We start from the raw sequence: 57,010 nt of genomic DNA, 5'->3' as shown, positions 1-57,010 counted from the left end.
GCTGACTGCCAGCGGCCACAACGTCTCGCCTGCCGAACTGCACGGCGTGCTGCTCGGGCGCAGTTGCGCCGGGGCCGGCTTCGATCACGAAGGCTGGCTGATCGACGCCGCCGAACTGCTCGAAGGCGACATCCAGGACAACGTCCGCAACGCCCTGATCGGCCTGCAGGAGATGGTCAAAGGCGAGCTGACCGGCGACGACGTCACTGTCGTGCTGCTGCTGCCGACCGACGATGCACCGCTGGCCGACCGCGCTGCTGCGCTGGGCGAGTGGTGCCAGGGCTTCCTCAGCGGTTTCGGCCTGAACTGCCGCGACAGCAGCATGCTCAGCACCGAAGCCACCGAAGTGCTGCAGGATCTGGCCGCCATTTCCCAGGTGCAGGACGCGCTGGAAGAATCCGAAGACGGCGAATCCGACTACATGGAAGTCATGGAATACCTGCGCGTCGCGCCTCTGCTGCTGTTCTCGGAAACCAAGAAGTCCGATGTGCCGCCAGCGGCCAAACCTTCGCTGCATTAATCGCGTGCCAGGGAAAGCCATCTGCCCATGACCCATATCCCCAAAGCGGAATACAGCCGTCGCCGCAAGGCCCTGATGGCGCAGATGGAACCCAACAGCATCGCGATCCTGCCCGCCGCCGCGGTGGCCATCCGCAACCGCGACGTCGAGCACGTCTACCGTCAGGACAGCGACTTCCAGTACCTCAGCGGTTTTCCCGAGCCCCAGGCCGTCATCGTCCTGATGCCCGGCCGCGAGCACGGCGAGTACATCCTGTTCTGCCGTGAACGCAACGCCGAACGCGAATTGTGGGATGGCCTGCGCGCAGGGCAGGAAGGCGCGATCCGCGAGTACGGCGCCGACGACGCCTTTCCGATTACTGACATCGACGACATTCTCCCCGGCCTGATCGAAGGCCGCGACCGGGTGTATTCGGCGATGGGCAGCAACCCTGAATTCGATCGACACCTGATGGACTGGATCAACGTGATCCGCTCCAAGGCGCACCTCGGTGCGCAGCCGCCGAATGAATTCGTTGCCCTGGATCACCTCCTGCACGACATGCGCCTGTATAAATCGGCGGCAGAAGTGAAGGTGATGCGCGAAGCCGCGCGGATTTCGGCGCAGGCGCATATCCGCGCGATGCAGGCCAGTCGTCCGGGGCTGTATGAATACAGCCTCGAAGCCGAGCTGGATTACGAATTCCGCAAGGGCGGGGCGAAGATGCCGGCCTACGGTTCGATCGTCGCCGCCGGGCGCAACAGCTGCATCCTGCATTACCAGCAGAATGACGCGTTGCTCAAGGACGGCGATTTGGTGTTGATAGACGCCGGTTGCGAGATCGATTGCTACGCCAGCGACATCACCCGCACCTGGCCGGTCAATGGCAGGTTCTCGCCAGAGCAGAAGGCGATCTACGAGTTGGTGCTGGCTTCGCAGGAAGCGGCATTCGCCGAGATTGCCCCCAACAAGCACTGGAACCAGGCGCACGAAGCCACGGTGCGGGTGATCACCGCAGGTCTGGTCAAGCTTGGCTTGTTGCAGGGCGAGGTTGACGAGTTGATCGCCAGCGAAGCCTACAAGGCTTTTTATATGCACCGCGCCGGCCACTGGCTGGGCATGGATGTGCATGACGTCGGCGAGTACAAGGTCGGCGGCGAATGGCGCGTGCTGGAAGTCGGCATGGCGCTGACCGTGGAGCCGGGTATCTACATCGCGGCGGACAATCAGAACGTGGCGAAGAAATGGCGCGGCATTGGCGTGCGCATCGAGGATGACGTGGTCGTGACCCGATCCGGCTGTGAAATCCTCACCAGCGGCGTGCCAAAAACCGTCGCCGAGATCGAAGCGCTGATGGCACAAGCAAGGACACACGCAGCATGAGTCGAGTCAATCTGGCAATCATCGGTGGCGGTCTGGTCGGCGCCAGTCTGGCGTTGGCGTTGCAGGCCGGGGCCAAGGCGCAGGGCTGGAAAATCGTCCTGATCGAACCGTTCGCCCCCGGCGACAACTGGCAGCCGAGCTACGACGCCCGCTCCTCGGCGTTGTCGTTCGGCTCGCGGCAGATTTATCAGCGCCTGGGCGTGTGGCAGGAAATCTCCCGCCGCGCCGAGCCGATCAAACAGATTCATGTCTCCGACCGTGGCCGTTTCTCCACCGCGCGCTTGTCGGCGATGGAAGAGGGTGTGCCAGCGCTCGGTTACGTGGTGGAGAACGCCTGGCTCGGCCAGTGCCTGTGGCAGCACCTCGACAAAGACGTGATCACGTGGCGCTGCCCGGCGGAAGTCACGCGCATGGAGCCGTTGGCCGATGGCTATCGCCTGACCCTCAACGATGAAACCACGCTGGAATGCGATCTCGCGGTGCTCGCCGATGGCGGCCGTTCCGGGCTGCGCGAACAGTTGGGCATCAACGTGCGCACTCGCCCTTACAACCAGAGCGCACTGATCGCCAACATCACCCCGAGTGAAGCGCACAACGGCATGGCCTTCGAGCGCTTCACCGATGAGGGGCCGATGGCCCTGCTGCCGCTGCCGGACAACCGTTGCGCGCTGGTCTGGACCCGTCTGGGCATGGATGCGCAGCGTCTGACTGAATTGAGCGAACGTGATTTTCTCAGCGAGCTGCAAGGCGTATTCGGTTACCGCCTCGGCACTTTGAAACAGGTCGGCGCACGGCATCTTTATCCGCTGTCACTGATCGAAGCTGAAGAACAGGTGCGCTCGCATCTGGCCGTGCTCGGCAACGCCGCACACAGCCTGCACCCGATCGCCGGCCAGGGCTTCAACTTGTCGCTGCGTGACGCCGACGCCTTGGCTGCCGCGCTGCTGGCCAGCGACAAGCCGCTGGGCGACTTCGCCACGTTGCAGGCCTATCGCGAACGGCAGCGCCTCGATCAGGACCTGACGGTGGGCTTCTCCGATCAGGTCACGCGCCTGTTCGGCAGCACCCAGCCGCTGGTGTCGCTGGGGCGCAACCTCGGCCTGCTCGGCCTCGATCTGCTGCCACCGGCCAAGCGCTGGTTCGCCCGGCAGGCGATGGGCCTGGGAACCCGTCCGGATGCTTGAGTGGCTGAGCAACACATTCGGCAAGGCACGATTGATGCGCTGGGTAATGACCTGCTACCCGCCATATCTCGGCGCGGGTGTGCGGGTGCGCCACATCAGCGATGACTTTCGCGATGTGCAGGTGTCCATGGGGTTGGGCTGGTACAACCGCAACTATGTCGGCACCCAGTTTGGCGGCAGTCTGTATTCGATGGTCGACCCGTTCTTCATGTTGATGCTCATGGAAAACCTCGGTCCGAAATACATCGTCTGGGACAAGGCCGCCGACATCGATTTCATTGCGCCGGGCAAAGGCCCGGTGTTCGCCCGGTTCAACATCGACCAGACCCTGCTCGACGAGATCCGCCGGCAGACCGCCAACGGCGAGAAATACCTGCCGCAGTTGCAGGTCGACATTCATGACGGCGCCGGCAACCTTGTGGCGCGGGTCGGTAAAACCCTTTACGTGCGGCTCAAGCCGCAAGCGAGACAGGCCTAAAGCATGGAAATGCGCGCAGATGTGCTGATTGTCGGAGCCGGAATGGTCGGCAGCGCCCTGGCGCTGGCGTTACAGGACAGTGGGCTGGAAGTGCTGTTGCTCGACGGTAGCCCGCTGAGTGTCAAACCCTTCGCTGCCGAAGCGGCGTTCGAACCGCGCGTCAGTGCATTGTCGGCGGCGAGCCAGCGTATTCTCGAGCGCCTCGGTGTCTGGGACGGCATCGCCCAGCGGCGCAGCAGCCCGTACACCGACATGCACGTGTGGGACGGCAGCGGCACCGGGCAGATTCATTTCTCGGCCAACAGCGTGCATGCCGATGTGCTCGGCCACATCGTCGAAAATCGCGTGGTCCAGGATGCGCTGCTCGAGCGTTTGCATGATTGCGACCTCGGCATGTTGGCCAATGCGCGGCTGGAGCAGATGCGTCGCTCCGGCGATGACTGGCTGCTGACCCTGGCCGACGGCCGCACCTTGCGCGCGCCGCTGGTGATCGCGGCCGATGGCGCCAATTCTGCTGTGCGCCGTCTGACCGGCGTGGCGACCCGCGAGTGGGATTATCTGCATCACGCCATTGTGACGAGCGTGCGCTGCAGCCAGCCGCACCGCAAAACCGCCTGGCAGCGCTTTACCGATCACGGGCCGCTGGCGTTTTTGCCACTGGAGCGTGATGGTCAGCAGGACTGGTGTTCGATCGTCTGGTCGACCACGCCGGGTGAAGCCGAGCGCCTGATGGCACTCGAGGAGACGGCGTTTTGCGCTGAGCTGGAGCGAGCCTTCGAAGGGCGCCTCGGTGAAGTGATCAACGCCGATCCGCGTCTGTGCGTGCCGCTGCGTCAGCGCCATGCCAAGCGCTACGTCGCTGAGGGCCTGGCCTTGATCGGTGATGCGGCGCACACCATTCACCCGTTGGCGGGGCAGGGTGTGAACCTTGGTTTCCTCGATGCAGCGGTGCTGGCGGAAGTGCTCCTGCAAGCGCATCAGCGCGGTGAGCGACTGGCGGACGTGAAGGTGCTGAGCCGCTACGAGCGTCGGCGCATGCCGCACAATCTGGCGCTGATGGCAGCGATGGAAGGCTTCGAGCGGTTGTTCCAGGCCGACCCCCTGCCGCTGCGCTGGTTGCGCAATGCCGGATTGAAACTGGTCGAGCAGATGCCCGAGGCGAAGGCGTTGTTTGTGCGCGAGGCGCTGGGGTTGACTGGGGATCTTCCAACTCTGGCAAAGCCCTGACCGCCTCATTGAGGCTGATGGCCCCTTCGCGAGCAGGCTCGCTCCCACTGTTGAGATGCATTCCAATGTGGGAGCGAGCCTGCTCGCGAAAGCGTCCGCCCACTTACCGCAGTTTTGAGCCGTGCAACATCTGGTAACGCCTTCCCCCAGTGTTCGATTGTGGTGGTAAATGTGAGTCCTTATCATTTGGCCCACCTTTCCCGACCGTGAGACCACTCCCATGTTGGCACCCAAGCGTCTTCTGACCGCACTGGCCTTGACCCTGATCGGCAGCACCACTGCCCAGGCCGCCGATGAGGTGGTGGTGTACTCGTCGCGCATCGATGAGCTGATCAAACCGGTATTCGATGCCTACACCGCCAAGACCGGGGTGAAGATCAAGTTCATCACCGACAAGGAAGCGCCGCTGATGCAGCGCATCAAGGCCGAAGGCGAAACCGCCACCGCCGATCTGCTGCTTACCGTCGATGCCGGCAACCTGTGGCAGGCCGAGCAGATGGGCATCCTCCAGCCATTCACCTCGAAAACCATCGACGCCAATATTCCTCAGCAATATCGCTCGTCCACCCACGCCTGGACCGGCCTGAGCCTGCGCGCACGGACCATCGCCTATTCCACCGAGCGGGTGAAGCCGGGCGAACTGACCACCTACGAAGCGCTGGCCGACAAGAACTGGGAAGGCCGCCTGTGCCTGCGCACGGCGAAGAAGGTCTACAACCAGTCGTTGACTGCGACCATGATCGAAGTCCACGGCGCCGAGAAGACCGAGAAAATCCTCAAGGGCTGGGTCAACAACCTGTCCACTGACGTGTTCTCCGATGACGTTGCAGTGCTGGAAGCGATCAACGCCGGGCAGTGTGACGTTGGCATCGTCAACACCTACTACTACGGTCGCCTGCACAAGCAGAAGCCTGAATTGCCGGTGAAGCTGTTCTGGCCGAATCAGGCCGATCGCGGTGTGCATGTGAACCTGTCGGGCATCGGCCTGACCAAACATGCACCGCACCCGGAAGCGGCCAAGGCGCTGGTCGAATGGATGACCACGCCTGAGGCACAGAAGATTTTTGCTGATGTGAACCAGGAATTCCCGGCCAACCCGGCGGTGGCGCCATCGGAAGAGGTGGCGGCGTGGGGCAAGTTTGTTGCTGATACGTTGCCGGTTGAGGTGGCGGGTAAACGTCAGGCCGAGGCGATCCGGATGATGGATCGGGCGGGGTGGAACTGAGGCGTTTCGTGTAACTGTTGATCTTTCAAGATCGCTCCCTCACCCCAGCCCTCTCCCGGAGGGAGAGGGAGCCAACTTGTTGCTTTCGAAACTTGAGTTCGACTCAATATCTCAGGTCGATGTAGTTTGCATGAGCACCTCGGTCAGTTCCCTCTCCCTCCGGGAGAGGGCTAGGGTGAGGGCAGCAATCCCAACCTGAAATACGCAATCCAAGAACACCCCAATCCCTCCAGAGACCCAAAAGTGGCCCACCCCGCCCAACGCCGCTGGTACCCCATCGTCTTCGCCATCGCCGCGCTGGTGTTGTTGCCCCTGAGCGTGTTGCTGCTGTCGTGGCAGACCATCGATCAGCAGATCTGGTCGCACCTGTGGCAAACCCAGATGCCGCGTCTGCTCGGCAATACCCTGACGCTGATCCTCGGCGTCGGTGTCGGCGTGATTCTGCTGGGTGTCAGCCTCGCATGGCTGACCAGCCTCTGTGAATTCCCCGGTCGGCGCTGGCTCGACTGGGCGCTGATGCTGCCCTTCGCCATTCCAGCGTATGTACTGGCGTTCGTTTTCGTCGGCCTGCTCGATTTCGCCGGCCCCGTGCAGTCCCTGTTGCGCGAATGGTTCGGCAGCGGCCTGCGCCTGCCTCGGGTACGGTCCACCGGCGGGGTGATCGTGGTGCTGGTGCTGGTGTTTTATCCCTACGTTTATCTGCTGGCGCGCACCGCGTTTCTGGCTCAGGGCAAAGGTTTGATGGAAGCGGCGCGGGTGCTGGGCCAGTCGCCGTGGCAGGCGTTCTGGCGGGTTGCGCTGCCGATGGCGCGTCCGGCGATTGGCGCGGGCGTGGCGCTGGCGCTGATGGAAACCCTCGCCGATTTTGGCGCGGTGTCGGTGTTCAACTTCGATACCTTCACCACGGCCATCTACAAAACCTGGTACGGCTTTTTCAGCCTGCCCAGCGCTGCGCAACTGGCCAGTCTGTTGCTGCTGGTGGTGATGCTGGTGCTGTACGGCGAGCGCCGGGCACGCGGGGCGAATCGGGCCAGCAACGAGCGGCCACGGGTGAAAGCGCTGTATCACCTGCGGGGAATCAAGGCCTTCGCGGCGACGGGCTGGTGTGGATTGGTGTTCGCCTGCGCCTTCGTCATCCCGGTGCTGCAACTGATCGTCTGGTTCTGGCAGCGTGGACGCTTCGATCTGGATGAGCGTTACGCCGGGCTGATTCTGCACACGCTCTATCTGGGCGCGATGGCGGCGCTGATCACCGTCAGCGTTGCGCTGTTGCTGGCGTTTGCCCGGCGCCTGGCGCCGACCCCAGCCATCAACTCCGGCGTCGGTCTGGCCAATCTCGGCTACGCCTTGCCCGGTTCGGTGCTGGCGGTGTCGATCATGCTTGCCTTCAGTTATCTGGATCGTGAGCTGGTGATTCCGCTTTCGTCATGGCTCGGCGGTGCGGGCAGACCGTTGCTGCTCGGCAGCCTCGCAGCTTTGCTGATGGCGTATCTGGTGCGCTTTATCGCTGTCGCTTACGGGCCGCTGGAAAGCAGTCTGGCGCGTATACGGCCATCTTTGCCCGAAGCGGCACGTAGCCTGGGTGTCAGTGGGCCGCGACTGTTTTTCAAAGTGTATCTGCCGCTCTTGCTGCCCGGCACTTTGAGTGCGGCGTTGCTGGTGTTCGTCGATGTGCTCAAGGAAATGCCCGCGACCCTCCTGATGCGCCCGTTTGGCTGGGACACGCTGGCGGTGCGCATCTTTGAAATGACCAGTGAAGGCGAATGGGCGCGCGCCTCGTTGCCAGCATTGACCCTGGTGCTGGTCGGGCTGTTGCCGGTGATCGGATTGATTCGACGTTCGGCGCATCGAAACACTTAGTCGTCAGTCCTACATCATGCGGCTACAATGCGCGGCATTCGGTGCGGTTCGTCTGACAGACCCGTGCGCTGGAATCGGCTGCAAGCCTTATTCATCAAGGCCTTCAGCCGTATAGCGGCGGTCCGCACCCTCGCCACGCCCGGAAGGAGAAACCCATGGGACAGCGTACGCCTCTGTATGACCTGCACCTCGCGCTCGGCGCGAAGATGGTCGATTTTGGCGGTTGGGACATGCCACTGCATTACGGCTCGCAGGTCGAGGAGCACCACGAAGTGCGCCGCGATTGCGGGGTGTTCGATGTTTCCCATATGACCGTGATTGATGTCACCGGCGCCCAGGCCAAGGCCTGGCTCCAGCATCTGCTGGCCAACGACGTCGAACGTCTGCACCGCCCCGGCCGGGCGTTGTACAGCACCATGCTCAATGAGCGCGGTGGCATCGTCGACGACATGATCGTCTATCGCCTCGACGACGCGTACCGGCTGGTGTTCAACGCCTCGACCCGCGATCAGGATCTGGCCTGGATGAACGCCCAGCTCGGCGCCTACGACGTGCAACTGCACGAGCGCGCCGAGCTGGCGATGCTCGCCATCCAAGGCCCGCAGGCCCGGCACAAGATTGCCGAACTGGTCACCCAGTCGCGCGCCACGCTGATCCAGCAACTCAAACCTTTCGAAGGCGCCATCGACGGCGACTGGTTCATCGCGCGTACCGGTTACACTGGCGAGGATGGCCTGGAAATCTGTCTGCCGGCCAATCAGGCGCCGGGTTTCTTCAACGACCTGGTCGGTGCCGGTATTTCGCCGATCGGCCTTGGCGCTCGCGACACCTTGCGTGTCGAGGCCGGAATGAACCTGTACGGTCAGGACATTCATCAGGACGTTTCACCGCTGGCCTCGAACATGGCCTGGAGCATCGCCTGGGAGCCGGCCTCGCGGCAGTTCATCGGCCGTGCGGCGCTGGAGGCGGAAAAAGCCGTCGGCGTGGCGCATAAACTGGTCGGTCTGGTGCTGGAAGAGCGCGGGGTTTTGCGCGCTCACCAAGTGGTTCGCATCGCCGATGTTGGCGAAGGGGAGATCACCAGTGGTAGTTTCTCTCCTACGCTGAGCAAATCGATTGCCCTGGCGCGTGTACCGATGGCGACTGCCGACCGCGCCGAAGTGGAAATCCGTGGCAAGTGGTATCCGGTGCGAGTGGTCAAACCGACCTTCGTGCGCCATGGCAAAACCTTGATCTAACCTTTTCTGGCGGGCATGACCGCTGACCAATTTCCGAGGAACCGAAGATGAGCGATATCCCTGCCGAACTGCGTTTTGCCGAAAGTCATGAATGGGCGCGTCTGGAAGCTGACGGCACTGTCACCGTGGGCATCAGCGATCACGCGCAGGAAGCGCTGGGCGACGTGGTGTTCGTCGAGTTGACCGAAGTCGGCAAGGTGTTCGCCGCCGGTGATCAATCCGGCGTGGTCGAGTCGGTGAAAGCCGCCTCCGACATCTACGCCCCGGTCAGCGGTGAAGTCATCGCGATCAACGAGGCGCTGACCGACTCGCCAGAAGAGCTGAATAATGACCCGTACGGCGCGTGGATCTTCAAGCTCCAGCCAAGCGACAAGGCCGAGCTGGACAAGCTGCTGGATGCTGCTGGGTACAAGGCTGCAATCGGCGAGTAAGTTGCCGGCAACACCCAAAGCCCCGATTCGTCGGGGCTTTTTTATGGGCGACGAATATCCCTTTGTGGGAGCGAGCCTGCTCGCGAAAGCGCCATATCAGTCAATGCCAAGGTTTCTGAAACACCGCTTTCGCGAGCAGGCTCGCTCCCACAGGGGCGGCGTGATCTTGAAAATTCGCCTGCTATGCTGGTTTGACCGTGTCGATTGACGCCAAGCGCCAGCCAGGAGAGCCCGTCATGTCCCAGTCGCCGTCCCTGAGCCAGTTACGCGATCCCGAAGCCTTTCTGCGCCGCCACCTTGGCCCGGATGCCGCCGAGCAGCAGGCGATGCTCGACAGCCTCGGCCTGGGCAGTCGCGCCGAGCTGATCGAGCAGACCGTGCCGCCGGGCATTCGCTTCAATCGCGCACTGGATCTGTCGCCGGCACTCGACGAACAGGCTGCGCTGGCGAAACTACGCGGTTATGCCGAGCAGAATCAGCTGTTCACCAGCCTGATCGGCATGGGCTATCACGGCACGGTGACGCCGACCGTCATTTTGCGCAACGTGCTGGAAAATCCTGGCTGGTACACCGCGTACACCCCATACCAACCTGAAATCGCTCAAGGCCGGCTCGAAGCGTTGCTCAATTTTCAGCAACTGACCATCGACCTCACCGGCCTGGAACTGGCCAACGCCTCGCTGCTCGATGAGGCCACCGCAGCGGCCGAAGCCATGGCGTTGGCCAGGCGCGTGGCGAAGTCGAAGAGCAATCTGTTTTTTGTGGATGAAGACTGCCATCCGCAAACCCTCTCCGTGGTGCAGACCCGCGCCGAAGGTTTCGGCTTCGAGCTGGTCGTCGACGCGGTGGATAACCTGGCGCAGCACGAGGTGTTCGGCGCGCTGCTGCAATACCCCGACACCCACGGCGAAATCCGCGATCTCAAACCCTTGATCAACCACCTGCACGCACAACAGGCCCTGGCCTGCGTCGCTACCGACCTGCTCAGCCTGCTTTTGTTGACGCCGCCGGGTGAGTTGGGTGCCGATGTGGTGTTCGGTTCGTCCCAGCGTTTCGGTGTGCCGATGGGGTATGGCGGCCCGCACGCGGCGTTTTTCGCCAGCCGCGAGGAGTACAAACGAGCGATTCCGGGGCGGATCATCGGTGTATCGAAAGATGCTCGCGGCAACGTCGCGCTGCGCATGGCCCTGCAAACCCGCGAGCAACACATCCGCCGCGAGAAAGCCAATTCGAACATCTGCACCGCGCAGGTCCTGCTGGCCAATATCGCCAGCTGTTATGCGGTGTATCACGGCCCCGAGGGCTTGAAGCGTATCGCCCAGCGCGTGCATCGCCTGACCTGCCTCCTCGCCGCGGGACTCAAGCGCAACGGTATCAAACGGCTCAACGAGCAGTTCTTCGACACCCTGACCCTGGAGGTCGGCGGTGCGCAAACGGCGATCATCGAAAGCGCTCAGGCGGCGCAGATCAACTTGCGCATTCTTGGTCGCGGCCGCGTCGGTCTGAGTCTGGACGAGACCTGTGATGAACACACCGTGGCGAAGCTGTTCGATGTGCTGCTCGGCGCCGATCACGGCCTGAGCGTTGATGCGCTTGATGCGGAGGACATCGCCTCGGGAATTCCCGACGAACTCCAGCGCAGCACGCCGTACCTGCAACATCCGGTGTTCAACGCTCACCACAGCGAAACCGAGATGCTGCGTTACCTCAAGCAACTGGAAAACAAGGATCTGGCGCTCAATCAGTCGATGATTCCGCTCGGTTCCTGCACGATGAAGCTCAACGCCACCAGCGAAATGATCCCGATCACCTGGCCGCAGTTCGCCAATCTGCATCCCTTCGTGCCGAGGGAGCAGGCTGTCGGTTACACACTGATGATCGAAGAACTTGAGGGTTGGCTCTGCGCGATTACCGGTTTCGATGCTATCTGCATGCAGCCCAATTCCGGCGCCCAGGGCGAATACGCCGGGCTCCTGGCGATCCGTAAATATCACGAGAGCCGAGGGGAGGGCGCTCGGGACATCTGTCTGATTCCATCGTCGGCCCACGGCACCAACCCGGCCTCGGCGCAGATGGCCGGAATGCGTGTGGTGATTGTCGAATGCGATGAGGCGGGCAACGTCGATCTGGAAGACTTGAAGCTGAAAGCCGCAGAGGCTGGGAATAAGTTGTCGTGCCTGATGGCGACCTATCCGTCGACCCATGGCGTTTACGAGGAAGGCATCAGCGAAATTTGCGCAGTGATTCACCAGCACGGCGGCCAGGTGTACATGGATGGCGCCAATCTCAATGCCCAGGTCGGCTTGGCCAGACCGGCGGACATTGGCGCCGACGTGTCGCACATGAATCTGCACAAGACCTTCTGCATTCCCCATGGCGGCGGCGGGCCGGGCATGGGGCCGATCGGCGTTCGTGCGCATCTGGCGCCGTTCGTCGCCAACCATCCGGTGGTGCCGATTGACGGGCCGCTGGCGCAGAACGGCGCAGTCAGCGCAGCGCCGTGGGGCAGTGCGAGCATTTTGCCGATCAGTTGGATGTACATCGCCATGATGGGCCCGCAACTGGCGGACGCCAGTGAGGTGGCGATTCTGGCGGCAAATTATCTGGCGCAGCATCTATCCGGGGCATTCCCGGTGCTTTACGCCGGGCGCAACGGCCGGGTGGCGCATGAATGCATTCTTGATTTGCGCCCACTGAAGGCGCAGACCGGCATCAGCGAGGAAGACGTTGCCAAGCGGCTGATGGATTACGGCTTCCACGCGCCGACCATGTCCTTCCCGGTGCCCGGTACGTTGATGGTCGAGCCGACCGAGAGCGAATCCAAGGCAGAACTCGACCGCTTCATCGCGGCGATGCTGAGCATTCGCGCCGAGATCAATGAAGTGCAGAAGGGCAACTGGCCGGGCGAAGACAACCCGCTCAAACGCGCCCCGCATACGCTGGCCGATGTCACTGGGATCTGGGAACGGCCGTACAGCATCGAACAGGCCATCACCCCGGATGCGCACACTCGATTGCACAAATATTGGCCGGCGGTGAATCGGGTGGACAACGTTTACGGGGATCGCAACCTGTATTGCGCGTGTGTCCCGGTGGATGATTACCGCTGATCTCTAAATCCACCGCCGTCCCTGTGGGAGCGAGCCTGCTTGCGAAAGCAATCGTCCAGCCAGCATTTTCGGTGACTGGCTCACCGCTTTCGCGAGCAGGCTCGCTCCCACAGGGTTTTGTATCGGTTTCAGAAGACGGGCAAAAAAATGCCGCTCGATCGAGCGGCATTTTTGAGGGTGCGAGGCTTACTCGGACGCCACGGCGTTCTTCGCCAGAATCGCGTTCGCCAGTTCCATGTCCGAAGCCTGCAGGCCCGGGTTGTCGGCGCGTACTTTCTGCATCGCTGCTTCCAGGTACGGGCCACGGATGCCGCCGTCGCTGGCGACGAAGCTGCCGGCGTCGTCCTGGGCGGCGACGATCAGCTTGTGATCCTTGAACGTCAGGTAGGTCGAGCCGGTGGTGGCGCCGGAGGAGATGACGTTACGCCAAAAGCTGTCCGCCATGGCCGAACCAACGGGAAGCGACAGCAGGGCCAAGGTGGCGACAGCGAGTTTGAGACGCATGATGAGGTGACTCCTGGGATTGACTACGGGGTTGGATAGCCGATCCCCCGATCCAGTTCCGTGCTGAATTATTTCAACTCACTTTGCGGCGTCACCCGCAGCACTTCTTCCACCGTGGTCAGCCCCGCCGCGACTTTCTGCGCGCCGGACAGGCGCAGGCTGCGCATGCCTTCCTTGAAGGCCTGACGCCTGATCGCGGTGAGGTCGGTATCCGGGGTGATCAATGCTTTGAGGCTGTCGCTCAGTTGCATGATTTCGTACACGCCGGCGCGCCCGCGATAGCCGGTGTCGCGGCATTCCAGGCATCCGATCGCCCGTTGCGCATTGCTCGGCAGCGGCGCCTGCCAGGGCCGGGTCAGGGTTTGCCAGTCTTCATCTTCGAGCGTCAGCGGCGCCTTGCAGTGCGGACATAAAGTGCGCACCAGACGCTGAGCCATAACGCCGAGCACGGTGGCTTTGATCAGGTAATGCGGCACACCGAGTTCGAGCAAACGGCTGATGGCGCTCGGCGCGTCGTTGGTGTGCAGGGTGGACAGGACCAAGTGCCCGGTGAGCGCGGCCTGAATCGCCATTTCCGCCGTTTCCAGATCGCGGATCTCGCCGATCATGATGATGTCCGGGTCCTGTCGCATCAGCGCGCGCACCCCGGCGGCGAAAGTCAGCTCAATGTTGTGCTGCACCTGCATCTGGTTGAAGGCCGGCTCGACCATTTCGATCGGGTCCTCGATGGTGCAGAGGTTGACCTCCGGCGTCGCCAGTTTTTTCAGCGTGGTGTACAGAGTGGTGGTCTTGCCCGAACCGGTCGGCCCGGTGACCAGAATGATGCCATTGGGCTGGCGGGTCATGTCCTGCCAGCGGCGCAGGTCGTCGGCGCTGAAACCCAACTGGTCGAAATTTTTCAGCAGCACTTCCGGGTCGAAAATCCGCATGACCATTTTTTCGCCGAACGCCGTCGGCAAGGTCGACAGACGCAATTCCACTTCGCCGCCGTCCGGGGTCTTGGTCTTGACCCGGCCATCCTGGGGTTTGCGTTTTTCCGCGACGTTCATGCGGCCGAGGCTTTTCAGGCGGCTGACGATCGCCATGGTCACCTGCGGCGGGAATTGATAGACGTTGTGCAGCACGCCGTCGATGCGAAAGCGCACGGTGCCGTGCTCGCGGCGCGGTTCGATGTGGATGTCGCTGGCGCGCTGCTGGAAGGCGTATTGGAACAGCCAGTCGACGATGTTGACGATGTGCGCGTCGTTGGCGTCCGGTTCCTGGTCGCTGGCGCCGAGATTGAGCAGTTGTTCGAAATTGCCGAGGTTGCCGCCCTGGGCGTCGGCATTGCTGGCGCCGCTGACCGATTTGGCCAGACGAAAGAATTCGACGCTGAAGCGCTGGATGTCGACCGGGTTGGCCACAACGCGTTTGATCGGCAGCTTCAACACGTGGGTCAGGTCGGCTTCCCAACCGCTGACGTAGGGCTGAGCGCTGGCCACGGTGACCGAATCGCGGTCCACGGCGACGGCGAGAATCTTGTGGCGCTGGGCGAAGGCATAGGACATCAGCGGCGTGATCGCCGCGACATTGATTTTCAGCGGATCAATGCGCAAATACGGCTGACCGGCCTGTTGCGCCAGCCACAGGGTCAGGCTTTCCAGATCCAGATGTTTGCCCGGACGGCTGAGGTCGTCGAGTTGCTGGCTGGCGATGAATTCCAGCGGATGCATCTGCCCGTGAGCAGCATGGCGACGGCGGGCATTGAGCGCCTGTTCCGCCGCGTCCTGGCAGATGAAGCCTTGGGCGACCAGTTCCCGTAATACATCGTTGAGGTCCAGCCAGCGGTCCTGAGTGACAAATTGAACGGACATGCGGCTTTCCTTTTTAAGCGTCATGCGCAAAAGGATAGTCGTGGCTCTGCTGACCGTTGGGCCACTACCCGACGAAGCCGTTGCCGGATTTGTCAGCCGGCAGCCTGTGCGGGCGCCTGCCACGCTGCGTCGGCGTTGTGCAGGTCCACTGTGCAGACGCTGATCAGGTTGCGCAGTTTTTCCGCGATCACTTGCGCGCGATGCCAGCTCAGGCCGCCCATTAGCAGGTCGATCGACAGCAGATCTTCCCGGCGCTGGACGTTGACCTGCTCCGGCGTCAGAAACTGCAAAGCGAACAGATTCAGCACCCGCACCAGCAGATCCGGCTCGGCCTCGGCGAGGATCCGGTACTGCGCCAGGCAGTGGGCGTTGTTGACGTTCCAGACATCGGCGCGGGTGGGGGCGCTGTTCACGGCTTCAAGGTGCGGCATGGCGAGTCTCCAAAATCACTGGAGAAATTTTTACATTCGGTGCGGGGTATTTCTTGGCTATGATCGGCGTCTGAACGGATTTATCGAAAGAGTTGATTCGTGAAAGCTGATCTTTGAGGATTTTTTATGCACAGCGAGCTGGACGCCTACGACCGCAAGATCCTCGCCTTGCTCCAGGAAGACGCTTCGCTGTCGAGCGCGCAGATCGCCGAACAGGTCGGCCTGTCGCAATCGCCGTGCTGGCGGCGGATTCAGCGGATGAAGGAGGAGGGCATTATTCGCGGTCAGGTGACCTTGCTGGATCGCAAGAAGATCGGCCTGAACACGCAGATCTTTGCCGAGATCAAACTCAACGCTCATGGGCGTTCGAACTTCACTGAATTCACCGAGGCGATTCGCGGCTTTCCGGAAGTGCTGGAGTGTTATGTGCTGATGGGCGCAGTGGACTTCATGTTGCGCATAGTCGCGGCAGACATTGAGGCGTACGAGCGGTTCTTTTTCGAAAAGCTGTCGCTGGTGCCGGGGATACAGGAAGTGAATTCGATTGTGGCGCTTTCTGAAATCAAGTCCACCACGAGCCTGCCGGTCTAGTGCGGATGGCCTTTGTGGCGAGGGGATTTATCCCCGCTGGGCTGCGCAGCAGACCCCGCTTGATCGTTCCCACGCAGAGCGTGGGAACGATCAGGTGGGAAGGTGTTTAGCTGCGCAGGAGGATTTTCCAAGCGCGGTTCTGGTACACCGCAATTGCCTGATGCTTGCGTGCATCGAGCAGTTCGTCGGTGATGGTCGGCTCGTTGGCCAGTTGCGCCAGTTTGTTCAGCTCACCGTACAGGCGATCCATTTCCGGGATGTCCAGCACGTTGCGCGCATGGTGCAACCAGACCTGAATGCGTTCGATACGCGGCAGTTGTTCAGCGAGATCTTCCGGCTGCTGCTGATAGCGTTGCAGCTGCAGAGCAGTGGCTTCTTCGCCGAGCAGACGCGGCAGCCAGCTGTGCAGTTGCGCGTCACCCTGACGATTACCGCGAGTGTTGCGGTCGGCGGTCCAGGTGCGGGCCAGCAGCCAGCGTGAAGCGTTCAGCGAGAACTGGCCCCAGCGCGGGTCTTCCAGTTCTTCGAGGAACTGCTCCGGCGCGGCCTTGCGCACGTCTTCGTCTTCGATGCCGACCTGTACCAGTGGACGCCAGTCTTCCAGCAAGGCATCGAGGGCCACGCGCAAATCGTGGGTCGACTGACGCGGCGCAGCCTGGCCGAGGCTGCTGAGCAGGGCGCGCATTTCCGCGAGGTTCTCGACCCAGTCCTGCAGCAGACGCCAGTGGCCGTTGAAGCGATATTGTTCGGCCAGACGCTGGCTGCTGCCGAGCAGATGCCAGCTCAGCGCGGCGAAGGCGTCGTCGAGACGGGTTTCGGTGGTCAGCTGCGGCGCTGGCAGGCTCAGCGAGTAGCTGTTGGCGTCGTGCAGGCGATAACCACGCTCGGCCTTGCTGATATCGCATGGCATCAGCGCCAGGGTTTCGGCCAGTTCGGCAGCCAGTTCCAGCAACGCGGCAGGCTCGCCTTCGCGCAATTCCAGTTCCAGCTCGCAGATTTCTTCTTTCTGCTTGCCGACCACCACGTGACCGAGATCCAGCGCGGCTTCAATGACTACTTTGGTCTTGCCACGGCCCCAGGCGATTTCGGCGCGCTCGCGGACGAAATCGGTGGTGAAGATCGGCTTGAGGGTTTTCTTGTCCAGCTCGGCCAGCGACTCGGGCCAGCATTCGCCGTCGAGTTTTTTCACGTCGAGCTTGGCTTTCGCCAGTTTCCAGTCGTACTCGTTACGCTCGGACAGACCGGCGACGCTCTGGCCACGGGTCTTGAGGGTCTGAATCACTTCGTCACCGTCCTTGCGCAGGCGCAGGGCGACTTTGGCCTGGGCGAGGTCGCGCTCGGGGGTGTCGAAGTACTGGTTCATCAACTCACGGCGTTCCCAGCCACTTTTGTTGCGTTTCTTCAGCAGCGGGTGCTCGCGCAGGGCAGCGAGGGTTTCGCGGCTGACGCGGAGTTTGATTTCAGTTTCTTTTTGCATGGCCGGAACATCCAGAATCGGGAGCGCAGCCGGGGGAATGTGTGGCTGCCAAGGCCGTGCAGTGTACAGGAGTCAAACTTCCTACGCCCTGCGGCGGTTTATTCCGCGCGCCGGATGGTTCTATAGTGGGCCTCAATCCGGGACCTGGAGTCAGTGATGCCATTGCCGTCCATGCAAGACCAGTTCGCCGCGCTGATTGCCGCGCCATCGGTCAGCTGTACTCAACCGAACCTGGACCAGTCCAACCGCGCCGTCATCGATCTGCTGGCGGGCTGGCTTGGTGACCTGGGCTTCAGCTGCGATATCCGGCAGGTCAGCCCCGGCAAATTCAATCTGCTCGCCAGTTTCGGCAGCGGCCCCGGCGGCCTGGTGCTGGCCGGGCACAGCGACACCGTGCCGTACGACGACGCGTTGTGGCAGACCGACCCGCTGAAGCTCACGGAGGTTGATGGCCGCTGGGTCGGGCTGGGCAGTTGTGACATGAAGGGCTTCTTCGCGCTGATCATCGAAGCCGTGCAGCCGCTGCTTGATCAGCCGTTCAAGCAACCGCTGCTGATTCTCGCCACCTGCGACGAAGAAAGCTCGATGTCCGGCGCCCGCGCACTGGCCGAGGCCGGGCAACCGCTGGGCCGCGCGGCGGTGATCGGCGAGCCGACCGGGCTCAAGCCGATCCGCATGCACAAAGGCATCATGATGGAGCGCATCGACATCCTCGGGCAGAGCGGCCACTCGTCTGATCCGCGCCTGGGCCACAGCGCCCTTGAAGCGATGCACGATGCCATCGGCGAACTGCGCGGTCTGCGTCTGTTGTGGCAGCGTGAATTCAGCAACCCACAGTTCAGCGTGCCGCAACCGACGATGAACTTCGGTTGCATTCATGGCGGCGACAACCCCAATCGCATCTGCGGCCAGTGCTCGCTGGAATTCGACCTGCGGCCGCTGCCGGGCATGGACCCGAGCGTGCTGCGCGCGGAAATCCTGCGCAAGCTCAACCCGGTGGCCGAGCGGCATAAGGTGAAAATCGATTACAAACCGCTGTTCCCGGAAGTGCCGCCGTTCGAGCAGTCCGAAGATGCCGAACTGGTGCGCATCGCCGAAAAGCTCACCGGCCATCGCGCCGAAGCAGTAGCGTTCGGCACCGAAGCGCCTTATCTTCAGCGCCTCGGCTGCGAAACCATCGTCCTCGGCCCCGGCGACATTGCCTGCGCGCATCAACCCGGCGAGTACCTTGAAATGTCACGTTTGCAGCCTACCGTGCATCTGATTCGGCAGTTGATTGAACATTACTGCCTGACGACAGACGAACGATGACGGCCCTGTGTGGGAACGAGCCTGCTCGCGAAAGCGTTCCGTCAGTCGCCATTGATGAACCTGATCCACCGTTTTCGCGAGCAGGCTCGCTCCCACAGGGTTAAATGTCTTGCATCAACCCGGTAAATTGCCTGTACCCCAACCCGTATTCATGAGGAGAGCGCGCGTGTTGCCAAGCCTGTTCCGACGATAACCATCAGCCCGCTGTGCGTTTTTCGTTTCGCCCCTTTTTTCGGCTGCTCTTTATTACAGGCCCAGGTTCATGCCCGAATACGTCAATTGGCTTCGCCACGCGTCCCCTTACATCAATGCCCACCGCGATTGCACCTTCGTCGTCATGCTGCCCGGCGACGGCGTCGAGCATCCGAATTTCGGCAACATCGTCCACGACCTGGTCTTGCTGCACAGTCTGGGCGTGCGTCTGGTGCTGGTGCACGGCTCGCGCCCACAGATCGAAACACGCCTCGCCGCCCGTGGCCTCACCCCGCATTACCATCACGGCATGCGCATCACCGATGCCGCGACGCTGGAGTGTGTGATTGATGCGGTCGGCCAGTTGCGCATCGCTATCGAAGCCCGGCTATCGATGGACATGGCTTCGTCGCCGATGCAGGGCTCGCGCCTGCGCGTGGCCAGCGGCAACCTCGTCACCGCGCGGCCGATCGGCGTGCTGGAAGGTGTCGACTATCACCACACCGGTGAAGTGCGTCGGGTCGATCGCAAGGGCATCAATCGCCTGCTCGATGAACGCTCGATCGTATTGCTGTCGCCGCTGGGCTATTCGCCGACCGGCGAAATCTTCAACCTTGCCTGCGAAGACGTCGCCACCCGCGCCGCGATTGATCTGGGCGCGGACAAGCTGCTGTTGTTCGGCGCCGAGCTCGGCCTGATCGACGAAAACGGCAAACTGGTACGCGAACTGCGCCCGCAGCAAGTGCCGGCCCATTTGCAGCGTCTGGGCATGAGCAACTATCAAGCGGAGTTGCTCGATGCCGCCGCCGAAGCCTGTCGAGGCGGCGTGGCGCGCAGCCATATCGTCAGTTATGCCGAAGACGGCGCGCTGCTGACCGAGCTGTTCACCCGTGACGGTGGCGGTACGCTGGTTGCGCAAGAGCAATTCGAACTGGTGCGCGAGGCGGCGATTGAAGACGTCGGCGGTTTGCTCGACCTGATCAGTCCGCTGGAAGAGCAGGGCATTCTGGTACGCCGCTCGCGGGAAGTGCTGGAGCGCGAGATCGAGCAGTTCAGCGTGGTCGAGCGCGAAGGCATGATCATCGCCTGTGCGGCGCTGTATCAGATTGCCGACTCCGATGCTGGTGAGCTGGCGTGTCTGGCGGTGAATCCCGAGTATCGCCACGGCGGACGCGGCGACGAGTTACTCGAACGCATCGAAACCCGCGCGCGGGCGCAGGGTTTGAAAACCCTGTTCGTACTCACCACGCGCACCGCGCACTGGTTCCGCGAGCGCGGTTTCGAGCCGAGCAGCGTCGAACGCCTGCCAGCGGCGCGGGCGTCGCTGTACAACTATCAGCGCAATTCGAAGATCTTCGAAAAGACCCTCTGAACAACAGCGAGGTCTGTGGCGAGGGGATTTATCCCCGCTGGGTCGCGTAGCGGCCCCCTGTGTTTTCACTTGGAATCGCTGGGGGACTGCTGTGCAGCCCAACGGGGATAAATCCCCTCGCCACTTTCTGCATTCAGTCAGTGATGAATTTGGCGCTGACGTACTGCGAATAATCAGGCAGCACCGTCTCGACCTTGCCTTGTTCCTTCAAGAATTTCGCCGTTTCGGCAATGGCCTTGGCGGTGCCGCCGTCCAGCAGCGCCGTGCTTTGCTGCGCCTTGGCATCCGGGAACGCCGAACCGGCCAGCAGTTCCGGCACATCTGCTGCGTTGGCACCGGTCAATCTGGCGATTTTTTGCACAGGCACCGAGTCGGCCGTCCAGCTGTCTCTGTGTGCGGCGTAATCAGCGAACGACTCCAGGGTGACCTTGGCAAACTTGGCCACGACCTCGGGATGCTTCTCGGCAAAGTCCTTGCGCGCCACCCACACCTCGAAGGTCGGCGCACCCCACTGGCCGACTTGGGCGGCGTCGGTCAGGGTCTTGCCGGTCTTGCGGATCTCGCCCAGCGCCGGCGACCAGACAAACGCCCCGTCAATGTCGCCACGCTTCCACGCGGCGGCGATTTCCGCCGGTTGCAGGTTGACCACTTTGACTTGCGAAGTATTCAGGCCCCAGTGCTTCAGCGCCCCAAGCAGACTGTAGTGCGAGGTCGACACGAACGGTGTGGCGATGGTTTTACCGATCAGGTCCTGCGGTTTGTCGATGCCGCTGCCGTTGCGCACCACCAAGGCTTCTGCGGCATTAATCTGCGCCGAAACGATAAACGCCACGATCGGCAGATTGCGTGAAGCAGCTGCCGCCAGTGGGCTTGAGCCAAGGTTGCCGATCTGCACGTCGCCAGAAGCAATGGCAGTGACGACTTCCGGGCCGCTGTTGAAACGACGCCAGTCGATCTTCTCGCCGATGGTTTTTTCATAGACACCATCGGCCTGCGGCACTTTGCTCGGATCGATCCCGGTCTGGTAACCGACCGTCAGACCGGCGGCATGTGCGGAAAAAGAAAACAGTGCCGACACACAAACTGTAACAAATTGACTTGATAGTGCGCGTTTCGCCATGATGCGTCGCCTTTTCGATGGGATTTGCCGTGTTGGGAGCACGGCAAAGCTAATCGATCTAAAAAAAGGTCAACAAATACCATTTAGGAATGAGCTTAGGCGCCGATACGCTGTTTCCCGGCGCAAAGGGCCATTAATGGGCCATATGTCCGAATGGTATGAAAAAGGATGAATAAATTCTTTTTGGGATTATCAGGAAGTCTTTACGCTGCAGGGACCCAATCACTGGCGATTAGACGATGGTCGTAGACACACAAGGTTACGATTGACTTGGCAGTCACGGTCTGGCGCTAATCGCGCATCTTAGGATTCAGGGCAAATCGACCCCGAACCAGGAACACAAGAATTAGAACGAGAGGAGCGATACATGAACAAGTCCACCTTGGCCCTGGCTGTGGCCGTTGGGGTTATGGCGCAGCAGGCAGGCGCCGCCGGTTTCATCGAAGACAGCAAGGCTACTCTGGGTCTGCGCAACTTCTACATCAACACCGACAACCGTAACGGCACTGCCGAACCAAGTCGCAACGAAGAGTGGGGCCAAGGCTTCGATCTGCGTTTCATTTCCGGTTACACCCAAGGCACTGTCGGCTTCGGTATCGATGCCATCGGCCTGTTGGGCGTACGTCTGGATTCGGGCGGCGGCACCAACGGCAACGTTAACGGTGATGGCACCCCTGGCAGTGCCTACGGCGGCACTGTTTTCCCAAGCGAATCCAACGGTCAGGCGGTTGATAACTTCTCCAGCCTGGGTCTGACGGCCAAAGCCAAGATTTCCCAGACCGAACTGAAGCTGGGTACCTTGCAGCCGAAGAACCCGGTCATCGTCACCAACGATGGTCGTCTGCTGCCACAAACCTGGCAGGGTGGCCAGATCACTTCCGGCGAGATCAAGGACCTGACTCTGGTCGGTGGCCAGATCGAACACGTGAAAGGTCGTAACTCCAGCAACAATGAGCAGCTGTCGATCGGTGGCGCAACTGCGCGCACCACAAACAGCAACAAGTTCATCTACGCCGGTGGTGACTACAAGATCACCAAGGATCTGACGGCCCAGTACTACTACGGCAATCTGGAAAACTTCTACAAGCAGCATTTCCTGGGTCTGGTGCATAACTGGTCGATTGGCCCAGGTGTGTTGAAGTCCGACTTCCGGTACTTCAATAGCTCCGATGACGGCCGCAATGGCAACGATTCGGACTACTTCAGCAACGGTGCGTACGGCAACAGTACGCTGGGTAACGGCAAAGGTAAGGTCGACAACAACCTGTACAGCGGCTTGTTCCTTTACACCGTTGCCGGTCACACCTTTGGTGGTGGCTATCAGGTGAGCAATGGCAGCAGCGACTTCCCTTGGCTGAACCAGGGTGACGGCTCGTCGAACTACACCATCACCGACATGCAGATCCAGAAGTTCGCCCGTGCCGGCGAGCGCACCTGGCAAGCACGCTACTCCTATGACTTCGCCAAAGTTGGCGTGCCAGGCCTGACCGCCGGCATGGTTTACCTGCGCGGTGACAACGTTGATACCTACGCTCGTCGCGTCCAGACTTCGAATGGCGCTTCCGAGTGGGAACGCGATCTGACCGTAGCGTACGTTGTTCCAGAAGGCCCGTTGAAAAACGTCGGCTTCATGTGGAAAAACGCTTCGTGGCGCACCGACATCGCTGGTCAACGCGACCAGGACGAAAACCGCCTGATCCTCAGCTACTCGATCCCGCTGTTGTAATAGCGCTCGAGCAACTGAAGAAAAAAAGCCCCGTCCGGCATCGCGCCGGGCGGGGCTTTTGCGTTTCGAGTCAGGCTCACCCCCGTAAGCCCTTCTCGATTTCCCTCTTTGCTGCAACTCAAGGCCTTCTCGAACCTTGCAACCGATGTTCGTCGCGATGCAGGCCGGTGTCCAATGAACAGATCTTTAATATTCCCGAATCATCTAGATATCTATTTATTTATTCTTTTTCACGCTGACCGATCCCAAGCTACAGTTGTTGTCTCCATCCCTCATCAGGAGCAGCACCATGAGCCTCAGACTCGGCGACATCGCCCCCGATTTCGAACAAGACTCCAGCGCCGGCAAGATTCGTTTCCACGAATGGCTGGGCGACAGCTGGGGCGTGCTGTTTTCCCATCCGGCGGATTTCACTCCGGTGTGCACCACCGAGCTGGGTTTCACCGCCAAGCTCAAGGATGAGTTCAGCAAACGCGGCGTCAAAGCCATCGCGCTGTCGGTCGACCCGGTGGACTCGCACCACAAGTGGATCGAGGACATCAACGAAACCCAGAACACCATCGTCAACTTCCCGATCCTGGCCGATGCCGATCGCAAGGTCTCCGATCTCTACGACCTGATCCACCCGAACGCCAACGACACCCTGACCGTGCGTTCGCTGTTCGTCATCGACCCGAACAAGAAGATCCGCCTGACCATCACCTACCCGGCGAGCACCGGGCGCAACTTTCACGAGATCCTGCGGGTGATCGACTCGCTGCAGCTCACCGACAATTACAAAGTCGCCACCCCGGCCAACTGGCAGGACGGTGAAGAAGTGGTGATCGTGCCGTCGCTCAAGGATGAGGACGAGATAAAGCAGCGCTTCCCCAAAGGTTATCGCGCGGTGAAGCCGTACCTGCGCCTGACGCCGCAGCCGAACAAATAAGATTTGTGGTGCAGTCACCGCCGCTTTCGCGAGCAGGCTCGCTCCCACATTTGCAATGCATTCCCCTGTGGGAGCGAGCCTGCTCGCGAAGGCGTCAGTCCAGGCACTTGAGAATCCAGAATCACAACGCAGGGGAATTTCGGCCGTTTCGACGGCCTTTTTTTTCGCCTGGATTCTGCTCCGCGATATATCTCTTAAATGCATAACCAAATGAATAAATATGATTTATGGATATATAAATCAGCTGGTAAGGTCACTGCCATTGAAGCGAGATCGCAGCCTGCGAATCGCCTGTAACGCTTAAAGGAATCTGCAATGCTGGTCGTCTCACTCGGTGGCAGTCCCAGCCTGCGCTCCCGTTCCGGGGTGCTGCTGGAGCGTTCGCAACGCTGGTTGCAACAGCAAGGGGTGGAAGTGGTGAGTTATCAGGTGCGGGACTTCCCGGCCGAGGATCTGCTCCACGCGCGCTTCGACAGTCCGAAGGTCCTCGACTTGTTGCAACAGATCGCAAACGCCGATGGCCTGCTGATCGCCACGCCGGTTTACAAGGCCTCGTTTTCCGGTGCGCTGAAGACCCTGCTGGATCTGCTCCCCGAGCGTGCCTTGAACCACAAGATTGTCTTGCCGATGGCCACGGGCGGCAGCATCGCTCACATGCTGGTGGTCGATTACGCCCTCAAGCCCGTGCTGTCGGCACTCAAAGCACAGGAAATGCTTCAGGGTATTTTCGCCGAGGACAGTCAGATCGCTTATGGCGAAGGCAGTGCCGCCGCGCAACTGGCGCCGGCCCTGGAGCAGCGCTTGCACGAGGCCCTGGACCAGTTCATCGGCGCCATGGCGCGCCGGCCGAAACCGCTGGAGCCAGGCCTGCTGAACGAACGTTTGTTGAGTGCTCGCTGGAGCATTTAAGCCTTATCGAAATTTGAAGTACTGGCCTTACTCGCCCGCCAACGGGCAAGCAGGTGCAGCCACAACCCAACAGCAAAAAGGAGAGCGCTATGCGCACTGTATTTTTGCGTCGTGGTCTGGTCGCTCTGTTTGCTGCGGCTGTCACCTTCGGCGCCATCACCCAAGCTCAAGCCGAGACATTGCGGATCGGTTATCAGAAGTACGGCACGCTGGTGCTGCTGAAAGCCAAAGGCACGCTGGAAAAACGTCTGGCGGCGCAAGGCGTCGACGTGCAATGGACGGAATTCCCCGGCGGCCCGCAGCTGCTCGAAGGCCTCAACGTCGGCTCGATCGATTTCGGCGTGACCGGCGAAACTCCACCGGTTTTCGCCCAGGCCGCTGGCGCGGATCTGCTCTACGTCGCCTATGAACCGCCAGCGCCGAACAGCGAAGCGATCCTCGTGCCGAAAGACTCGCCGATCAAATCGGTGGCCGACCTCAAGGGCAAGAAAGTCGCCCTGAACAAAGGCTCCAACGTCCACTACCTGCTGGTGCGCGCGCTGGAAGACGCCGGCCTCACGTACAGCGATATTCAGACCGTGTTCCTGCCGCCGGCCGATGCCCGCGCTGCGTTCGAACGTGGCAGTGTCGACGCCTGGGTCATCTGGGATCCGTATCAGGCCGCTGCCGAGAAACAACTGCAAGCGCACACCCTGCGCGACGGCAAAGCCATCGTCGACAACCATCAGTTCTATCTGGCCACAAAACCTTACGCGCAGAAAAATCCCGAGGTGATCAAGACCCTCGTCGAAGAAGTCCGCGCGGTTGGTGAATGGTCGAAAGCCAATCCCGAAGACGTGACGCAACAGGTCGCGCCACTGCTTGGCCTGCCGGCGGACATCACCCTGACCTCGGTGAAACGCCAGGGCTACGGTGCGCTGTTCCTGACCCCGGAAGTGGTCGCCGCGCAACAGAAAATCGCCGACACGTTCTTCCAGCTCAAGCTGATTCCCAAGCCGTTGAGCATCAAGGATGTGATCTGGACCCCGCCGGCCGCTGTGGCCCAAAGCTCCCAAGCCCAGTAATTCGAATCCACAAGGAGACCACTCCATGAGCCTCAACATCTTCTGGTTCCTGCCGACCCACGGCGACGGCCATTACCTTGGCACCGCCGAAGGCGCCCGCGCGGTTGATCACGGTTATTTGCAGCAAGTCGCGCAAGCGGCGGACCGTCTGGGTTTTGGCGGGGTGCTGATTCCGACCGGGCGTTCCTGCGAAGACTCATGGCTTGTCGCGGCCTCGCTGATTCCAGTGACCCAGCGTCTGAAATTCCTCGTCGCCCTGCGCCCCGGGATCATTTCCCCGACGGTCGCGGCGCGCCAGGCAGCGACGCTGGATCGTTTGTCCGGCGGGCGTGCGCTGTTCAATCTGGTCACCGGTGGCGATCCGGAGGAACTGGCTGGCGATGGTCTGTTCCTCAACCATGAGGAACGCTATCAGGCCTCGGTGGAATTCACCCGCATCTGGCGCCGTGTGCTGGAAGGCGAAACTGTCGATTACGACGGCGAGCACATAAGCGTGAAGGGCGCGAAGCTGCTGTATCCGCCGATCCAGCAACCGCGTCCGCCGCTGTATTTCGGTGGCTCTTCGGAAGCGGCGCAGGATCTGGCGGCCGAGCAGGTCGAGATGGTTCTGACCTGGGGCGAACCACCGGCCGCGGTGGCCGAGAAGATCGCACAAGTGCGCGCCAAAGCCGCCAGGCTCGGCCGCACCGTGCGCTTCGGTATTCGTCTGCATGTGATCGTCCGTGAAACCAACGCCGAAGCCTGGCAGGCAGCGGACCGGCTGATCTCGCATCTGGACGACGACACCATCCAACGTGCGCAGGCCTCGCTGGCGCGCTTCGATTCGGTCGGCCAGCAACGCATGGCCGCGCTGCACGGCGGCAGCCGCGACAATCTTGAAGTCAGCCCGAACCTCTGGGCCGGCGTCGGTCTGGTGCGCGGCGGTGCCGGTACCGCGCTGGTCGGCGATGGCCCGACCGTGGCAGCGCGGGTCAAGGAATATGCGGATCTGGGCATCGACACCTTCATCTTCTCCGGTTATCCACACCTCGAAGAATCGTATCGCGTGGCAGAGCTGCTGTTCCCGCATCTTGACGTTGAACGCCCGGAACTGCCGAAGAGCGCCGGTTATGTCAGCCCGTTCGGCGAGATGGTCGCCAACGACATCCTGCCCAAAGCCGCGTCGCAGAGCTGAGGCGCGGCCATGAACAAATTTATCCACAGCCTCGCGCCCTGGGCGTTGCCGGTGTTGCTGCTGGCGGTGTGGCAGTTGTCGGTGTCGGCCGGTTGGTTGTCGACGCGGATTCTGCCGGCACCGGTGGCGGTGATCGAAGCCGGCGTCAGCCTGGTGCGCAGCGGCGAGATCTGGACGCACCTGGCGATCAGCGGCTGGCGCGCGGCACTCGGTTTCACCATTGGCGGCAGCATTGGTCTGGTGCTGGGCTTCATCACCGGCCTGTCGAAGTGGGGCGAACGCCTGCTCGACAGCTCGGTGCAGATGATCCGCAACGTGCCGCACCTGGCGCTGATTCCGCTGGTGATCCTGTGGTTCGGCATTGACGAGTCAGCGAAGATTTTCCTCGTGGCGCTGGGCACCTTGTTCCCGATTTACCTCAACACTTACCACGGCATCCGCAACGTCGACCCGGCGTTGGTGGAGATGGCGCGCAGTTATGGTCTGAGCGGTTTCAGCCTGTTCTGGCAGGTGATTCTGCCGGGTGCGTTGCCGTCGATTCTGGTTGGCGTGCGCTTCGCGTTGGGCTTCATGTGGCTGACGCTGATCGTCGCTGAAACCATCTCGGCCAGCTCCGGTATCGGCTATCTGGCGATGAACGCCCGCGAGTTCTTGCAGACCGATGTGGTAGTGCTGGCGATCCTGCTTTACGCGGTGCTCGGCAAACTTGCTGACCTCGCCGCCCGTGGACTTGAGCGTGTGTGGCTGCGCTGGCACCCGGCCTATCAGGTTGCCAAGGGAGGTGCGGCATGACTGCTCAACAACCTCCACGCCTGTTGCGCGGGATTCCGTTGGCAGTGCGCAACCTGCAGAAGACCTTCGGCTCACGCCAGGTGTTGCGCGACATCGATCTGCACATTCCGGCGGGGCAGTTTGTCGCCGTGGTCGGGCGCAGCGGTTGTGGCAAGAGCACGTTCTTGCGCTTGCTCGCCGGCCTCGATCAACCCTCTGGCGGCGAGCTGCTGGCCGGCTCCGGACCGCTCAGCCAGGCGCGCGACGACACGCGGTTGATGTTCCAGGAAGCGCGGCTGCTGCCGTGGAAAAGGATCATCGACAACGTCGGTCTCGGCCTCAAGGGCAACTGGCGCCAGCAAGCGCTGGATGCACTGGAAGCAGTGGGCCTGGCCGATCGCGCCAATGAATGGCCGGCGGCGTTGTCCGGTGGCCAGAAGCAGCGCGTCGCGCTGGCCCGGGCGCTGATCCATCAGCCGCGTCTGTTGCTGCTCGACGAACCGCTCGGTGCGCTGGATGCACTGACCCGCATCGAGATGCAGCAACTGATCGAACGGCTGTGGCAGCAACACGGTTTTACCGTGCTGCTGGTGACCCATGACGTCAGTGAAGCGGTGGCGATCGCCGATCGGGTGATCCTCATCGAGGACGGCGAAGTCGGCCTCGACCTGCACGTCGAACTGCCGCGCCCCAGGGTGCGTGGCTCGCATCGCCTCGCCGCACTGGAAACCGAAGTGCTCAACCGTGTTCTGTCCCTGCCCGGCGAACCGCCGGCGCCGGAACCCGTTTCACCCCTGCCTACGCAACTGCGCTGGGCGCAATAACACCTTTATCAACGACAGGAATCAATGCCATGACTATCAAAGCCATCAACGTGCGCAACCAGTTCAAAGGCTCGATCAAGGAAATCGTCCTCGGCGACGTGCTGTCGGAAATCGACGTGCAGACCGCTTCGGGCATCGTCACTTCGGTGATCACCACCCGTTCTGTGAAAGAGCTGGAGCTGGTGGTCGGCAGTGAGGTGATCGCCTTTGTGAAGTCCACCGAGGTGTCCATCGCCAAGTTGTGAGCCGGTGAGCAAAAAACAACCCCGGAGGGTGTGAGCCCTGCGGGGTTTTTTGTGCCTGTCGCGGATTCGGCGGCGCGGCTTTCGCGAGCAGGCTCGCTCCCACAGGGGAACGCATTTCAAATGTGGGAGCGAGCCTGCTCGCGAAAGGGCCGGTGCATGCGCTAGAGATTTCTTTTGGGTAGATACGGCGGAAGGTACAACCCGATATAGGCATCAAACACGCGCATCCCTTCCTCGGCCATGCGCGGGGTGATCTGCCCGTGCTGCTGCACCGAACGGGCATAGACCCGGTCGCCCAGTTCCATTGCCAGGGCAAACACATCGACATCGTCCGGCAGCCTCGGCAACTCGAAATGCTGGTCGAACAGCTTGTGCATCAGGTCGCCCAGTTCGAGGTCGTGCTGGCGGTCGGCCTGGGTGACTTCGGTCAGGCCATGTTGCGCCAGGATCAATTGCCGCGCGGCTGCGTCTTCGTCGTAGATCTCGAGCATGCGCTGTTCGACCAGTCGCGACAGATCTCGCCAGTCGCGCAAGGCATCATGATCGATCGGTGCTTGCAGGCAAGCGCGGAAGGCTGCGTGGACATCGGCGGTCAGCGCTTCGAGCAGCGCCGGGACGCTGGCGAAGAAGTGATACACGGAAGAGGGCGGAATCTGCGCGCGTTCGGCGACGCTGTAGATCGACAGACTGGCCACGCCCTCGGCCGCCAGCAACGTGCGTGCGGCATCGAGGATCGAATCGATCCGCGCCTGACTGCGGGCACGGGGTTTGCGGACGGTGGCGGGACGCGTCATGGAAGTCTCCTGCGGGGCAGCGGGCATTGTACGAGGCGGTTCAGGTGTTGTCTGCCAGTACCCTGTGGCGAGGGGATTTAGCGAAACGTCGCACCGCCCCGTTCGGCTGCGCAGCAGTCGTAAACCCTGAGAGCCGGGTATTCCTGACACACCGAGTGGGATGGATTTGGGGCTGCTTCGCAACCCAACGGGGATAAATCCCCTCGCCACAGGTTTTGTGTTCGGCCATAAAAAAACGCCGGTGGCTGAATCAGCCAACGGCGTTTTTTGAAGCTGCAAACCGTTTAAACGGTATGCAGATACCAGTTGTACTCAAGGTCGGAGATGGAGTGTTCGAACTCCTCCAGCTCGCTTTCCTTGCAGGCGACGAAGATATCGATGTACTTCGGATCGATGTACTTGGCCATCACCTCGCTGTCGTCCAGCTCGCGCAGGGCATCGCGCAAGTTGTTCGGCAGGCTCTGTTCGTTCTGCTCGTAGCTGTTGCCTTCGACAGGCGCGCCCGGTTCGATCTTGTTGACCAGGCCGTGGTGCACGCCGGCCAGTACCGAAGCCATCAGCAGGTACGGGTTGGCGTCGGCGCCGGCCACGCGGTGCTCGATACGTACGGCATCGGCAGAGCCGGTCGGTACGCGGATCGCCACGGTGCGGTTGTCCAGGCCCCAGCACGGCGAGTTCGGTACGTAGAACTGCGCGCCGAAGCGACGGTAGGAGTTGACGTTCGGGCAGAGGAAAGCCATCTGCGCCGGCAGGGTCTCGAGCACACCGCCGATCGCGTGACGCAGCGCGGCGTTCTGCTCGGGATCCTCGCTGGCAAAAATGTTTTTGCCGGCTTTGTCCAGAATCGAAATATGTACGTGCAGACCATTGCCCGCCTGGCCCGGATACGGCTTGGCCATGAAGGTGGTGTCCATTTCATGGTCGTAGGCGATGTTCTTGATCAGACGCTTGAGCAGGACCGCGTAGTCGCAGGCCTTGATCGGGTCGGCGACGTGGTGCAGGTTCACTTCGAACTGCGCCGGGGCACTTTCCTTGACGATCGCGTCGGCCGGGATGCCTTGCTCTTTGGCACCTTCCAGAATGTCCTGGAGGCAGTCGACGTATTCGTCGAGGTCGTCGATCAGGTAGACCTGAGTCGAGTGCGGGCGTTTGCCGGAGATCGGCGAGCGTGGCGGCTGTGGACGGCCGTTCACGTTTTCCTGGTCAATCAGGTAGAACTCGAGTTCGAAGGCGGCGCAAATGGTCAGGCCGAGCTCGTCGAACTTGGTCACCACCTGGCGCAGCACTTCACGGGGATCGGCGAAGAACGGATCGCCTTCGAGTTCGTGCATGGTCATCAACAGCTGCGCGGTCGGGCGCTTCTGCCATGGCTCGTTGCACAGGGTATCGGGGATCGGATAGCAGATGCGATCGGCGTCGCCGATGTCCAGGCCCAGGCCGGTGCTTTCCACCGTGGAGCCGTTGATATCCAGAGCAAATAGAGAGGCCGGCAGGTTGATGCCTTTCTCGTAAACCTTGTGGAGGCTGGTGCGTTCGATGCGCTTGCCGCGCACCACACCATTCATATCCGCAATCAGAAGGTCAACGTACAGAACCTCAGGATGTTCCTTAAGGAACGCGTTCGCTTCGTTAAGCTGAACGGCACGCGGGGGTACCGACATGATGCAACACCTTTGTTGTTAAAAATATCAATCATTGATCTTTTCTGGTTTCAGTCAACCCGAACGGCCTGCCGAAGTCAAGCGAGGCCTTTTTTGCCCCGAAAAAGCGCTTGGAGGGCATTTATGGGGCACTTTGGGGCATTTTTTCCAACCTTGAACGTTGCTCTGCTGCGGCCTTGAGCAGGCCGTGTTGTATTTTTTACGGGGGTGTTGTGTAAAAAAATGAACAAGGCTAAGCTCCGGTCAAACCCATAACAGCAATAATACCGGGGTGCTTCATGTCTCGCCTGCCGTTAATCGGCATCACCGACTGCTCGCAACAGTCCGGTCTGCATGCTCATCACATCAGTGGCGATCAATCCGTCCGTAGCGCAGCCAGCAAAGCGCGCAGCCTGTTGACGAGACTCTCGTCAAAATCCGGCAAAACGGCAGCGTCCGATATTCTGGACGTCGGGCACAGCATCCGCTTTATGGCGTCTCCTTCCACTATAGAACTCTTTCCCGCTCAAAGCCCGTGCCGCACTTGGCGCCGTGCTTTTGATTCTGCACGTTTGCAAAGTGCACGGGAAATGCAACGCCAGCGTCAAGGGCAGGTAAGCTCCTCTTTCATTGTCTATGCGCGGTGCCAGGCGTAAGCCAGCACTGCGCGAGCAAGCCCCCTTTAACGCGACGCCGCAAGCGTCAAAATTGCCTGACATCGCGTCAGGAGACTCAGCCCAGAGGCATTTATGAGTAACAACCTCGACCAGCTCACCGATTGGTTGAAAGACCGCAAGATCACAGAAGTCGAATGCATGATCGGCGACTTGACCGGGATCACCCGGGGCAAGATTTCGCCGACCAACAAGTTCATCGCCGAGAAAGGCATGCGTCTGCCGGAGAGTGTGCTGCTGCAGACGGTGACCGGCGACTACGTCGAAGACGACATCTATTACGAACTGCTCGACCCGGCCGACATCGACATGATCTGCCGCCCCGACCAGAACGCCGTGTACCTGGTGCCGTGGGCCATCGAGCCGACCGCGCAGGTGATCCACGACACCTACGACAAGCAAGGCAACCCGATCGAGCTGTCGCCGCGCAACGTCCTCAAGAAAGTCTTGAAGCTGTATGCCGACAAGGGCTGGCAGCCGATCGTGGCGCCGGAAATGGAGTTCTACCTGACCAAGCGCAGCGACGACCCCGACTATCCGTTGCAGCCGCCGATCGGCCGCTCGGGCCGTCCGGAAATCGGCCGGCAGTCGTTCTCCATTGAAGCGGCCAACGAATTCGACCCGCTGTTCGAAGACGTCTACGACTGGTGCGAATTACAGGAGCTGGACCTCGACACGCTGATCCACGAAGACGGCACCGCGCAGATGGAAATCAACTTCCGTCACGGTGACGCCCTGTCGCTGGCCGATCAGATTCTGGTGTTCAAGCGCACCATGCGCGAGGCCGCGCTCAAGCACGATGTCGCTGCGACATTCATGGCCAAGCCGATGACCGGCGAGCCGGGCAGCGCCATGCACCTGCACCAGAGCATCATCGACATTCAGACCGGCAAGAACGTTTTCTCCAACGAAGACGGGACCATGAGCCAGTTGTTCCTGCACCACATCGGTGGCTTGCAGAAGCTGATCCCCGAGCTGTTGCCGCTGTTCGCGCCGAACGTCAACTCGTTCCGCCGCTTCCTTCCGGACACTTCGGCACCGGTAAACGTCGAGTGGGGCGAAGAGAACCGCACCGTCGGCCTACGCGTACCGGATGCCGGCCCGCAGAACCGGCGCGTGGAAAACCGTCTGCCGGGCGCCGACGCCAACCCGTACCTGGCGATCGCCGCGAGCCTGCTCTGCGGTTACATCGGCATGGTCGAGGGCCTGAACCCGAGCGCGCCAGTGGTTGGCCGTGGTTACGAGCGCCGCAACCTGCGCCTGCCGCTGACCATTGAAGACGCGCTGGAGCGTATGGAAAACAGCGCGACCATCGAGAAGTATCTCGGCAAGACCTTCATCACCGGCTACGTCGCGGTCAAGCGCGCCGAGCATGAAAACTTCAAGCGCGTGATCAGTTCCTGGGAGCGTGAGTACCTGCTCTTCGCCGTCTGATACGCCGGGCGCGGCGGCCAGCCGTCGCGCCTTCACCGATAACAAGGAGAATTGGCATGACCAGCAACAACCCGCAAACCCGTGAGTGGCAAGCGCTGAGCAGCGATCACCACCTGGCCCCGTTCAGCGACTTCAAGCAACTGAAAGAGAAGGGCCCGCGGATCATCACCAACGCCAAGGGCGTTTATCTGTGGGACAGCGAAGGCAACAAGATCCTCGACGGCATGGCTGGCCTCTGGTGCGTGGCGATCGGTTACGGTCGCGATGAACTGGCCGATGCCGCCGCCAAACAGATGCGCGAGCTGCCGTACTACAACCTGTTCTTCCAGACCGCACACCCGCCGGCACTGGAACTGGCCAAGGCGATTGCCGACGTGGCGCCAGAAGGCATGAACCACGTGTTCTTCACCGGCTCCGGCTCTGAAGGCAACGACACCATGTTGCGCATGGTCCGTCACTACTGGGCGATCAAAGGCCAGCCGAACAAGAAAGTCATCATCAGCCGCAAGAACGGTTATCACGGTTCGACCGTGGCCGGCGCGAGCCTCGGCGGCATGACTTATATGCACGAGCAGGGCGACCTGCCGATTCCGGGCATCGTCCACATCGCGCAGCCGTACTGGTTTGCCGAAGGTGGTGACATGTCGCCGGAAGAGTTCGGCATCTGGGCGGCCAATCAGCTCGAAGAAAAGATTCTCGAAGTCGGCGTCGACAACGTCGGTGCCTTTATTGCCGAGCCTATTCAGGGTGCCGGCGGCGTGATCATTCCGCCCGACACCTACTGGCCGCGCATCAAGGAAATCCTCGCCAAGTACGACATCCTCTTCGTTGCCGATGAAGTGATCTGCGGCTTTGGCCGTACCGGTGAGTGGTTCGGTAGCGATTTCTACGACCTTGCGCCTGACATGATGACCATCGCCAAGGGCCTGACCTCCGGCTACATCCCGATGGGCGGATTGATCGTGCGTGATTCGGTGGTGGCCGTGCTCAACGAAGGCGGCGATTTCAACCACGGCTTCACTTACTCCGGGCACCCGGTGGCAGCAGCGGTGGGCCTGGAAAACATCCGCATCCTGCGCGACGAAAAAATTATCGAGAACGCCCACAACGAAACGGCACCGTATTTGCAGAAACGTCTGCGCGAGCTGAACGATCACCCGTTGGTGGGTGAAGTTCGCGGCGTCGGTCTGCTGGGGGCGATCGAGCTGGTGCAGGACAAGGCCACGCGCAAGCGTTACGAAGGCAAGGGCGTGGGCATGATCTGCCGGCAGTTCTGCTTCGACAACGGCCTGATCATGCGCGCGGTGGGCGACACCATGATCATCGCGCCGCCGCTGGTGATCAGCAAAGCCGAGATCGATGAGCTGGTTACAAAAGCACGCAAGTGTCTGGACCTGACCCTCAATGCGCTGCAGGCCTAGGTGCTAGGCTTTGGGCGGGGGAGCTGCGGCGCACTCGCTCAAAGCTGTCAGAAAGGCTGGTCTTTTGTTGAAAGACCGCCTCGGATCTTGCCAGACTAGCCGCGGTTCCAGTTGTCCGGGTTCGGCCGCTGAACAAAGTGGTTCAAAAAAGAAAAATTTGGAGCATGACGCATGAAGGCATTAGGTAAAAAGCTAGCTGGCAAGACTCTGCTCGCGCTGTCCATGGCGGGCATGATGGCGGGTGCGGTGCACGCGGACGACAAGGTGCTGCACGTCTACAACTGGTCCGACTATATCGCGCCGGACACCGTGGCCAACTTCGAAAAAGCCACCGGGATCAAAGTCGTCTACGACGTCTTCGACAGTAACGAAACCCTGGAAGCCAAGCTGCTGGCCGGCAAGTCCGGTTACGACATCGTGGTGCCTTCCAACAACTTCCTCGCCAAGCAGATCAAGGCCGGCGTTTACCAGGAGCTGGACAAGTCCAAGCTGCCTAACTGGAAAAACCTCGACGAAGACCTGCTCAAGGCCGTTGGCGACGCCAGCGACCAGGGCAACAAACACGCCTTCCCGTACATGTGGGGCTCGATCGGCATCGGCTACAACCCGGCCAAGGTCAAGGCTGCGCTGGGTATCGACAAGATCGATTCGTGGGACGTGGTGTTCAAGCCGGAAAACATCGAGAAACTCAAAAGCTGCGGCGTGAGCTTCCTCGATGCCCCGACCGAAATGATTCCGGCGGCATTGCACTATCTGGGCAAGCCGACCAACAGCAAGGACAAGGCTGATCTGAAAGCCGCCGAAGACCTGTTCCTGAAGATCCGTCCTTCGGTCGCCTACTTCCACTCTTCCAAGTACATCTCGGACCTGGCCAACGGCAACATCTGCGTCGCCGTCGGTTACTCGGGTGACCTCGAGCAATCCAAGACCCGCGCCCAGGAAGCCGGTGACAAGGTCAAGCTGGCCTACACCATTCCGAAAGAAGGCGCCGGTACTTTCTACGACATGGTCGCCATTCCCAAGGATGCCGAAAACGTCGAAGCCGCCTACAAGTTCATGAACTACCTGCTGGAGCCGCAAGTGATGGCCGGCATCACCAACGCCGTGCGTTTCCCGAACGGCAACAAGGCGGCAACGCCTCTGGTGGACAAGGACATCACCAGCGACCCGAGCATCTATCCTTCGGCTGAAGTGAAGAAGCAGCTCTATGCGATCAGCGATCTGGACGCCGCCACACTGCGTCTGATCACCCGCAGCTGGACCAAGATCAAATCGGGCAAATAAGCCGGTTTGTCGCCACAACCACTGGCCGTCGTCGTCGCGACGGCGGCCAGCGGATAATTAAATGACAGAAAGTTTTGCTGGATCGGTTTTTCGAGGGTAAGTTGCGCGCCGGTTTTGTTGTCGGGCAGCCATGGCTGTCATGCAGCGCGGGGCAACTTGGGCCCAATCAATTTAGAGGACCTCCACTTGCCTGTATTTTCTTCTTTGCGCAAAGCCCTGCTGGCCGCTGCCGGCCTGACAATCGCTGTCGGAGCCCAGGCCGCCGGTACGGTGCATATTTATAACTGGTCCGATTACATCGGCGAATCGACCCTGGCCGACTTCGAGAAAGAGACCGGGATCAAACCGGTCTACGACGTTTTCGACTCCAACGAAACCCTGGAAGGCAAGCTGCTCGCCGGGCGCACCGGTTATGACGTGGTCGTGCCGTCGAACCACTTTCTTGGCAAGCAGATCAAGGCGGGCGCGTTCCAGAAGCTCGACAAGGCGCAGCTGCCCAATTATTCCAACCTCGACCCGGTGCTGCTCAAGCGCCTGGAGCAGAACGATCCCGGCAACCTCTACGCCGTACCGTATCTGTGGGGCACCAACGGCATCGGCTACAACGTCGACAAGGTCAAAGCTGTGCTGGGCGTCGACAAGATCGATTCCTGGGCCGTGCTGTTCGAGCCGGAAAACATCAAGAAGCTGCACAGCTGCGGTGTCGCGTTCCTCGATTCGGCTGACGAAATGATGCCGACCATGCTCAATTACCTGGGCCTGAACGCCAACAGCACCAACACCAAGGACTACGAAAAGGCCACCGCCAAGTTGCTCGCGGTGCGTCCCTACGTGACCTATTTCCATTCGTCGAAGTACATCGGCGATCTGGCCAACGGCGACATCTGCGTGGCCATCGGTTTCTCCGGCGATATCTTCCAGGCGAAGAACCGTGCCGAGGAAGCCAAGAAGGGCGTCAACATCGCCTATTCGATTCCGAAAGAGGGCGGCGCGCTGTGGTTCGACATGCTGGCGATCCCCAAGGATTCGTCCAACGTCAAACAGGCCCACGCCTTCATCAATTATTTGCTGAAACCTGAGGTGATCGCCCAGGTCAGTGATTACGTCGGTTACGCCAACCCCAATCCGGGTTCGGACAAGCTGATGGAACAATCCATTCGCACCGATGAAGCGGTTTACCCACCGCAAGCAGTCCTCGACAAGACCTACGTGTCGACCGAGTTGCCAGCCAATATTCAGCGTTTGATGACCCGTAGCTGGACCAAGGTCAAGTCGGGCAAATAACGCACAAACTATCCAGGGTTCGTCTTGCGGGGCGAACTGCTGCTTCTGTTGGGAGTTTCGTAAATGGCAGTTGCCTCCGGCGCCTACAAGAAAGCCCTCGAGGGCGACCAGACACCAAAACAGGTGCTGGTCAAAATCGACCGGGTCACGAAGAAGTTCGACGAGACGATTGCCGTGGACGACGTGTCCCTGGAAATCAAGAAGGGCGAAATTTTTGCTCTGCTCGGCGGTTCGGGATCGGGCAAATCCACCTTGCTACGGATGCTGGCAGGCTTCGAACGGCCCACGGAAGGGCGGATTTTCCTCGACGGCGTCGACATCACCGACATGCCGCCGTACGACCGTCCGATCAACATGATGTTCCAGTCCTACGCTTTGTTCCCGCACATGACCGTGGCGCAGAACATTGCCTTCGGCTTGCAGCAGGACAAGATCCCCAAGGCCGAGATCGACGCCCGCGTGGCCGAGATGCTCAAGCTGGTGCAGATGAGCCAGTACGCCAAGCGCAAGCCGCATCAACTGTCCGGCGGCCAGCGTCAACGCGTGGCCCTGGCCCGTTCGCTGGCCAAGCGGCCGAAGCTGTTGCTGCTCGACGAACCGATGGGCGCACTGGACAAAAAGCTGCGTTCGCAGATGCAGCTGGAACTGGTGGAAATCATCGAGCGCGTCGGCGTGACCTGCGTGATGGTGACCCACGACCAGGAAGAGGCCATGACCATGGCCGAGCGCATCGCGATCATGCACCTGGGCTGGATTGCGCAGATTGGTAGCCCGATTGACATCTACGAAACCCCGACCAGCCGTCTGGTCTGCGAATTCATCGGCAACGTCAACATCTTCGAAGGCGAAGTGATCGACGACGCCGAAGGCCACGCGACCATCACCTGCAAGGACCTCGACCGGCAGATCTACGTCGGCCACGGCATCAGTACCTCGGTGCAGGACAAGTCGGTCACCTACGCGATTCGCCCGGAAAAACTGCTGGTCACCGCCGACATGCCGACCTGCGAGTACAACTGGTCGAGCGGCAAGGTCCACGACATCGCTTATCTGGGCGGGCACTCGGTGTTCTACGTCGAATTGCCGAGCGGCAAACTGGTGCAGTCGTTCGTCGCCAACGCCGAACGTCGCGGCGCGCGTCCGACCTGGGGCGATCAGGTCTACGTGTGGTGGGAAGACGATAGCGGCGTGGTACTTCGCTCATGAACATGCGCAAATTCAAACGCCGTATAAACCGAATCATCCCCAATGGCCGGCAGCTGGTCATCGGGGTGCCGTTCATCTGGCTGTTCCTGTTCTTCATGCTGCCGTTCTTCATCGTTCTGAAGATCAGCTTCGCCGAAGCCGACGTGGCGATCCCGCCGTACACCGAGATCTACACCTACGCCGAGCAGAAGCTGCAACTGCTGCTGAACCTGGGCAACTACGCGTTGCTTGGCGACGACGAACTGTACATCGCCGCCTATCTCGGCTCGCTGAAAATGGCCTTTATCAGCACCGTGCTCTGCCTGCTGATCGGTTACCCGATGGCCTACGCCATCGCCAGCGCGCGCAAGGAGCTGCAAACGGTACTGGTGCTGCTGATCATGATGCCGACCTGGACGGCGATCCTGATCCGCGTGTACGCGTGGATGGGCATCCTCAGCAACAACGGCCTGCTCAACGGCTTCCTGATGAGCATGGGCCTGATCGACGAGCCGCTGCAGATCCTCAACACCAACCTGGCGGTGTACATCGGGATTGTCTATTCGTACCTGCCGTTCATGATCCTGCCGCTGTACGCCAACCTGGTGAAGCACGATCAGAGTCTGCTGGAAGCCGCGTCGGATCTGGGTTCGAGCACCTTCAACAGCTTCTGGAAAATCACCATTCCGCTGTCCAAGAACGGCATCATTGCCGGCTGCATGCTGGTGTTCATTCCCGTGGTCGGCGAGTTCGTGATCCCGGAACTGCTCGGCGGCCCGGAAACCCTGATGATCGGTAAGGTGCTGTGGCAAGAATTCTTCAACAACCGCGACTGGCCGGTGGCGTCCGCCCTGGCGGTGGTGATGCTGGCGATCCTGATTGTGCCGATCATTCTGTTCAACCGCAGTCAGGCCAAGGAAATGGAGGGTAAAGAATGAAGCGCTTCCGTTTCTCCAGCCTGATGCTGGTACTGGGTCTGATCTTCATCTATCTGCCGATGCTGATTCTGGTGATCTACTCGTTCAACGCCTCGAAACTGGTGACGGTATGGGGCGGCTGGTCGATCAAGTGGTACGTCGGCCTGCTCGACAACTCGCAACTGATGGGCTCGGTGCTGCGCTCGCTGGAAATCGCCTGCTACACCGCGGTTGCTGCGGTGGCGCTGGGTACCCTGGCAGCGTTCGTGCTGACCCGCATCACTCACTTCAAGGGCCGCACGCTGTTCGGTGGCCTGGTGACTGCGCCGTTGGTGATGCCGGAAGTGATCACCGGTCTGTCGCTGTTGCTGCTGTTCGTGGCCATGGCCCAAATGATCGGCTGGCCGCAGGAGCGCGGCATCGTCACCATCTGGATCGCCCACACCACGTTCTGCGCCGCGTATGTGGCGGTGGTGGTGTCAGCGCGCTTGCGTGAGCTGGACCTGTCGATCGAAGAGGCGGCGATGGACTTGGGCGCGCGGCCGTGGAAGGTGTTCTTCCTGATCACCATCCCGATGATCGCGCCGTCGCTGGCGGCGGGCGGGATGATGTCGTTCGCGCTGTCGCTGGATGACCTGGTGCTGGCGAGCTTCGTGTCCGGCCCGGGTTCGACGACCCTGCCGATGGAAGTGTTCTCGGCCGTGCGCCTGGGTGTGAAGCCGGAAATCAACGCCGTGGCCAGTCTGATTCTGCTGGCGGTGTCGCTGGTGACCTTCCTCGTCTGGTTCTTCAGCCGCCGCGCCGAAGAAGCACGCAAGAAAGCCATCCAGCAAGCCATCGAAGAAAGCGCCGCCGATTCGTGGAAACAACCGGACGCACGCCGCGCGCCAGCGCCGGAAGCGGCCTAAGCAATATCAGGTTGGCCTCAACCCTGCGGCCAACCTGGTTGTAAATGTGGGAGCGAGCCTGCTCGCGAAGACGGAGTGTCAGTCGACTCAGATGCCGGCTGACACAGCGCTTTCGCGAGCAGGCTCGCTCCCACATTTGGAATGCAATCTCCTGTGGGAGCGAGCTTGCTCGCGAAAGGGCCGGTCGAGACGGCATCAATCTATTGCGCAGCCCGCGCAGGCAACAGCTTCAACGTACTGCGCGTATTCGCCAGCACCTCTTCCTCGCTGAAATGCGCCTGCACATAAATCCCCTCCACATACGCCTCGGCCTGGTCGTCATAGTGGCGGTCCAGCGGCACGCCACTCTGGCCGACCGGATTGATCGTCAGGCTATGGACCGGATCGGCGAAGTCCACCAGGCGTCGGGTCGACGGTCCATAGGTCACCGGCCATGGCGCCGGGCCGATCTTCGCCGAGAGGTTGTTTGGCACTTCGTGGCTGCCTGGCGCCGCGAACGGGCCGACGTTGAACAGGCGATCCAGCGGCTTCTGCTGCCCCAGCGGATGGCCGTGAGTCAGGGTGTGCGCCGCGCCCCACTGCCAACCGGCCACGTTATCGCCGAGGGTCAGTTTCAGATGCGCCATGCTTGCCGCCCACGCCGTGCGCACGACATCGGCGCGGGTTTCTTTGGCCGGCGTGCTGCGATTGTCCCACCACGGTGAGTCCGCCTTGGCCGCCAGGCGTGGCAGCGCTGAGTCGATTACCCGCGTCGACAGCAGTGTTTCGAAGAAGTCATTGCCCAACTCATCGCGCATCGCCGCATCGGCAAGGTCGTAGAGGAATTGGTTGAACAGCGTCGCGCTGACGGAATTCAGCGGATAGTCGCCGGGCCATTGCGCCAATTGCTCGACCAGTTTCAGCTGCGCCGGATCACTCACCACCTCACGCAAAACCGGCAACAGCGGCGCCAACAGACGCGGGCCGTAACCGGTCGTCGTGCCCAGCTGCAGTTGCTGGTTGGCCTCGTTGCTCCACTTCACCCGGTTGTCGCTGAGCTGACGGTCAAGCTGCTGACCACGATCGGCAAGGTTGTAGTAACCGGGGATCTCCATGCCGGTCGGCGACACGGGCTGGAAGTTGGCCGAGACGATATAGCCGCGCGCCGGGTTCTCTTCCTGCGGGTTGGCGCTGAACGGGTAGTAGCCGTCCTTGTCCGCTTCGGGCGTGCTGCCGTCGAGGATGAAGCCCGGTTGCACCCCGGCCGGACGTTTGGGCAGCAAGGCCGAGGCCCACCAGGCGATATCGCCTTTGGCGTTGGCGTACACCAGATTCAGGCCCGGCGCCTGCACCTTGGCCGCTGCCGCGCGGGCCTTGGCCAAGGTGTCGGCGCGGTTGAGCTGGTAGAAGCCGTCGAGGATCGGGTTAGGTGTTTCGAGGAAGGCCCACCACATCGCGATCGGGGTCTTGCCGGCGGCGCTGCCAAGAGCATCGTTGACGATTGGCCCGTGCGGGGAGTGGCGCAAGGTGAGCGTCACCGGCGCCTGACCCTTTACCTTGATCTGTTGTTCGCTGACGAGCATCTCGGTCCACTGACCGCGATACCAGACTTGATTGGGGTTGTCCGGGTTGACCTTCTCGGCGATCAGATCGAGGTCATCGTTCTGGAACATGGTCAGGCTCCAGCCGAAATCGAGGTTGTGCCCCAGAAACGCGAACGGCACCAGTGCCTGATGATGGCCGTACAACTCGAAACCCGGCGCCGACAGCTGCGCCTCGTACCACACCGACGGCACCGAGAAACGAATATGCGGATCGCCGGCCAGCAACGGCTTGCCACTCTGGCTGCGGCTGCCGGCAATCACCCAGGCGTTGCTGCCCTCGAACTGCGGCAGGCCGTTGTCGAGCAGCGCCTGTTCGCTGAGGCGGGCGAGGGCGGTGAGGTCCTGCCAGTCGCCGGCGGCGAGGGCCGGTGCGTGCCGGGTGTGATTGGTGGCCAGAACGCCTTTGGCCTGCCAGTCGAGATCGAAGACATTGAGGTAATCGGCGCCGAGCTGATCGCGCACGTAGGTCAGCAGCGGCTCGGTGCGAAACGCAGCGGCAAAGCTGTAGGCCATGTAGCCGGCGACGCTGATGCTGTCTTCGGCAGTGAACGGCCGCTTGGGGATGCCCAGCACGTCGAACTCGATCGGCGCGGCGTGGGTGTCCTGATATTGGTTGATGCCATCCAGATAGGCTTGCAGGCCCTTCCATGCCGGCGACTGCTTGTCGAGGCTGGCGACGTAACTGGCCGCGCGCTCCCGAATGCGCAGGCTGCGAAACAGTTTGTCGGTGTCGAGCAGTTTCGGCCCGAGCACTTCGGCCAGCTCGCCCCGAGAGAGGCGGCGCATGGCTTCCATCTGGAACAGACGATCCTGCGCGTGCACATAACCGAGGGCGCGATAGAGGTCGGTTTCGTTCTCGGCGCGGATATGCGGCACACCGCGCTCGTCATAGCGCACGGTCACCGAGCCTTGCAGGTTGCGCAGCTCGACCTGGCCCTGGCGCGTCGGCTGCTTGCTGTAGATATACCCGCCGGCGGCGCCGAGCAGGACAACGATGAGCAAGGCAACGACGATCAACGCACGCTTCATGGTGACTCCTTGTGCAGGCGGGAGGGCCGCCCATCGGGCTGCAAACATTTATCACAGAGCATCTGTGCGCTGCAGCGCTGTCCTTGAAAAGTCCGGAATGCCTTACTTCGCGTCCGCCGGCCATGGGCAATAACAACCCACCGCCAAGGTGTGGGTAGCATTGACCGGGCGATCTTCCGTCAGGGCATGCAGGATCGGTTCGATAAAGCTGTTGCTGGAGTTGCAGGTCAAGCCTTCGCTGTACGGGCCGAAGTAGGCGAGTTTGCCGCTGCGATCCCAGATCGCCACGGCAGGGCTGGCGGGGATCTGTTCGGCGCCGGGCAGGACGATGATGGTTTTCAGGCTGGCGAGGGTGGCGGGCAACTGGCCGTGGCTGCCGGGCTTTTGCACGGCGAAGAACTCCACTCCACGCGCGCCGAACTGTTCGACCATCTCGCTCAGGTGCTGTTGATTGCCGACATTGCACGGACAGGCCGGGTCCCAGAAGTGCACGAGGCGGATATTTCCCGGCCCGGCGAGGTTGTCCGGCAGGCGCAGCGGGTCACCGGAAAATACCGCCGTATGTTCGCTGAACGCGCGCAGATAGCGGCCCTGAAACCAGTCATACGCCGCCCATAGCACCCCGGCGCAGATCAGCGCGAGCAGGCTGGCGAACAGTGCGGTGCGGTAGGGCGAACGCATGGTTTTCGATCCTCGAAAGGCCGGCTAGCTTGCCATGTCTGCCTCTAGAGATGAATATCGCAGGCCGATAAAGTCCGTTTCCCGCTCTGGAATGTCCGCATGCCTGATACTTTCGACCCCGATCATTTACGCGCGAGCCTCAAGCCATTGGCCGAGTGGCAGCCGTTATCGGATGAGGCGAAGGATTATCAGCGCTTCTACAAGACCGACTTCGCCGAGCGCGATGTCTGGCGCGGCATGGGTCGTTTCGAAGTCGATGGCTACGAGCTGGTCAGCCATTGCTGGTGGCCGGAGAAGGTCAAGGCGACGCTGTTTCTGCTCCACGGTTATTACGACCACATCGGCCTGTACCGGCATGTGATCGAGTGGGCGCTGGATCAGGATTTCGCCGTGATCGCCTGCGACTTGCCGGGCCATGGTCTGTCGAGCGGGCCACGGGCAAGCATTCGTGATTTCGCTGAATACCAGGACGTGTTGCAGGCGCTGTTCGCTGAAGCGAACTCGATCGCGCTGCCGCAGCCTTGGCATTTGTGCGGGCAAAGCACCGGTGGCGCGATTGTCGTCGATCACCTGCTCAACCATGGCGAGAACAGCCCGGCGCAGGGGCAGGTGATTCTGCTGGCGCCGTTGGTGCGGCCGAGGGCGTGGGGCTGGTCGCAGCTGAGTTATTACCTGCTGCGGCCGTTTGTGCGCGGGGTGGTGCGACGCTTTAGCGAGAATTCCAACGATCCGGATTTTCTGCCGTTTCTGCAGGCCGACCCGTTACAGCCAAGACGTCTGCCAACGAAATGGGTGGGCGCGCTGTCGCGCTGGATCATCCGCGTCGAGCACGCGAAAAAAAGTCCGCGACGGCCGCTGATCATTCAGGGGCAGGCGGACATGACTGTCGACTGGCAGCACAATCTGCAGGTGTTGAAATGGAAGTTCGACCGGCCGCAGATACTGCTGTTGGCCGAGGCACGGCATCACCTGGCCAATGAAACGGCGGAGATGCGTGAGGAGTATTTCGAATTCTTGAGCAAGCGGATCAGGGGCAGGAATCTGTAGCGGCTGTGCGGGTCTCTTCGCGAGCAGGCTCGCTCCCACAGGGAATTCGGGATGCTCACACATTTTGTGTCCACTGATGATCCAATGTGGGAGCGAGCCTGCTCGCGAATGCGATCTTTCAGGCAACGAAGATTATTGGCCGACCGCCAACCCCGCCCGAATCGCCGCCAGTGCCGCCTGGTAGTAAGCCTTGCCCTCGGTCGACTCGGCAAACGTCGCAAACTCTTCCAGCTCTTCATCCGACAAATCGCGATAGACGTAGAGCAACGTGTTGTTCAGATCGGCGCCGATCTGATCCATCAGCCGCTGGCGCTGACCATTCAGCATGCCCTGTGCCTGTCCACCGCCAAGCAATCCCGGAATCATCGAACTCAAGCTGTCCGCTGCCACGCCGGCAATCGCCAGGCTGACCTCGGCGCCAGCCTCACGGGCCGGCAGGGCCTGGGCGAGATGGCCGATGATCAGCAAGCGACTGTCGCTGGCCTGCATCTTCGGCAGGCCCTGGGCATTTTTTGCCAGTTGATCGCGACGGGTTGCGAGCAATTCGGCGGCGACGATTTTCTTGCCCAGTGGTGACTGGAAGAAGGTCAGCGCCGGTTTCGGGTCGGCGAGTTTCTGCCGCAGTTGCGCTTCGGCACGCTGATCCATGGCCTGCGCGGCGAAGCGCTGATTGCTGTTGTTGACCAGCGCCTGAAATACCGCAGGTGGCAGGCTGTTCTGATAGCGCTGCTGGGCGGCGCTCAGGGCATCGTTGAAATGCGCGCGTTGTTCTGGCCAGCCGGCGACCTTGTACAACTGATCGTGGCCGTCCGCCCAGGCGGGCAATACGCAGAACATCAACAGTGAAAAAAGCAAACGGCGCATAGGGACTCCTGTCAGCAGCGGACTATTGTCCGTGCGGTGCCGGTACTTGTCGAGAATTCGTAGCAAGGCGCTGCGTGGCTCTGTCGGATTTTTTGCCGTCGGCATACTATGCGCGCCATGCCGATATCCTCTGAACACCCGCTGCTGTTACGCATTGTCGACGACCTGGCCGAACACGGCTGGTCGCAGCAGAACATCTTCCTGCCCGCCGATCTGACCCGGGCGCTGGCGGCCGAGTGCCGTAAACGTGAAGCCGAGGGTGAGCTGGCGCCGGCGGCGGTCGGACGCGGGCCGTTTTCGGAGATTCGCGAGGGTATTCGCGGCGATCACATCCAGTGGATCGACCCGGGTCAGGCCGACGCCACTGACCGCTACCTGAGCCTGATGGACAGGCTGCGCGAGGCACTCAATCGTGGCTTGTTTCTGGGGCTCGAGGATTTCGAATGCCATTTCGCCCTGTACCCGCCCGGCGCGTTCTACCTCAAGCATCTCGACCGCTTTCGCGATGATGACCGGCGCATGGTGTCGGCGGTGATCTACCTCAACGACGCCTGGCTGCCGGAGGACGGCGGACAGTTGCGCATGTACCTGGGCGAAGAACGTGTGCATGACGTACAGCCGACCGGCGGCTGTCTGGTGGTGTTTCTCTCCGGCGAAGTGCCCCACGAAGTGTTGCCGGCCCATCGCGAGCGCCTGTCGCTGACTGGCTGGTTCCGTCGCCGTGGCAACGAGCCGTTCTGAACATGGAAAAGATCCTGGTCAGTCGCTGCCTGTTGGGCCATCGCGTGCGTTATGACGGTGGTGCGAGCGGGCCGTTTGATCTGCTTGAGCAGTGGATCGAAGAAGGGCGCGTGGTGCCGTTGTGTCCGGAGGTGGCGGGTGGATTGCCGACGCCGCGGGCGGCGGCGGAGATTCCTGGCGGGCAGGGCGGTCAGGTGCTGGATGGCATTGCCGCAGTCATCACTACTGATGGCGAGGATGTCAGCGCGCAGTTTCTCGAGGGGGCGCGGCAAGCGCTGGAACTGGTGCAAAAGCACGGCATTCGGGTGGCGGTGCTCAAGGCCAACAGCCCCTCTTGCGGGAATCTGTTGACATATGACGGCACGTTCAGTGGGGTCAAAGTCAGTGGCGAAGGGGTGACGGCGGCGTTGCTCAAGCGTCATGGGGTTCGGGTTTTCAGTGAACTTGAGCTGGTTGAGGCGGCGGTGACTCTGGCTGCTTTGGACTGATCCGCCATCGTTGCCCTCACCCCAGCCCTCTCCCGGGGGGAGAGGGGGCCGACCGAGGTGTCTGGCGCTGTCCATCGACCTGAAAGACCTTGGCGACCAGGGATTCGACAAAGCCATGATCAGTCGATTTCGGATTCGGTATAGCAATCCCAAGTCGGCGTACCTCTAAAGCATCCCCGGATCAGTTCCCTCTCCCTCCGGGAGAGGGTTAGGGTGAGGGGCTCTTACGGTTTCAACCACTTCTCGGACAGCGCCGCCAACCGCCCATCCGCCTTGATCCGTTCCAGCGCGCTCTTTAGGCTGGCCTGAAATGCCGGATTACCCTTCTGAAACGGGATCGCCAGCTCGACCGGCACTGCCGCTTTCGGCTTCGCTTCGGTCAACGCCTGCACCAGCACCAGCGGCCGCGGCGTCTCGTCCTTCTTCGCCAACAACTGCCCGTCGACCTCGCCGTACGGCTCGCTGAAGTCGAAACGATCCTTGAGTTCGGGTGTCAGTGCTATGTGGTTGAGCGCGACATCGTATTTGCCGCTTTCAACGCCCTGGAGCAGGTCGCCCTCGTCGGTGACGATGAAGTCGGCGCGTACATCCAGCTCTTGGGCCAGAAGTTGCCCAAGCTCGACCTCGAACCCCGTGAGGGTGTCGCCTTCCTTGTAATTGAAGGGCGGTGTATTAGCCTCAAGGGCTATGCGCAGCTCGCCACGGTCGTTGACGTCATCAATCAGTTCGGCGTGAGCCAGCGGGCTCAGAAGGGGTAGCAGGCAGATCAGGCCAGGCAGCAGGCGCATGGTCACTCCTTTGAAATCATTATCGCGACGCTCTGATTCAGGCTCGCTTTGCTATGGTTGTCGAGTGCCTTCGACAACGAATGGTCATGAAGTTGTCATGACCGTGCGGATTTTACGGAAAAACTGGAGAAGAAAATGAAAAGCTTTTTGTCACGTGCAGCGTTGGCCGGTGTGCTGATGGGTGTTTCGGTGCTGGCCAGTGCGGCGACACCGGCGCCGAAGGATGCTGAAGTGTTCATCGTTTCTCCCGAGGACGGCGCCACCGTCTCGCAGGAATTCAAGGTCAAGTTCGGCGTCAAGAACATCGCGCTGGCCCCGGCGGGTGACACCACCAAGAACACCGGCCACCATCACCTGCTGATCGACGTCGACGACCTGCCGGCCGAAGGCGCGCCGATCCCGACTGACGCTCACCACATGCATTTCGGCAAGGCGCAGACCGAAGCCACGATCAAACTGGCCCCGGGCAAGCACACCTTGCAACTGATCCTCGGCGACAGCGGCCACATGCCGTTCGACCCATCGATCGTTTCGGAAAAAATCACGGTCAACGTGAAATAAAAAAAGGGAGCCTTTCGGGGCTCCCTTTTTTATTCAGCTTCAAGTGGCTAGCTGCAAGCGGCAAGTAAAGGCAAAGCGCTTTCACTTGCCGCTTGTAGCTGCTTTTAGAAAAGCACCCGACTACGGATAGTACCGTTGACGTGTTGCAGCTTCTCTTGCGCCAGCTCCGAGTATTCGGCGTCGACGTCGATCACCACGTAACCGACCTTCTCGTTGGTCTGCAGGAACTGACCGGAGATGTTGATGCCGTTTTCGGCGAAGACCTTGTTGATCTCGCTCATCACACCCGGGATGTTCTCGTGGATGTGCAGCAGGCGGTGCTTGCCAGGGTGAGCCGGCAGGGCCACTTCCGGGAAGTTGACCGACGACACCGAGGTACCGTTGTCGCTGTACTTGACCAGTTTCTCCGCCACTTCCAGACCGATGTTGGCTTGCGCTTCGGCGGTCGAGCCGCCGATGTGCGGGGTCAGGATCACGTTGTCGAGGCCACGCAGCGGGCTTTCGAACTCTTCGTCGTTGGAGCGGGGCTCCACCGGGAACACGTCGATGGCCGCGCCGATCAGGTGCTTGTCCTTGATCGCGTCCGCCAAGGCGTCGAGCTCGACCACGGTGCCACGTGCAGCGTTGATCAGGATGCCGCCCTTCTTGATGGCGCGGATTTCCTTCTCGCCGATCATCCACTGAGTGGCGGCGGTTTCCGGTACGTGCAGGGTGACGATGTCGGACATGCCCAGCAGCTCGTGCAGATTGTTGACCTGCGTAGCGTTGCCCAGCGGCAGCTTGGTCACGGTGTCATAGAAGAACACCTGCATGCCCAGACCTTCAGCCAGCACCGACAACTGCGTGCCGATCGAGCCGTAGCCGACGATGCCCAGCTTCTTGCCACGGATCTCGAACGAGTTGGCAGCGGACTTGATCCAGCCGCCACGGTGGCAGGAGGCATTTTTCTCAGGGATGCCGCGCAGCAGCAGGATCGCTTCGGCCAGTACCAGCTCGGCTACGGAACGGGTGTTGGAGTACGGTGCGTTGAACACGGCGATACCGCGCTCGCGGGCCGCACTGAGGTCAACCTGGTTGGTGCCGATGCAGAAACAGCCGACCGCGACCAGTTTCTTCGCGTGATCGAAGATCTCTTCGGTCAGTTGCGTGCGCGAGCGAATGCCGATGAAGTGAGCGTCAGCAATCTTTTCCTTGAGCTGGGCTTCCGGCAAGGAACCAGTCAGGTATTCGATGCTGGTGTAGCCCGCCGCCTTGAGGACGTCGACAGCCGATTGGTGGACGCCTTCGAGAAGAAGGAACTTGATCTTGCTCTTATCGAGAGAAGTCTTGCTCATCTGCGTAAACCTGTATCCCGGAGAAAAATGGCAGGGAGGGAGCAGCCTGGAGCTGACCCGCACGGCAACAAAGCCGTCACCGCGGATCTGGCCTTGGGCACTGTCCTGCGGGGTCGGTATGCTAGCATAGCCACCCCGCTAAACACTCATTCCTGCGACGTGAAGCGTTCTCAGGATGACCATGAATTGTTCGAGAGTTCTGTCGATGACCAATCCTGCGCTGATTGATGAACTGAAGACCCTGGTTGAGCCTGGCAAAGTCCTCACCGACGCCGACTCCCTGAACACTTACGGCAAGGATTGGACCAAGCACTTCGCCCCGGCACCGAGCGCCATCGTGTTTCCCAAGACCATCGAGCAAGTGCAGGCCGTGGTGCGTTGGGCCAACACTCACAAGGTTGCGCTGGTGCCATCCGGCGGGCGCACCGGGTTGTCCGCCGCTGCGGTGGCGGCCAATGGCGAAGTGGTGGTTTCGTTCGATTACATGAACCAGATTCTCGACGTCAACCTCACCGACCGCACTGCCGTGTGCCAACCGGGCGTGGTCACTGAGCATCTGCAGAACGTCGCCGAAGAAAACGGCCTGTACTATCCGGTCGACTTCGCCTCGGCAGGTTCCAGCCAGATTGGCGGCAATATCGGCACCAATGCCGGCGGGATCAAAGTGATTCGCTACGGCATGACCCGCAACTGGGTGGCCGGCATGAAAGTCGTCACCGGCAAGGGCGATGTGCTCGAACTGAACAAGGACCTGATCAAGAACGCCACCGGTTACGACTTGCGTCAGCTGTTCATCGGCGCCGAGGGCACCCTCGGTTTCGTCGTCGAAGCGACCATGCGCCTTGATCGCGCGCCGAAAAACCTCACGGCGATGGTCCTCGGCACCGCCGATTTCGATTCGATCATGCCGGTGCTGCATGCCTTCCAGGGCAAACTCGACCTGACGGCGTTCGAATTCTTCTCCGACAAGGCCCTGGCCAAGGTCATGGGCCGTGGCGACGTGCCGGCGCCATTCGACACCGAGTGCCCGTTCTACGCCCTGCTGGAATTCGAAGCGACTACCGAAGAAGTGGCCAACAGCGCGCTGGAAACCTTCGAGCACTGCGTTGAACAGGGCTGGGTGCTCGACGGTGTGATGAGCCAGAGCGAAACCCAACTGCACAATCTGTGGAAGCTGCGCGAGTACATCTCCGAAACCATTTCCCACTGGACGCCGTACAAGAACGACATCTCGGTTACCGTCTCGAAAGTGCCGGCGTTCCTGCGCGAAATCGACGCGATCGTTGGCGAGCACTACCCGGATTTCGAAATCGTCTGGTTCGGCCACATCGGCGACGGCAACCTGCACCTGAACATCCTCAAGCCGGAAAACCTGAGCAAGGACGAGTTCTTCGCCAAGTGCGCCACCGTCAACAAGTGGGTGTTCGAAACCGTCGAGAAATACAACGGCTCGATCTCGGCCGAGCACGGCGTCGGTATGACCAAGCGTGATTACCTGACCTACAGCCGCTCGCCGGCCGAGATCGAGTACATGAAAGCGGTCAAGGCAGTGTTCGACCCGAACGGCATCATGAACCCGGGCAAGATTTTCCCGGTTTGATCGGTAATCTCTGTTGAATCAATAAAGGCAGGAGTCGGTAAATGAGCTATCAGCACCAGTACGTCGACGGCACGCGCATTCACTTCCCGATCGGGAAAGTCGTGTGCATTGGCCGCAATTACGCCGAACACGCCAAGGAACTGGATAACCCAGTGCCGACCGAGCCGCTGCTGTTCATCAAGCCGGGCAGTTGCGTGGTGCCGCTGGAAGGCGGGTTCAGCATTCCGACCGAGCGTGGTTCAGTGCACTACGAGGCGGAGATCGCCGTGTTGATCGGCAAGCCGCTGTCGACCAAGCCGAGCCGTGAAGAAGTCCTCGATGCGATCTCAGGCTTCGCCCCGGCGCTGGACCTGACCCTGCGCGACAAGCAAGCCGAGCTGAAAGCCAAGGGCCTGCCGTGGGAAATCGCCAAGTCGTTCGACGGCGCGGCGGTGATCGCGCCGTTCGTGGTCGGCAGCACCTTCGCTGACCTGACCGACATCGGCATCCGCCTGACCATCAACGGCGAAGTGCGCCAGGACGGCAACAGCAGCGCGATGCTCAACCCGATCGTGCCGATGATCCAGCACATGGCTGGCTGCTTCTCGCTGCAGGCCGGTGACGTGATCCTTACGGGTACGCCAGTGGGCGTCGGCCCGCTGAACGTCGGCGATGAAATCGTCCTCGAGCTGCCGGGGGCGAGCAGCTTCAGCAGCAGCGTGCGCTAACCGCGGAACCCCTTGCAGGGGGTGAGCTTTGTGGTGAGGGTATAAATCCCCTCGCCACAAGTGTGTTGCTGGCAAACGCACACGGCAATCCCGCCATTTCCCGTTTTTTTCACATCCTCTCTGGATAATTCCCGCGATTCTGGCGTCTCAGCCGGCCTCTTTGTGCTATTACCCTTGGCCTGAATTAACGGAACGCATCCCTCGATGGCATCTCGAACTCAGCAGAAATCCCCCTCCCGTTCGCGCTTCGTCCTGCGCTGGTATGTCTGGCTGTTGCTGGTCATCGCCGCAGCCTATGGGCTGGCGTTCGCCATGCATTGGGATGATCGCGGCGTGCTGTGGGTGCTGGAGCGCTTCGAGAGCAAGGCCGAGCAAAAGGAGAGTGTGTGGCTGCCGGATTATCAGGTGGTGATCGATGCCAAGCCGCTGCCGGGGATGGAAAAGGACGAAGCTTCGGATCTGGCCTATAACCCGCAGACAAAGACCCTGTTCGCGGTGATGGGCAAGAATGCCTTCCTGGTCGAGCTGACGCTTGAGGGCGACGTGTTGCGCAAGATGCCGTTGGTGGGCTGGAGCAATCCGGAAGGCTTGACGGTCATGGAAAACGGTTTGCTGGCCATTGTCGATGAGCGTGAGCATACCTTGTCGATCGTCAAGATCGACGCCGCGACTCGTGAGCTGAACATCGCCGACTTCCCGAAATACGATCTCGGGCCGTCGAAAGATCAGAACAAGGCGTTTGAGGCCATCACGTGGGATCCGCGCAATCAGCGATTGATTCTGGGGGAGGAACGCCCGCCGGCGCTGTTCACCTGGAAAAGCGATGGCGGCCAGACCCTGCAGGGCGACAAGCAGAAGCTGGCGAGCGATCAGCTGGATCTGCGCAACCTGTCGGCGCTGGCTGTCGATCCGCGCACTGGCCATCTGCTGGTGCTGTCGGCGGATTCACACCTGTTGCTTGAACTCGACGAGGATGGCAAGCAAGTCAGCTTCATGACGTTGCTTGGGAATTTCAACGGTCTGAAAGACACCATTCCCCGCGCCGAAGGCATGACCATGGATGCGGACGGCACGCTGTACATGGTCAGCGAGCCGAACCTGTTCTACCGATTCGAAAAACACCGGTGATGCCTTCCCTGTAGGAGCTGCCGCAGGCTGCGATCTTTTGATCTTGCTTATGAAAGTCAAAAAATCGCAGCCTTCGGCAGCTCCTACGGCGCTTGGCTTGTGATCTGAGGCAAGTGGCCATTAAGCTTCAATTCAGACGGGCGTGATATTTCATCGGCCTGTCATGAATCCGAGCCTGCCTGAATGCGTCGACTTGCCCGCCCCAAACCGCTGATTCTCGTCCTGTTGATGATTGTCCTGATTGCGTTGATCGCGATCGGCCAATACCTGCGTCTGTTCGAGCGCGCCTGGTTCAACCTGCACACGCTGTGGCAACCGGTGAGCAGCGAGGCGATCGGCCTGGATCAATATCGGGTGACCATCGAAGCGCGACCGATCGACGGGCTCGACGATGACGTCTCGGCGCTGACCTACGATCCGGTGCGCAAAAGCCTGTTCACCGTGACCAACAAGAATTCCGAACTGATCGAATTGTCCCTGGAAGGCAAGATTCTGCGGCGCATCGCTCTGGTGGGGTTTGGCGATCCGGAAGCCGTCGAGTACATCAGTGCCGACACCTACGTGATCACCGACGAGCGTCAGCAACGCCTGATCAAGATCCACCTCGAGGCCGACACCACTTTTCTCGATGCCGAGGATGCCGAGCAAATGACCCTTGGCGTGCACATGTCCGGCAACAAGGGTTTCGAAGGGCTTGCTTATGATTCTGTGGGCAAGCGGCTGTTCGTGGCGAAAGAACGCGACCCGATGCTGATCTACGAAGTCCACGGCTTCCCGCATTTCAAACCGGACAAGACCTACGCGGTGCACGTGATCAACAACCCCAAGCGCGATGCCGGAATGTTTGTGCGTGATCTGTCGAGTCTGCAGTACGACGAGCGCAGCGGGCACTTGCTGGCGCTGTCGGACGAGTCGCGCTTGATCATCGAACTGGATGTCGACGGGCGCCCGTTGAGCACCATGTCGATCAGCGGCGGGCGCCAGGGTTTGCAGAAAACCGTGCCGCAGGCGGAGGGAATTGCAATGGATGATGACGGCACGTTGTACCTGGTGAGCGAGCCGAATCTGTTTTACGTCTTCAAAAAACCGGCACAGCCCTAACCAACACCCCAAAACACTGTGGGAGCTGGCTTGCCAGCGATGAGGCCACCACTTTCAACATCATTGTTGACTGACAGGCCGCTATCGCTGGCAAGCCAGCTCCCACAGGTATTTCATTTGCCCACACCAGTGTGGGCAGTCCGGCTTACTCAGCCTTGAGGGTTTTCACGCCTTCACTGGTGCCCAGCAACAACAGATCCGCCGGACGCGCGGCGAACAGGCCGTTGGTGACCACGCCGACGATGGCATTGATCTGTGCTTCCAGCTCCACCGGGTTGGTGATCTGCAGGTTGAACACGTCGAGGATGATGTTGCCGTTGTCGGTCAGCACGCCTTCGCGGTAGACCGGGTCGCCACCGAGTTTGACCAGTTGGCGGGCTACGTGGCTGCGGGCCATCGGGATGACTTCCACCGGCAGCGGGAACTCGCCGAGTACCGGCACCAGTTTGCTGGCGTCAGCGATGCAGATGAAGGTCTTGGCCACGGCGGCGACAATCTTCTCGCGGGTCAGGGCCGCGCCGCCGCCCTTGATCAGGTTCAGGTGCGCATCGCTCTCATCGGCGCCGTCGACGTAGAACTCCAGATCGCTGACGGTATTCAGCTCATATACCGGAATCCCATGGCCCTTGAGGCGCGCGGCAGTGGCTTCGGAGCTGGCAACGGCGCCATCGAACGCGCCCTTGTGCTGGGCCAGGGCGTCGATGAAGCAGTTGGCGGTGGAGCCGGTGCCGACGCCGACGATGCTCTTGTCGTCGAGTTTCGGCAGGATGAAGTCGACGGCGGCCTGGGCCACGGCCTGTTTGAGTTGATCCTGGGTCATGCGGGCTCCGGAAGCGGGCAAGGGTTGGGCAGAAAGGCCGGCATTATAGGCCTCGCGGTGGTACAGGGGGAAACAAGCTGTGGCGAGGGGATTTATCCCCGTTCGGCGAGGCAGTCGTCGTAAAACCCAGGAACGCGGTGTGACTGAAAAAAAGCAGGGGAGCGCTTCGCACTCCAGCGGGGATAAATCCCCTCACCACAACGGTGCTCACTCAAGATTGGGTTTCCAGACCTTAAAACCACCTGTTTAGTGTGGTCGCCTCGGCAAAAGGCGGGTTAGACTCGCTGGTCCCGCCCAGTCGCCAGTGATGCTTTCCGATGCTCGAACAGTACGTCAAAAAGATCCTCACCTCGCGCGTTTATGACGTTGCCGTAGAAACCCCGCTGCAGAACGCCCGCCAGCTCTCCGAGCGGCTGGGCAATGACATCTGGCTCAAGCGCGAAGACTTGCAGCCAGTGTTCTCGTTCAAGATTCGCGGCGCCTACAACAAGCTGACGCAACTGAGCGACGAAGAGCGCGCCCGCGGCGTGGTCACCGCGTCGGCGGGCAATCATGCGCAGGGTCTGGCTCTGGCGGCGAAAGTGTTGGGCGTCAAAGCCACCATCGTCATGCCCAAGACCACCCCGGAAATCAAAGTCGAAGGCGTGCGTTCGCGCGGCGGCAAAGTGGTGCTGCACGGTGACTCGTTTCCGGAAGCGCTGGCCTATTCGCTGAAACTGGTCGATGAAAAAGGCTACGTCTACATCCACCCGTACGACGATCCGCACACCATTGCCGGGCAGGGCACCGTGGCCATGGAAATCCTGCGTCAGCACCCGCAGCCGCTGGATGCGATTTTCGTCCCGGTCGGCGGTGGCGGCCTGATCGCCGGTATCGCGGCCTACGTGAAATACCTGCGTCCGGACATCAAGGTAATTGGCGTCGAACCGGACGACTCCAACTGCCTGCAAGCGGCAATGGCAGCGGGCGAGCGCGTGGTTCTGCCGACTGTCGGCATCTTCGCCGACGGCGTGGCGGTGGCGCAGATCGGCCAGTACACCTTCGAGATCTGCAAGGATTACGTGGATGAAGTGATTACTGTCAGCACCGACGAGATCTGCGCGGCGATCAAGGATATCTACGACGATACCCGCTCGATCACCGAGCCTGCCGGCGCATTGGGCGTGGCCGGGATCAAGAAGTACGTCGAGCAGCGTGGCGTCAGCGGCCAGACTTTCGTCGCCATCGACTCCGGCGCCAACGTCAACTTCGACCGCCTGCGCCACGTCGCCGAACGCGCTGAGCTGGGCGAAGGGCGCGAGGCGATCATCGCCGTGACCATTCCGGAAAAGGCCGGCAGCTTCAAGGCGTTCTGCGAAGCCATCGGCAAGCGCCAGATCACTGAATTCAATTACCGCTACAACACCGGCAGCGAAGCGCACATCTTTGTTGGCGTGCAGACCCACCCGGACAACGATCCGCGCAGCGCCTTGCTGGCGAGCCTGACCGAGCAGGGGTTTCCGGTGCTCGACCTGACCGACAACGAGCTGGCCAAGCTGCACATTCGCCACATGGTCGGTGGCCGCGCCGCGCAGGTGGTCGATGAAGTGGTGCTGCGCTTCGAATTCCCGGAGCGCCCGGGCGCGCTGTTCAACTTCCTCAACAAGCTCGGCGGGCGCTGGAACATCTCGATGTTCCACTACCGCAACCACGGCGCGGCGGACGGGCGTGTGGTCGCCGGCTTGCAAGTGCCGCATGACGAGCGTCATCTGGTGCCGGCGGCGCTGGCGGAAATCGGCTATCCATACTGGGATGAAAGCGATAACCCGGCCTATCAGCTGTTTCTTGGCTGAGCGGCTACGCTGATGGGCATGGATCTACGGATGAGAAC

At 61.0% G+C, this 57,010-nt stretch carries 51 protein-coding genes (1 of these 51 running past the window's edge); 38 read left to right on the top strand and 13 right to left on the bottom strand.

Features of this window, described 5'->3' with window-relative positions:
* From NF676_RS26035 to gcvP, 10 genes are all read left to right on the top strand, one after another.
* Positions 1 to 520: the 3' portion of a YecA/YgfB family protein gene (locus tag NF676_RS26035; protein ID WP_041476897.1), read on the top strand. 41 nt of this gene lie to the left of the window's left edge; only the last 520 of its 561 coding nucleotides appear in the window; its start codon lies beyond the left edge, outside the window; its stop codon occupies positions 518 to 520.
* 27 nt (positions 521 to 547) lie between these two features.
* Positions 548 to 1,882: a Xaa-Pro aminopeptidase gene (gene pepP, locus NF676_RS26030; RefSeq protein WP_041476895.1), complete on the top strand. Its 1,335-nt coding sequence runs from the start codon at positions 548 to 550 to the stop codon at positions 1,880 to 1,882.
* Positions 1,879 to 3,066 (top strand): 2-octaprenyl-6-methoxyphenyl hydroxylase, encoded by a 1,188-nt coding sequence (ubiH, locus tag NF676_RS26025; protein WP_076564500.1) that lies wholly within the window; start codon positions 1,879 to 1,881, stop codon positions 3,064 to 3,066. Before pepP ends, ubiH begins: the two co-directional genes overlap by 4 nt.
* Positions 3,059 to 3,544, top strand: a complete 486-nt coding sequence (locus NF676_RS26020) for a DUF4442 domain-containing protein (protein WP_041476891.1) — start codon at positions 3,059 to 3,061, stop codon at positions 3,542 to 3,544. Before ubiH ends, NF676_RS26020 begins: the two co-directional genes overlap by 8 nt.
* 9 nt (positions 3,545 to 3,553) lie before the next feature.
* Complete coding sequence (locus NF676_RS26015) at positions 3,554 to 4,771, top strand: 2-octaprenyl-3-methyl-6-methoxy-1,4-benzoquinol hydroxylase (protein ID WP_252887992.1); 1,218 nt, start codon at positions 3,554 to 3,556, stop codon at positions 4,769 to 4,771.
* A gap of 220 nt (positions 4,772 to 4,991) precedes the next feature.
* On the top strand, positions 4,992 to 5,996 hold the full coding sequence (locus tag NF676_RS26010; RefSeq protein ID WP_056791711.1) for an extracellular solute-binding protein: 1,005 nt from the start codon (positions 4,992 to 4,994) through the stop codon (positions 5,994 to 5,996).
* Positions 5,997 to 6,239: 243 nt separating this feature from the next.
* Positions 6,240 to 7,856: an ABC transporter permease gene (locus NF676_RS26005; protein ID WP_252886960.1), complete on the top strand. Its 1,617-nt coding sequence runs from the start codon at positions 6,240 to 6,242 to the stop codon at positions 7,854 to 7,856.
* A gap of 155 nt (positions 7,857 to 8,011) precedes the next feature.
* Positions 8,012 to 9,094, top strand: a complete 1,083-nt coding sequence (gene gcvT, locus NF676_RS26000; protein ID WP_056791717.1) for a glycine cleavage system aminomethyltransferase GcvT — start codon at positions 8,012 to 8,014, stop codon at positions 9,092 to 9,094.
* A 47-nt stretch (positions 9,095 to 9,141) separates the two neighbouring features.
* The gene (gcvH, locus tag NF676_RS25995; RefSeq protein WP_150742944.1) at positions 9,142 to 9,525 is read left to right on the top strand and encodes a glycine cleavage system protein GcvH; all 384 of its coding nucleotides are present in this window, start codon (positions 9,142 to 9,144) and stop codon (positions 9,523 to 9,525) included.
* 236 nt (positions 9,526 to 9,761) lie between these two features.
* Positions 9,762 to 12,635 (top strand): aminomethyl-transferring glycine dehydrogenase, encoded by a 2,874-nt coding sequence (gcvP, locus tag NF676_RS25990; protein ID WP_252886959.1) that lies wholly within the window; start codon positions 9,762 to 9,764, stop codon positions 12,633 to 12,635.
* Between the two features lie 186 nt (positions 12,636 to 12,821).
* On the opposite strand, the gene NF676_RS25985 is transcribed toward gcvP, so the two are convergent.
* The 3 genes from NF676_RS25985 to NF676_RS25975 all read right to left on the bottom strand — a co-directional run bounded on the left by NF676_RS25985 (position 12,822) and on the right by NF676_RS25975 (position 15,423).
* Positions 12,822 to 13,142, bottom strand: a complete 321-nt coding sequence (locus tag NF676_RS25985) for a DUF2388 domain-containing protein (protein ID WP_172667868.1) — start codon at positions 13,140 to 13,142, stop codon at positions 12,822 to 12,824.
* Between the two features lie 65 nt (positions 13,143 to 13,207).
* Positions 13,208 to 14,992 carry a type IV pilus assembly ATPase TfpB gene (gene tfpB / locus NF676_RS25980; RefSeq protein ID WP_024014732.1) on the bottom strand — a complete coding sequence of 595 codons (1,785 nt, stop codon included), beginning with the start codon at positions 14,990 to 14,992 and terminating at the stop codon, positions 13,208 to 13,210.
* A gap of 92 nt (positions 14,993 to 15,084) precedes the next feature.
* The gene (locus NF676_RS25975; protein ID WP_252886958.1) at positions 15,085 to 15,423 is read right to left on the bottom strand and encodes an ACT-like domain-containing protein; all 339 of its coding nucleotides are present in this window, start codon (positions 15,421 to 15,423) and stop codon (positions 15,085 to 15,087) included.
* Positions 15,424 to 15,549: 126 nt separating this feature from the next.
* Between NF676_RS25975 and NF676_RS25970 the strand changes: the two genes are divergently transcribed.
* Entirely contained in the window at positions 15,550 to 16,014 is a 465-nt protein-coding gene (locus NF676_RS25970) for an Lrp/AsnC family transcriptional regulator (protein WP_024014730.1), read from the top strand.
* A gap of 106 nt (positions 16,015 to 16,120) precedes the next feature.
* On the opposite strand, the gene NF676_RS25965 is transcribed toward NF676_RS25970, so the two are convergent.
* A complete protein-coding gene (locus NF676_RS25965; protein WP_071172166.1) occupies positions 16,121 to 17,491 on the bottom strand; it encodes a CYTH domain-containing protein in 1,371 nt (456 codons plus the stop codon).
* A 156-nt stretch (positions 17,492 to 17,647) separates the two neighbouring features.
* On the opposite strand from NF676_RS25965, the gene argE reads away from it, so the two are divergent.
* Both argE and argA read left to right on the top strand, forming a co-directional pair.
* The gene (gene argE, locus NF676_RS25960) at positions 17,648 to 18,802 is read left to right on the top strand and encodes an acetylornithine deacetylase (RefSeq protein WP_252886957.1); all 1,155 of its coding nucleotides are present in this window, start codon (positions 17,648 to 17,650) and stop codon (positions 18,800 to 18,802) included.
* 262 nt (positions 18,803 to 19,064) lie between these two features.
* On the top strand, positions 19,065 to 20,366 hold the full coding sequence (gene argA / locus NF676_RS25955; protein WP_016772647.1) for an amino-acid N-acetyltransferase: 1,302 nt from the start codon (positions 19,065 to 19,067) through the stop codon (positions 20,364 to 20,366).
* A 133-nt stretch (positions 20,367 to 20,499) separates the two neighbouring features.
* Here argA and tauA read toward each other — a convergent pair whose 3' ends face one another.
* Entirely contained in the window at positions 20,500 to 21,489 is a 990-nt protein-coding gene (gene tauA, locus NF676_RS25950) for a taurine ABC transporter substrate-binding protein (RefSeq protein WP_252887991.1), read from the bottom strand.
* Between the two features lie 364 nt (positions 21,490 to 21,853).
* Between tauA and NF676_RS25945 the strand changes: the two genes are divergently transcribed.
* The 8 genes from NF676_RS25945 to NF676_RS25910 all read left to right on the top strand — a co-directional run bounded on the left by NF676_RS25945 (position 21,854) and on the right by NF676_RS25910 (position 29,127).
* Positions 21,854 to 23,212 carry an OprD family porin gene (locus tag NF676_RS25945; protein ID WP_016772649.1) on the top strand — a complete coding sequence of 453 codons (1,359 nt, stop codon included), beginning with the start codon at positions 21,854 to 21,856 and terminating at the stop codon, positions 23,210 to 23,212.
* Positions 23,213 to 23,501: 289 nt separating this feature from the next.
* Positions 23,502 to 24,140: a peroxiredoxin gene (locus NF676_RS25940; protein WP_016772650.1), complete on the top strand. Its 639-nt coding sequence runs from the start codon at positions 23,502 to 23,504 to the stop codon at positions 24,138 to 24,140.
* Between the two features lie 315 nt (positions 24,141 to 24,455).
* Entirely contained in the window at positions 24,456 to 25,049 is a 594-nt protein-coding gene (gene ssuE / locus NF676_RS25935) for an NADPH-dependent FMN reductase (RefSeq protein ID WP_041476877.1), read from the top strand.
* A gap of 89 nt (positions 25,050 to 25,138) precedes the next feature.
* The gene (locus tag NF676_RS25930; protein ID WP_252886956.1) at positions 25,139 to 26,113 is read left to right on the top strand and encodes a sulfonate ABC transporter substrate-binding protein; all 975 of its coding nucleotides are present in this window, start codon (positions 25,139 to 25,141) and stop codon (positions 26,111 to 26,113) included.
* Positions 26,114 to 26,138: 25 nt separating this feature from the next.
* Positions 26,139 to 27,287 (top strand): FMNH2-dependent alkanesulfonate monooxygenase, encoded by a 1,149-nt coding sequence (ssuD, locus tag NF676_RS25925; protein WP_133335804.1) that lies wholly within the window; start codon positions 26,139 to 26,141, stop codon positions 27,285 to 27,287.
* A gap of 9 nt (positions 27,288 to 27,296) precedes the next feature.
* Entirely contained in the window at positions 27,297 to 28,079 is a 783-nt protein-coding gene (ssuC, locus tag NF676_RS25920; RefSeq protein WP_027610511.1) for an aliphatic sulfonate ABC transporter permease SsuC, read from the top strand.
* Positions 28,076 to 28,882, top strand: coding sequence for an aliphatic sulfonates ABC transporter ATP-binding protein (ssuB, locus tag NF676_RS25915; protein WP_252886955.1), 807 nt, complete (start codon positions 28,076 to 28,078; stop codon positions 28,880 to 28,882). Before ssuC ends, ssuB begins: the two co-directional genes overlap by 4 nt.
* Before the next feature lie 29 nt (positions 28,883 to 28,911).
* A complete protein-coding gene (locus NF676_RS25910; protein ID WP_003229256.1) occupies positions 28,912 to 29,127 on the top strand; it encodes a TOBE domain-containing protein in 216 nt (71 codons plus the stop codon).
* 161 nt (positions 29,128 to 29,288) lie between these two features.
* On the opposite strand, the gene NF676_RS25905 is transcribed toward NF676_RS25910, so the two are convergent.
* Positions 29,289 to 29,921 (bottom strand): TetR/AcrR family transcriptional regulator, encoded by a 633-nt coding sequence (locus NF676_RS25905; RefSeq protein WP_041476873.1) that lies wholly within the window; start codon positions 29,919 to 29,921, stop codon positions 29,289 to 29,291.
* A gap of 284 nt (positions 29,922 to 30,205) precedes the next feature.
* Positions 30,206 to 31,582, bottom strand: a complete 1,377-nt coding sequence (locus tag NF676_RS25900; protein WP_016772657.1) for a glutamine synthetase family protein — start codon at positions 31,580 to 31,582, stop codon at positions 30,206 to 30,208.
* Positions 31,583 to 31,860: 278 nt separating this feature from the next.
* Here NF676_RS25900 and NF676_RS25895 point away from each other — a divergent pair, with 278 nt between their 5' ends.
* From NF676_RS25895 to NF676_RS25860, 8 genes are all read left to right on the top strand, one after another.
* A complete protein-coding gene (locus NF676_RS25895; protein WP_252877077.1) occupies positions 31,861 to 32,217 on the top strand; it encodes a glutamine amidotransferase in 357 nt (118 codons plus the stop codon).
* A 93-nt stretch (positions 32,218 to 32,310) separates the two neighbouring features.
* Entirely contained in the window at positions 32,311 to 33,669 is a 1,359-nt protein-coding gene (locus tag NF676_RS25890) for a glutamine synthetase family protein (RefSeq protein ID WP_016772658.1), read from the top strand.
* A gap of 56 nt (positions 33,670 to 33,725) precedes the next feature.
* A complete protein-coding gene (locus NF676_RS25885) occupies positions 33,726 to 35,090 on the top strand; it encodes an aspartate aminotransferase family protein (protein ID WP_095181295.1) in 1,365 nt (454 codons plus the stop codon).
* 171 nt (positions 35,091 to 35,261) lie between these two features.
* On the top strand, positions 35,262 to 36,374 hold the full coding sequence (locus NF676_RS25880; RefSeq protein ID WP_039757472.1) for a polyamine ABC transporter substrate-binding protein: 1,113 nt from the start codon (positions 35,262 to 35,264) through the stop codon (positions 36,372 to 36,374).
* 186 nt (positions 36,375 to 36,560) lie between these two features.
* Entirely contained in the window at positions 36,561 to 37,658 is a 1,098-nt protein-coding gene (locus NF676_RS25875) for a polyamine ABC transporter substrate-binding protein (RefSeq protein WP_290128311.1), read from the top strand.
* 63 nt (positions 37,659 to 37,721) lie between these two features.
* Positions 37,722 to 38,864 carry an ABC transporter ATP-binding protein gene (locus NF676_RS25870; RefSeq protein WP_016772662.1) on the top strand — a complete coding sequence of 381 codons (1,143 nt, stop codon included), beginning with the start codon at positions 37,722 to 37,724 and terminating at the stop codon, positions 38,862 to 38,864.
* Positions 38,865 to 38,899: 35 nt separating this feature from the next.
* Positions 38,900 to 39,781: an ABC transporter permease subunit gene (locus tag NF676_RS25865; protein ID WP_177327003.1), complete on the top strand. Its 882-nt coding sequence runs from the start codon at positions 38,900 to 38,902 to the stop codon at positions 39,779 to 39,781.
* Complete coding sequence (locus NF676_RS25860) at positions 39,778 to 40,668, top strand: ABC transporter permease subunit (RefSeq protein ID WP_150742954.1); 891 nt, start codon at positions 39,778 to 39,780, stop codon at positions 40,666 to 40,668. Before NF676_RS25865 ends, NF676_RS25860 begins: the two co-directional genes overlap by 4 nt.
* A gap of 200 nt (positions 40,669 to 40,868) precedes the next feature.
* Here the strand turns inward: NF676_RS25860 and NF676_RS25855 are convergent, their stop codons facing one another.
* Entirely contained in the window at positions 40,869 to 43,280 is a 2,412-nt protein-coding gene (locus NF676_RS25855) for a penicillin acylase family protein (protein ID WP_252886954.1), read from the bottom strand.
* Positions 43,281 to 43,382: 102 nt separating this feature from the next.
* Entirely contained in the window at positions 43,383 to 43,961 is a 579-nt protein-coding gene (locus NF676_RS25850) for a DUF6436 domain-containing protein (protein WP_056786241.1), read from the bottom strand.
* 99 nt (positions 43,962 to 44,060) lie between these two features.
* Between NF676_RS25850 and bipL the strand changes: the two genes are divergently transcribed.
* The gene (gene bipL, locus NF676_RS25845) at positions 44,061 to 45,008 is read left to right on the top strand and encodes a phospholipase BipL (RefSeq protein ID WP_252879063.1); all 948 of its coding nucleotides are present in this window, start codon (positions 44,061 to 44,063) and stop codon (positions 45,006 to 45,008) included.
* A 132-nt stretch (positions 45,009 to 45,140) separates the two neighbouring features.
* Here bipL and NF676_RS25840 read toward each other — a convergent pair whose 3' ends face one another.
* The gene (locus NF676_RS25840) at positions 45,141 to 45,872 is read right to left on the bottom strand and encodes a DUF2059 domain-containing protein (protein ID WP_024014712.1); all 732 of its coding nucleotides are present in this window, start codon (positions 45,870 to 45,872) and stop codon (positions 45,141 to 45,143) included.
* 108 nt (positions 45,873 to 45,980) lie between these two features.
* On the opposite strand from NF676_RS25840, the gene NF676_RS25835 reads away from it, so the two are divergent.
* Both NF676_RS25835 and NF676_RS25830 read left to right on the top strand, forming a co-directional pair.
* Positions 45,981 to 46,613, top strand: coding sequence for a 2OG-Fe(II) oxygenase (locus NF676_RS25835; RefSeq protein WP_252886953.1), 633 nt, complete (start codon positions 45,981 to 45,983; stop codon positions 46,611 to 46,613).
* A 2-nt stretch (positions 46,614 to 46,615) separates the two neighbouring features.
* Positions 46,616 to 47,101 carry a 2-thiouracil desulfurase family protein gene (locus NF676_RS25830; RefSeq protein ID WP_252886952.1) on the top strand — a complete coding sequence of 162 codons (486 nt, stop codon included), beginning with the start codon at positions 46,616 to 46,618 and terminating at the stop codon, positions 47,099 to 47,101.
* Positions 47,102 to 47,325: 224 nt separating this feature from the next.
* Here the strand turns inward: NF676_RS25830 and NF676_RS25825 are convergent, their stop codons facing one another.
* Positions 47,326 to 47,889 carry a transporter substrate-binding domain-containing protein gene (locus NF676_RS25825; RefSeq protein WP_150742959.1) on the bottom strand — a complete coding sequence of 188 codons (564 nt, stop codon included), beginning with the start codon at positions 47,887 to 47,889 and terminating at the stop codon, positions 47,326 to 47,328.
* Between the two features lie 135 nt (positions 47,890 to 48,024).
* Here NF676_RS25825 and NF676_RS25820 point away from each other — a divergent pair, with 135 nt between their 5' ends.
* A complete protein-coding gene (locus tag NF676_RS25820; RefSeq protein WP_024014708.1) occupies positions 48,025 to 48,450 on the top strand; it encodes a DUF4399 domain-containing protein in 426 nt (141 codons plus the stop codon).
* A 104-nt stretch (positions 48,451 to 48,554) separates the two neighbouring features.
* Here the strand turns inward: NF676_RS25820 and serA are convergent, their stop codons facing one another.
* The gene (serA, locus tag NF676_RS25815; RefSeq protein ID WP_024014707.1) at positions 48,555 to 49,784 is read right to left on the bottom strand and encodes a phosphoglycerate dehydrogenase; all 1,230 of its coding nucleotides are present in this window, start codon (positions 49,782 to 49,784) and stop codon (positions 48,555 to 48,557) included.
* A 205-nt stretch (positions 49,785 to 49,989) separates the two neighbouring features.
* On the opposite strand from serA, the gene NF676_RS25810 reads away from it, so the two are divergent.
* The 4 genes from NF676_RS25810 (at position 49,990) to NF676_RS25795 (ending at position 54,320) form a co-directional block, all read left to right on the top strand.
* Positions 49,990 to 51,384: an FAD-binding oxidoreductase gene (locus NF676_RS25810; protein WP_024014706.1), complete on the top strand. Its 1,395-nt coding sequence runs from the start codon at positions 49,990 to 49,992 to the stop codon at positions 51,382 to 51,384.
* Between the two features lie 41 nt (positions 51,385 to 51,425).
* On the top strand, positions 51,426 to 52,091 hold the full coding sequence (locus NF676_RS25805; RefSeq protein WP_024014705.1) for a fumarylacetoacetate hydrolase family protein: 666 nt from the start codon (positions 51,426 to 51,428) through the stop codon (positions 52,089 to 52,091).
* Between the two features lie 204 nt (positions 52,092 to 52,295).
* A complete protein-coding gene (locus tag NF676_RS25800; RefSeq protein ID WP_252877073.1) occupies positions 52,296 to 53,219 on the top strand; it encodes an SdiA-regulated domain-containing protein in 924 nt (307 codons plus the stop codon).
* A 183-nt stretch (positions 53,220 to 53,402) separates the two neighbouring features.
* Complete coding sequence (locus NF676_RS25795; RefSeq protein ID WP_122612337.1) at positions 53,403 to 54,320, top strand: SdiA-regulated domain-containing protein; 918 nt, start codon at positions 53,403 to 53,405, stop codon at positions 54,318 to 54,320.
* Positions 54,321 to 54,465: 145 nt separating this feature from the next.
* On the opposite strand, the gene rpiA is transcribed toward NF676_RS25795, so the two are convergent.
* Positions 54,466 to 55,140 (bottom strand): ribose-5-phosphate isomerase RpiA, encoded by a 675-nt coding sequence (rpiA, locus tag NF676_RS25790; protein ID WP_007913886.1) that lies wholly within the window; start codon positions 55,138 to 55,140, stop codon positions 54,466 to 54,468.
* Between the two features lie 317 nt (positions 55,141 to 55,457).
* Here rpiA and ilvA point away from each other — a divergent pair, with 317 nt between their 5' ends.
* Positions 55,458 to 56,972, top strand: a complete 1,515-nt coding sequence (gene ilvA / locus NF676_RS25785) for a threonine ammonia-lyase, biosynthetic (protein WP_016772678.1) — start codon at positions 55,458 to 55,460, stop codon at positions 56,970 to 56,972.
* Positions 56,973 to 57,010: the final 38 nt, after the last annotated feature.

Origin of the sequence: Pseudomonas siliginis (genome assembly GCF_024072275.1) — a bacterium.
Classification (GTDB): Bacteria; Pseudomonadota; Gammaproteobacteria; order Pseudomonadales; family Pseudomonadaceae; genus Aquipseudomonas; species Aquipseudomonas siliginis.
The sequence above is the reverse complement of the archived record's forward strand: the minus strand, read 5'-3'. Positions and strand labels throughout refer to the sequence as shown.

Bases quoted from the DNA above. Each gene is read 5' to 3' on its own strand.
- ilvA (WP_016772678.1), top strand. From the start codon at position 55,458: ATGCTCGAACAGTACGTCAAAAAGATCCTCACCTCGCGCGTTTATGAC.
- NF676_RS25795 (WP_122612337.1), top strand. From the start codon at position 53,403: ATGCGTCGACTTGCCCGCCCCAAACCGCTGATTCTCGTCCTGTTGATG.
- NF676_RS25800 (WP_252877073.1), top strand. From the start codon at position 52,296: ATGGCATCTCGAACTCAGCAGAAATCCCCCTCCCGTTCGCGCTTCGTC.
- serA (WP_024014707.1), bottom strand. From the start codon at position 49,784: ATGAGCAAGACTTCTCTCGATAAGAGCAAGATCAAGTTCCTTCTTCTC.
- ssuE (WP_041476877.1), top strand. From the start codon at position 24,456: ATGCTGGTCGTCTCACTCGGTGGCAGTCCCAGCCTGCGCTCCCGTTCC.
- gcvP (WP_252886959.1), top strand. From the start codon at position 9,762: ATGTCCCAGTCGCCGTCCCTGAGCCAGTTACGCGATCCCGAAGCCTTT.
- NF676_RS25970 (WP_024014730.1), top strand. From the start codon at position 15,550: ATGCACAGCGAGCTGGACGCCTACGACCGCAAGATCCTCGCCTTGCTC.
- NF676_RS25910 (WP_003229256.1), top strand. From the start codon at position 28,912: ATGACTATCAAAGCCATCAACGTGCGCAACCAGTTCAAAGGCTCGATC.
- NF676_RS25810 (WP_024014706.1), top strand. From the start codon at position 49,990: ATGACCAATCCTGCGCTGATTGATGAACTGAAGACCCTGGTTGAGCCT.
- NF676_RS25870 (WP_016772662.1), top strand. From the start codon at position 37,722: ATGGCAGTTGCCTCCGGCGCCTACAAGAAAGCCCTCGAGGGCGACCAG.
- ssuD (WP_133335804.1), top strand. From the start codon at position 26,139: ATGAGCCTCAACATCTTCTGGTTCCTGCCGACCCACGGCGACGGCCAT.
- NF676_RS25830 (WP_252886952.1), top strand. From the start codon at position 46,616: ATGGAAAAGATCCTGGTCAGTCGCTGCCTGTTGGGCCATCGCGTGCGT.
- NF676_RS25880 (WP_039757472.1), top strand. From the start codon at position 35,262: ATGAAGGCATTAGGTAAAAAGCTAGCTGGCAAGACTCTGCTCGCGCTG.
- NF676_RS25860 (WP_150742954.1), top strand. From the start codon at position 39,778: ATGAAGCGCTTCCGTTTCTCCAGCCTGATGCTGGTACTGGGTCTGATC.
- NF676_RS25940 (WP_016772650.1), top strand. From the start codon at position 23,502: ATGAGCCTCAGACTCGGCGACATCGCCCCCGATTTCGAACAAGACTCC.
- NF676_RS25855 (WP_252886954.1), bottom strand. From the start codon at position 43,280: ATGAAGCGTGCGTTGATCGTCGTTGCCTTGCTCATCGTTGTCCTGCTC.
- NF676_RS25825 (WP_150742959.1), bottom strand. From the start codon at position 47,889: ATGCGCCTGCTGCCTGGCCTGATCTGCCTGCTACCCCTTCTGAGCCCG.
- NF676_RS25820 (WP_024014708.1), top strand. From the start codon at position 48,025: ATGAAAAGCTTTTTGTCACGTGCAGCGTTGGCCGGTGTGCTGATGGGT.
- NF676_RS25930 (WP_252886956.1), top strand. From the start codon at position 25,139: ATGCGCACTGTATTTTTGCGTCGTGGTCTGGTCGCTCTGTTTGCTGCG.
- tfpB (WP_024014732.1), bottom strand. From the start codon at position 14,992: ATGTCCGTTCAATTTGTCACTCAGGACCGCTGGCTGGACCTCAACGAT.
- NF676_RS26015 (WP_252887992.1), top strand. From the start codon at position 3,554: ATGCGCGCAGATGTGCTGATTGTCGGAGCCGGAATGGTCGGCAGCGCC.
- NF676_RS25965 (WP_071172166.1), bottom strand. From the start codon at position 17,491: ATGCAAAAAGAAACTGAAATCAAACTCCGCGTCAGCCGCGAAACCCTC.
- ssuC (WP_027610511.1), top strand. From the start codon at position 27,297: ATGAACAAATTTATCCACAGCCTCGCGCCCTGGGCGTTGCCGGTGTTG.
- NF676_RS26020 (WP_041476891.1), top strand. From the start codon at position 3,059: ATGCTTGAGTGGCTGAGCAACACATTCGGCAAGGCACGATTGATGCGC.
- NF676_RS25890 (WP_016772658.1), top strand. From the start codon at position 32,311: ATGAGTAACAACCTCGACCAGCTCACCGATTGGTTGAAAGACCGCAAG.
- argA (WP_016772647.1), top strand. From the start codon at position 19,065: ATGCCCGAATACGTCAATTGGCTTCGCCACGCGTCCCCTTACATCAAT.
- NF676_RS25840 (WP_024014712.1), bottom strand. From the start codon at position 45,872: ATGCGCCGTTTGCTTTTTTCACTGTTGATGTTCTGCGTATTGCCCGCC.
- NF676_RS25905 (WP_041476873.1), bottom strand. From the start codon at position 29,921: ATGACGCGTCCCGCCACCGTCCGCAAACCCCGTGCCCGCAGTCAGGCG.
- NF676_RS25945 (WP_016772649.1), top strand. From the start codon at position 21,854: ATGAACAAGTCCACCTTGGCCCTGGCTGTGGCCGTTGGGGTTATGGCG.
- NF676_RS25835 (WP_252886953.1), top strand. From the start codon at position 45,981: ATGCGCGCCATGCCGATATCCTCTGAACACCCGCTGCTGTTACGCATT.
- ssuB (WP_252886955.1), top strand. From the start codon at position 28,076: ATGACTGCTCAACAACCTCCACGCCTGTTGCGCGGGATTCCGTTGGCA.
- NF676_RS25805 (WP_024014705.1), top strand. From the start codon at position 51,426: ATGAGCTATCAGCACCAGTACGTCGACGGCACGCGCATTCACTTCCCG.
- NF676_RS25850 (WP_056786241.1), bottom strand. From the start codon at position 43,961: ATGCGTTCGCCCTACCGCACCGCACTGTTCGCCAGCCTGCTCGCGCTG.
- gcvT (WP_056791717.1), top strand. From the start codon at position 8,012: ATGGGACAGCGTACGCCTCTGTATGACCTGCACCTCGCGCTCGGCGCG.
- gcvH (WP_150742944.1), top strand. From the start codon at position 9,142: ATGAGCGATATCCCTGCCGAACTGCGTTTTGCCGAAAGTCATGAATGG.
- NF676_RS25895 (WP_252877077.1), top strand. From the start codon at position 31,861: ATGTCTCGCCTGCCGTTAATCGGCATCACCGACTGCTCGCAACAGTCC.
- bipL (WP_252879063.1), top strand. From the start codon at position 44,061: ATGCCTGATACTTTCGACCCCGATCATTTACGCGCGAGCCTCAAGCCA.
- NF676_RS25885 (WP_095181295.1), top strand. From the start codon at position 33,726: ATGACCAGCAACAACCCGCAAACCCGTGAGTGGCAAGCGCTGAGCAGC.
- ubiH (WP_076564500.1), top strand. From the start codon at position 1,879: ATGAGTCGAGTCAATCTGGCAATCATCGGTGGCGGTCTGGTCGGCGCC.
- NF676_RS26010 (WP_056791711.1), top strand. From the start codon at position 4,992: ATGTTGGCACCCAAGCGTCTTCTGACCGCACTGGCCTTGACCCTGATC.
- argE (WP_252886957.1), top strand. From the start codon at position 17,648: ATGCCATTGCCGTCCATGCAAGACCAGTTCGCCGCGCTGATTGCCGCG.
- NF676_RS25975 (WP_252886958.1), bottom strand. From the start codon at position 15,423: ATGCCGCACCTTGAAGCCGTGAACAGCGCCCCCACCCGCGCCGATGTC.
- pepP (WP_041476895.1), top strand. From the start codon at position 548: ATGACCCATATCCCCAAAGCGGAATACAGCCGTCGCCGCAAGGCCCTG.
- rpiA (WP_007913886.1), bottom strand. From the start codon at position 55,140: ATGACCCAGGATCAACTCAAACAGGCCGTGGCCCAGGCCGCCGTCGAC.
- NF676_RS25900 (WP_016772657.1), bottom strand. From the start codon at position 31,582: ATGTCGGTACCCCCGCGTGCCGTTCAGCTTAACGAAGCGAACGCGTTC.